The 56,831-nt window shown below is 69.0% G+C and carries 56 protein-coding genes (2 of these 56 running past the window's edge); 44 read left to right on the top strand and 12 right to left on the bottom strand.

Annotated features, from left to right (window positions below):
* Positions 1-986, bottom strand: partial view of a thiolase family protein gene (locus G6N67_RS29575; protein ID WP_036441295.1) — the 5' portion only. 202 nt of this gene lie to the left of the window's left edge; 986 of the gene's 1,188 nt are visible here — the first part of the coding sequence; the start codon lies at positions 984-986; its stop codon lies off the left edge, out of view.
* A gap of 101 nt (positions 987-1,087) precedes the next feature.
* Between G6N67_RS29575 and G6N67_RS29580 the strand changes: the two genes are divergently transcribed.
* Positions 1,088-1,585 (top strand): winged helix-turn-helix transcriptional regulator, encoded by a 498-nt coding sequence (locus G6N67_RS29580; RefSeq protein WP_235750417.1) that lies wholly within the window; start codon positions 1,088-1,090, stop codon positions 1,583-1,585.
* On the opposite strand, the gene G6N67_RS29585 is transcribed toward G6N67_RS29580, so the two are convergent.
* Entirely contained in the window at positions 1,533-1,913 is a 381-nt protein-coding gene (locus G6N67_RS29585) for an MmcQ/YjbR family DNA-binding protein (RefSeq protein WP_036441302.1), read from the bottom strand. The genes G6N67_RS29580 and G6N67_RS29585 overlap by 53 nt on opposite strands.
* A 23-nt stretch (positions 1,914-1,936) precedes the next feature.
* Here G6N67_RS29585 and G6N67_RS29590 point away from each other — a divergent pair, with 23 nt between their 5' ends.
* Positions 1,937-2,857: a DUF389 domain-containing protein gene (locus tag G6N67_RS29590; RefSeq protein WP_036441304.1), complete on the top strand. Its 921-nt coding sequence runs from the start codon at positions 1,937-1,939 to the stop codon at positions 2,855-2,857.
* Here the strand turns inward: G6N67_RS29590 and G6N67_RS29595 are convergent.
* Positions 2,844-3,584 (bottom strand): GAP family protein, encoded by a 741-nt coding sequence (locus G6N67_RS29595; RefSeq protein WP_036442210.1) that lies wholly within the window; start codon positions 3,582-3,584, stop codon positions 2,844-2,846. The genes G6N67_RS29590 and G6N67_RS29595 overlap by 14 nt on opposite strands.
* Positions 3,585-3,737: 153 nt before the next feature.
* On the opposite strand from G6N67_RS29595, the gene G6N67_RS29600 reads away from it, so the two are divergent.
* The 4 genes from G6N67_RS29600 (at position 3,738) to G6N67_RS29615 (ending at position 11,714) form a co-directional block, all read left to right on the top strand.
* Positions 3,738-7,043: a transglutaminase family protein gene (locus tag G6N67_RS29600; protein WP_036442212.1), complete on the top strand. Its 3,306-nt coding sequence runs from the start codon at positions 3,738-3,740 to the stop codon at positions 7,041-7,043.
* The gene (locus tag G6N67_RS29605) at positions 7,043-9,706 is read left to right on the top strand and encodes a circularly permuted type 2 ATP-grasp protein (protein WP_036441310.1); all 2,664 of its coding nucleotides are present in this window, start codon (positions 7,043-7,045) and stop codon (positions 9,704-9,706) included. Before G6N67_RS29600 ends, G6N67_RS29605 begins: the two co-directional genes overlap by 1 nt.
* Positions 9,703-10,620 carry a transglutaminase family protein gene (locus G6N67_RS29610; RefSeq protein WP_036441313.1) on the top strand — a complete coding sequence of 306 codons (918 nt, stop codon included), beginning with the start codon at positions 9,703-9,705 and terminating at the stop codon, positions 10,618-10,620. Before G6N67_RS29605 ends, G6N67_RS29610 begins: the two co-directional genes overlap by 4 nt.
* Before the next feature lie 65 nt (positions 10,621-10,685).
* Positions 10,686-11,714, top strand: coding sequence for a zinc-binding metallopeptidase family protein (locus G6N67_RS29615; RefSeq protein ID WP_036441316.1), 1,029 nt, complete (start codon positions 10,686-10,688; stop codon positions 11,712-11,714).
* On the opposite strand, the gene G6N67_RS29620 is transcribed toward G6N67_RS29615, so the two are convergent.
* Positions 11,711-12,301 (bottom strand): TetR/AcrR family transcriptional regulator, encoded by a 591-nt coding sequence (locus G6N67_RS29620; protein ID WP_051579247.1) that lies wholly within the window; start codon positions 12,299-12,301, stop codon positions 11,711-11,713. The genes G6N67_RS29615 and G6N67_RS29620 overlap by 4 nt on opposite strands.
* A 98-nt stretch (positions 12,302-12,399) precedes the next feature.
* Here G6N67_RS29620 and G6N67_RS29625 point away from each other — a divergent pair, with 98 nt between their 5' ends.
* Together G6N67_RS29625 and G6N67_RS29630 are read left to right on the top strand one after the other, a co-directional pair.
* Entirely contained in the window at positions 12,400-13,053 is a 654-nt protein-coding gene (locus G6N67_RS29625; RefSeq protein ID WP_036441322.1) for an FMN-dependent NADH-azoreductase, read from the top strand.
* Positions 13,050-13,370 carry a DMT family transporter gene (locus G6N67_RS29630; RefSeq protein ID WP_036441325.1) on the top strand — a complete coding sequence of 107 codons (321 nt, stop codon included), beginning with the start codon at positions 13,050-13,052 and terminating at the stop codon, positions 13,368-13,370. The genes G6N67_RS29625 and G6N67_RS29630 overlap by 4 nt, the downstream gene beginning before the upstream one ends.
* Here the strand turns inward: G6N67_RS29630 and G6N67_RS29635 are convergent.
* Complete coding sequence (locus G6N67_RS29635) at positions 13,354-13,944, bottom strand: hypothetical protein (protein ID WP_036442214.1); 591 nt, start codon at positions 13,942-13,944, stop codon at positions 13,354-13,356. The two genes, G6N67_RS29630 and G6N67_RS29635, sit on opposite strands and share 17 nt — an antisense overlap.
* A gap of 58 nt (positions 13,945-14,002) precedes the next feature.
* Here G6N67_RS29635 and G6N67_RS29640 point away from each other — a divergent pair, with 58 nt between their 5' ends.
* The 4 genes from G6N67_RS29640 (at position 14,003) to G6N67_RS29655 (ending at position 17,098) form a co-directional block, all read left to right on the top strand.
* Complete coding sequence (locus G6N67_RS29640; protein ID WP_036441329.1) at positions 14,003-14,836, top strand: DUF3097 domain-containing protein; 834 nt, start codon at positions 14,003-14,005, stop codon at positions 14,834-14,836.
* Positions 14,837-14,866: 30 nt separating this feature from the next.
* A complete protein-coding gene (locus tag G6N67_RS29645) occupies positions 14,867-16,201 on the top strand; it encodes a replication-associated recombination protein A (RefSeq protein ID WP_036441332.1) in 1,335 nt (444 codons plus the stop codon).
* Between the two features lie 76 nt (positions 16,202-16,277).
* Positions 16,278-16,628, top strand: coding sequence for an ArsR/SmtB family transcription factor (locus G6N67_RS29650; protein WP_036441335.1), 351 nt, complete (start codon positions 16,278-16,280; stop codon positions 16,626-16,628).
* Positions 16,625-17,098, top strand: coding sequence for an SRPBCC family protein (locus G6N67_RS29655; RefSeq protein ID WP_036441338.1), 474 nt, complete (start codon positions 16,625-16,627; stop codon positions 17,096-17,098). The genes G6N67_RS29650 and G6N67_RS29655 overlap by 4 nt, the downstream gene beginning before the upstream one ends.
* A gap of 51 nt (positions 17,099-17,149) precedes the next feature.
* Here G6N67_RS29655 and G6N67_RS29660 read toward each other — a convergent pair whose 3' ends face one another.
* Positions 17,150-17,458: a GlsB/YeaQ/YmgE family stress response membrane protein gene (locus G6N67_RS29660; protein WP_036441342.1), complete on the bottom strand. Its 309-nt coding sequence runs from the start codon at positions 17,456-17,458 to the stop codon at positions 17,150-17,152.
* Between the two features lie 75 nt (positions 17,459-17,533).
* Positions 17,534-18,154, bottom strand: coding sequence for a hypothetical protein (locus tag G6N67_RS29665; RefSeq protein ID WP_036441343.1), 621 nt, complete (start codon positions 18,152-18,154; stop codon positions 17,534-17,536).
* 117 nt (positions 18,155-18,271) lie between these two features.
* Here G6N67_RS29665 and G6N67_RS29670 point away from each other — a divergent pair, with 117 nt between their 5' ends.
* From G6N67_RS29670 to G6N67_RS29690, 5 genes are all read left to right on the top strand, one after another.
* Positions 18,272-18,709, top strand: a complete 438-nt coding sequence (locus tag G6N67_RS29670) for a secondary thiamine-phosphate synthase enzyme YjbQ (RefSeq protein WP_051579248.1) — start codon at positions 18,272-18,274, stop codon at positions 18,707-18,709.
* Positions 18,710-18,790: 81 nt separating this feature from the next.
* Positions 18,791-21,481, top strand: coding sequence for an alanine--tRNA ligase (gene alaS, locus G6N67_RS29675; RefSeq protein WP_036441344.1), 2,691 nt, complete (start codon positions 18,791-18,793; stop codon positions 21,479-21,481).
* 4 nt (positions 21,482-21,485) lie between these two features.
* Positions 21,486-22,016: a Holliday junction resolvase RuvX gene (gene ruvX, locus G6N67_RS29680; RefSeq protein ID WP_036441345.1), complete on the top strand. Its 531-nt coding sequence runs from the start codon at positions 21,486-21,488 to the stop codon at positions 22,014-22,016.
* Positions 22,009-23,253 carry an endolytic transglycosylase MltG gene (gene mltG / locus G6N67_RS29685; RefSeq protein WP_036441346.1) on the top strand — a complete coding sequence of 415 codons (1,245 nt, stop codon included), beginning with the start codon at positions 22,009-22,011 and terminating at the stop codon, positions 23,251-23,253. Before ruvX ends, mltG begins: the two co-directional genes overlap by 8 nt.
* A 13-nt stretch (positions 23,254-23,266) precedes the next feature.
* A complete protein-coding gene (locus tag G6N67_RS29690; protein ID WP_036441348.1) occupies positions 23,267-24,094 on the top strand; it encodes a shikimate dehydrogenase in 828 nt (275 codons plus the stop codon).
* Between the two features lie 5 nt (positions 24,095-24,099).
* Here G6N67_RS29690 and G6N67_RS29695 read toward each other — a convergent pair whose 3' ends face one another.
* Entirely contained in the window at positions 24,100-25,080 is a 981-nt protein-coding gene (locus G6N67_RS29695) for an NAD-dependent epimerase/dehydratase family protein (RefSeq protein WP_036441350.1), read from the bottom strand.
* Between the two features lie 54 nt (positions 25,081-25,134).
* Between G6N67_RS29695 and G6N67_RS29700 the strand changes: the two genes are divergently transcribed.
* The 5 genes from G6N67_RS29700 (at position 25,135) to aroB (ending at position 29,566) form a co-directional block, all read left to right on the top strand.
* Positions 25,135-26,016, top strand: coding sequence for an LLM class flavin-dependent oxidoreductase (locus tag G6N67_RS29700; protein WP_051579249.1), 882 nt, complete (start codon positions 25,135-25,137; stop codon positions 26,014-26,016).
* Positions 26,017-26,059: 43 nt separating this feature from the next.
* The gene (locus G6N67_RS29705; protein WP_036441352.1) at positions 26,060-26,485 is read left to right on the top strand and encodes a prepilin peptidase; all 426 of its coding nucleotides are present in this window, start codon (positions 26,060-26,062) and stop codon (positions 26,483-26,485) included.
* A gap of 119 nt (positions 26,486-26,604) precedes the next feature.
* Positions 26,605-27,804 (top strand): chorismate synthase, encoded by a 1,200-nt coding sequence (aroC, locus tag G6N67_RS29710; RefSeq protein WP_036442220.1) that lies wholly within the window; start codon positions 26,605-26,607, stop codon positions 27,802-27,804.
* Between the two features lie 3 nt (positions 27,805-27,807).
* Positions 27,808-28,494: a shikimate kinase gene (locus G6N67_RS29715; protein WP_036441354.1), complete on the top strand. Its 687-nt coding sequence runs from the start codon at positions 27,808-27,810 to the stop codon at positions 28,492-28,494.
* Complete coding sequence (gene aroB / locus G6N67_RS29720) at positions 28,487-29,566, top strand: 3-dehydroquinate synthase (RefSeq protein ID WP_036441357.1); 1,080 nt, start codon at positions 28,487-28,489, stop codon at positions 29,564-29,566. Before G6N67_RS29715 ends, aroB begins: the two co-directional genes overlap by 8 nt.
* Positions 29,567-29,597: 31 nt before the next feature.
* On the opposite strand, the gene G6N67_RS29725 is transcribed toward aroB, so the two are convergent.
* The gene (locus tag G6N67_RS29725; protein ID WP_036441366.1) at positions 29,598-30,158 is read right to left on the bottom strand and encodes a B-4DMT family transporter; all 561 of its coding nucleotides are present in this window, start codon (positions 30,156-30,158) and stop codon (positions 29,598-29,600) included.
* Positions 30,159-30,191: 33 nt separating this feature from the next.
* Between G6N67_RS29725 and G6N67_RS29730 the strand changes: the two genes are divergently transcribed.
* Genes G6N67_RS29730 through nusB form a run of 3 tightly spaced genes read left to right on the top strand, consistent with a single transcriptional unit; the run spans position 30,192 to position 32,333 of the window.
* Positions 30,192-31,277 carry a M24 family metallopeptidase gene (locus G6N67_RS29730; RefSeq protein WP_036441368.1) on the top strand — a complete coding sequence of 362 codons (1,086 nt, stop codon included), beginning with the start codon at positions 30,192-30,194 and terminating at the stop codon, positions 31,275-31,277.
* Positions 31,278-31,294: 17 nt separating this feature from the next.
* Positions 31,295-31,858 (top strand): elongation factor P, encoded by a 564-nt coding sequence (gene efp, locus G6N67_RS29735; protein ID WP_036441371.1) that lies wholly within the window; start codon positions 31,295-31,297, stop codon positions 31,856-31,858.
* On the top strand, positions 31,851-32,333 hold the full coding sequence (gene nusB / locus G6N67_RS29740) for a transcription antitermination factor NusB (protein ID WP_036441372.1): 483 nt from the start codon (positions 31,851-31,853) through the stop codon (positions 32,331-32,333). Before efp ends, nusB begins: the two co-directional genes overlap by 8 nt.
* 131 nt (positions 32,334-32,464) lie before the next feature.
* Here nusB and G6N67_RS29745 read toward each other — a convergent pair whose 3' ends face one another.
* On the bottom strand, positions 32,465-33,058 hold the full coding sequence (locus tag G6N67_RS29745) for a TetR/AcrR family transcriptional regulator (protein WP_051579250.1): 594 nt from the start codon (positions 33,056-33,058) through the stop codon (positions 32,465-32,467).
* A gap of 64 nt (positions 33,059-33,122) precedes the next feature.
* Here G6N67_RS29745 and G6N67_RS29750 point away from each other — a divergent pair, with 64 nt between their 5' ends.
* The 13 genes from G6N67_RS29750 to G6N67_RS29810 all read left to right on the top strand — a co-directional run bounded on the left by G6N67_RS29750 (position 33,123) and on the right by G6N67_RS29810 (position 47,178).
* Complete coding sequence (locus tag G6N67_RS29750) at positions 33,123-33,686, top strand: DUF4242 domain-containing protein (RefSeq protein WP_051579251.1); 564 nt, start codon at positions 33,123-33,125, stop codon at positions 33,684-33,686.
* A complete protein-coding gene (locus G6N67_RS29755) occupies positions 33,683-34,720 on the top strand; it encodes an acyl-CoA dehydrogenase family protein (protein WP_036441377.1) in 1,038 nt (345 codons plus the stop codon). Before G6N67_RS29750 ends, G6N67_RS29755 begins: the two co-directional genes overlap by 4 nt.
* The gene (locus tag G6N67_RS29760) at positions 34,696-35,418 is read left to right on the top strand and encodes an ABC transporter ATP-binding protein (protein WP_036442224.1); all 723 of its coding nucleotides are present in this window, start codon (positions 34,696-34,698) and stop codon (positions 35,416-35,418) included. Before G6N67_RS29755 ends, G6N67_RS29760 begins: the two co-directional genes overlap by 25 nt.
* A complete protein-coding gene (locus G6N67_RS29765) occupies positions 35,418-36,587 on the top strand; it encodes an ABC transporter substrate-binding protein (RefSeq protein WP_036441380.1) in 1,170 nt (389 codons plus the stop codon). The genes G6N67_RS29760 and G6N67_RS29765 overlap by 1 nt, the downstream gene beginning before the upstream one ends.
* Entirely contained in the window at positions 36,584-37,372 is a 789-nt protein-coding gene (locus G6N67_RS29770; RefSeq protein WP_036441382.1) for an ABC transporter permease, read from the top strand. The genes G6N67_RS29765 and G6N67_RS29770 overlap by 4 nt, the downstream gene beginning before the upstream one ends.
* A 185-nt stretch (positions 37,373-37,557) precedes the next feature.
* Positions 37,558-38,301: a GntR family transcriptional regulator gene (locus G6N67_RS29775; protein ID WP_036441385.1), complete on the top strand. Its 744-nt coding sequence runs from the start codon at positions 37,558-37,560 to the stop codon at positions 38,299-38,301.
* Positions 38,298-38,525, top strand: a complete 228-nt coding sequence (locus G6N67_RS29780; RefSeq protein ID WP_036441387.1) for a 4Fe-4S dicluster domain-containing protein — start codon at positions 38,298-38,300, stop codon at positions 38,523-38,525. The genes G6N67_RS29775 and G6N67_RS29780 overlap by 4 nt, the downstream gene beginning before the upstream one ends.
* Positions 38,526-38,534: 9 nt before the next feature.
* Positions 38,535-39,953 carry an ABC transporter substrate-binding protein gene (locus G6N67_RS29785; RefSeq protein ID WP_051579252.1) on the top strand — a complete coding sequence of 473 codons (1,419 nt, stop codon included), beginning with the start codon at positions 38,535-38,537 and terminating at the stop codon, positions 39,951-39,953.
* Positions 39,950-40,801: an ABC transporter permease gene (locus tag G6N67_RS29790; RefSeq protein ID WP_036441391.1), complete on the top strand. Its 852-nt coding sequence runs from the start codon at positions 39,950-39,952 to the stop codon at positions 40,799-40,801. Before G6N67_RS29785 ends, G6N67_RS29790 begins: the two co-directional genes overlap by 4 nt.
* Positions 40,798-41,544, top strand: coding sequence for an ABC transporter ATP-binding protein (locus G6N67_RS29795; protein WP_036441394.1), 747 nt, complete (start codon positions 40,798-40,800; stop codon positions 41,542-41,544). Before G6N67_RS29790 ends, G6N67_RS29795 begins: the two co-directional genes overlap by 4 nt.
* Positions 41,541-44,237 (top strand): fumarate reductase/succinate dehydrogenase flavoprotein subunit, encoded by a 2,697-nt coding sequence (locus G6N67_RS29800; RefSeq protein WP_036441397.1) that lies wholly within the window; start codon positions 41,541-41,543, stop codon positions 44,235-44,237. Before G6N67_RS29795 ends, G6N67_RS29800 begins: the two co-directional genes overlap by 4 nt.
* 64 nt (positions 44,238-44,301) lie before the next feature.
* Positions 44,302-46,911 (top strand): helix-turn-helix transcriptional regulator, encoded by a 2,610-nt coding sequence (locus G6N67_RS29805; RefSeq protein WP_036441399.1) that lies wholly within the window; start codon positions 44,302-44,304, stop codon positions 46,909-46,911.
* Between the two features lie 54 nt (positions 46,912-46,965).
* Positions 46,966-47,178 (top strand): hypothetical protein, encoded by a 213-nt coding sequence (locus tag G6N67_RS29810; protein ID WP_036441402.1) that lies wholly within the window; start codon positions 46,966-46,968, stop codon positions 47,176-47,178.
* A gap of 23 nt (positions 47,179-47,201) precedes the next feature.
* Here the strand turns inward: G6N67_RS29810 and G6N67_RS29815 are convergent, their stop codons facing one another.
* Together G6N67_RS29815 and G6N67_RS29820 are read right to left on the bottom strand one after the other, a co-directional pair.
* Complete coding sequence (locus G6N67_RS29815) at positions 47,202-48,404, bottom strand: serine hydrolase domain-containing protein (protein WP_036441405.1); 1,203 nt, start codon at positions 48,402-48,404, stop codon at positions 47,202-47,204.
* Positions 48,405-48,418: 14 nt separating this feature from the next.
* Entirely contained in the window at positions 48,419-49,063 is a 645-nt protein-coding gene (locus G6N67_RS29820; RefSeq protein ID WP_036441408.1) for a class I SAM-dependent methyltransferase, read from the bottom strand.
* Between the two features lie 97 nt (positions 49,064-49,160).
* Here G6N67_RS29820 and pyrR point away from each other — a divergent pair, with 97 nt between their 5' ends.
* The 6 genes in view from pyrR to carB are tightly spaced (each overlapping or abutting the next) and all read left to right on the top strand, a layout consistent with a single transcriptional unit that may run on beyond the window.
* The gene (gene pyrR, locus G6N67_RS29825) at positions 49,161-49,718 is read left to right on the top strand and encodes a bifunctional pyr operon transcriptional regulator/uracil phosphoribosyltransferase PyrR (protein ID WP_036441412.1); all 558 of its coding nucleotides are present in this window, start codon (positions 49,161-49,163) and stop codon (positions 49,716-49,718) included.
* Complete coding sequence (locus tag G6N67_RS29830; protein ID WP_036441415.1) at positions 49,715-50,677, top strand: aspartate carbamoyltransferase catalytic subunit; 963 nt, start codon at positions 49,715-49,717, stop codon at positions 50,675-50,677. The genes pyrR and G6N67_RS29830 overlap by 4 nt, the downstream gene beginning before the upstream one ends.
* On the top strand, positions 50,674-51,972 hold the full coding sequence (locus tag G6N67_RS29835) for a dihydroorotase (RefSeq protein ID WP_036441418.1): 1,299 nt from the start codon (positions 50,674-50,676) through the stop codon (positions 51,970-51,972). Before G6N67_RS29830 ends, G6N67_RS29835 begins: the two co-directional genes overlap by 4 nt.
* The gene (locus tag G6N67_RS29840; RefSeq protein WP_036441421.1) at positions 51,969-52,469 is read left to right on the top strand and encodes a PH-like domain-containing protein; all 501 of its coding nucleotides are present in this window, start codon (positions 51,969-51,971) and stop codon (positions 52,467-52,469) included. The genes G6N67_RS29835 and G6N67_RS29840 overlap by 4 nt, the downstream gene beginning before the upstream one ends.
* The gene (gene carA, locus G6N67_RS29845) at positions 52,466-53,587 is read left to right on the top strand and encodes a glutamine-hydrolyzing carbamoyl-phosphate synthase small subunit (RefSeq protein ID WP_036441424.1); all 1,122 of its coding nucleotides are present in this window, start codon (positions 52,466-52,468) and stop codon (positions 53,585-53,587) included. The genes G6N67_RS29840 and carA overlap by 4 nt, the downstream gene beginning before the upstream one ends.
* Positions 53,588-56,831, top strand: the 5' portion of a protein-coding gene (gene carB, locus G6N67_RS29850; protein ID WP_036441427.1) for a carbamoyl-phosphate synthase large subunit. 98 nt of this gene lie beyond the right edge of the window; only the first 3,244 of its 3,342 coding nucleotides appear in the window; the start codon lies at positions 53,588-53,590; its stop codon lies beyond the right edge, outside the window.

The raw sequence follows: 56,831 nt of genomic DNA on the forward strand, positions 1-56,831 counted from the left end.
GCCCAGGCCAGCACCACGGGCGCGAACGCCTCGTTCACCTCGAACAGGTCGATGTCGGCGAGCGTCAAACCCGCACGCGCCAAGACCTTTTCGGTGGCCGGGATGACACCGGTCAGCATGTAGAGCGGATCCGAGCCGACGACGGTGGTGGTGTGAATGCGGGCCAGTGGCGTGAGTCCGAGCTTCTTGGCCGTCTCAGTGCTCGTGATCATGACGGCCGCGCTGCCGTCGGACAGCGGCGACGAGTTGCCGGGCGTGATCTCCCAGTTGATCTGCGGGAATCTCGCCGCGTACGCGTCGCTGTAGAACGCGGGTTTCAAACCGGCCAGGGTTTCGATCGAGGTTCCGGGCCGGATGATCTCGTCGGTGCTCAACCCGGCGATCGGTGCCAGCTCGGCCTCGAAGAGCCCGTCTTTGGTGGCCCGCGCGGCCTTTTCGTGGCTGGCCGCCGAGAACTCGTCGAGCTGGGTGCGTGACAGCTTCCATCGGGCCGCAATCAGTTCGGCGCTGATGCCCTGGGGCACAAGGCCGTCCGGATATCGCGCGGCCATGTCGAGCCCGAACGGGTCACTGCCGGGCAGTACCGACGAGCCCATGGGTACCCGCGACATCGACTCCACGCCGGCCGCGATGACGATGTCGTAGGCGCCGGCGAGGACGCCTTGGGCGGCGAAACTGATTGCCTGCTGCGAACTCCCGCACTGGCGGTCGACCGTTGTGCCGGGCACGGATTCGGGGAACCCCGCGCCGAGCAGTGCGTTGCGGGCGATGTTCACGGATTGATCGCCGACCTGCGTGACGGCGCCCGCGATGACATCGTCGATCTGCGCCGGATCTACGCCCGTGCGCAGCACGAGCTCGCGCAGGCTGTGCGCCAGCAGATCCGCGGGCAGCACGCCGTGCAGTGCGCCGCTGGCCTTGCCCTTGCCGACGGGGGTGCGGACGGCCCCCACGATCACTGCGTCCCGACCTGCGAATCCGGTCATCTGATCCTCCTGAACCTCACCGCTGAGTATTCTGATATGTACCCAGATATACCACCTGGGTATAGTTAGAACAACTCAGGGATGAGGTTGATTCCGTGGGAATGCTGCAGGGTGCGTTGGCCGACCGGGACTCGTGGTCGGCCGTGGGACACTGCCCGATCGAGAAGGCCATGGGGGTCGTCGGCACCAAGTCGGCGATGCTGATCATGCGCGAGGCCTACTACGGCACCACGCGATTCGAGGACTTCTGGCGCCGGGTGGGGGTGACCAAGGCTGCCGCGTCGACCCGGCTCAACGACCTCGTCGACGCGGGCCTGCTCGAGCGCAGGCCCTATCAGGAGCCGGGCCAGCGTAGCCGCGACGAGTATGTGCTGACCCAGGCCGGCGTCGATTTCATGCCGGTCGTATGGGCGATGTTCGAGTGGGGCCGCAATCACCTGCCCACGCACTCGCCGCTGCGCCTCGCGCACGCCGGCTGCGGAGCCCAGGCGACGGTCGAGATCCGTTGTGCGGAAGGGCATGTCGTGGCGCCCGACGAGTTGGTGGTCAGGGTTGACCGGCGAGGAACCTCTTCACCAGCGTCCGCGGCGCCTGAGTGAGCCATGATTCGGTGATCAGCTCGGTCAGCTCAGGCACGTCGATAGCGGCCAGCCGTACCAGCACCGCTGGATATCCGTCGAAGTGCGGTGTGGTGAAGTAGACCGCCGGATCATCGGCGATCAACGCCCACTTCACGCCTTCGTCGGGCACCCGCGCACCGAGTATGTCGCCGTCGGGGGCGTCATCGCCGAGCGCCGCGAGATCGGTCTTGCGCAGCGGCCGCTCCCACGCCACGAGCTTCTTGCGCACGCGCCACGTCCGGGGTTGGGTCTCGACGGTCTCGGGCATCGTCGCGGCGACCCGGGCGACGTCATCCCAGTCAGCCATGCCCGGAACGCTACTCTCGGGCCGTGCTGCACCTACGCGTCATCGCGCCGGCCGATCTGCGCGAGCCGATCCTCAACGTGTTGGACCGGGAGCCGGGAGTCACCCACATCGTCGTGCACGCCGACGCTGCCGTGGAGCCCGTCGGTGACGAGATCACCGCGGACGTGGCAAGGGAAGCCGCCGATGACGTGGTGGGCCGGCTGAAATCGCTCGACGTGCACCACCTGGGTGCCATCACGATGGAAGTGCTCGACACGGTGCTCTCCAGCGCGGCCTACCACGCCGAGGACGAGGCCGAGGGCGACGGCGCCGACGCGGTGATCTGGGACGAACTCGTGTCGCGGACCCGCGACGAATCCAGTCTGAGCGTCACGTTCCTGATGTTCCTGTGCATCGCGTGTCTGCTCGCGGCGGTCGGCGTGGTCACCGACTCCGCCGTCACGGTGGTGGGAGCCATGGTGGTCGGCCCGGAGTTCGGGCCGCTCGCCGCGCTGGCGGTGGCCCTCGTGCAACGCCGGCTGTTCCTCGCGCGTCGCGCCGCCATCGCGCTGCTGGTCGGTTTTCCGCTGGCGATGGCGGTCACCGGGGCCGCGACGCTGGCCTTCGAAGCGCTCGGGTGGGTGACGCTGACCAGTACGCGGCAACTCAATGAAGTCGACTTCATCTTCCAAGTGGGCCCGTTCTCGTTCGTGGTCGCACTGCTTGCCGGTGCGGCCGGAATGCTGTCGCTGGTCTCGGCGAAATCGGCCGCGCTGGTCGGCGTCTTCATCTCGGTCACGACGGTGCCCGCGGCGGGGTTCGCCGTCGTCGCGGCGACGGTCGGGGACTGGGACGTGGCGGCCAAGTCGGCGCTGCAACTCGGGGTGAACCTGGTCGGCATAACCCTGGCGGGTGTGCTGGTGCTGGCGCTCTACCGGCGGACGCGAACCGCTAGAGGTGGCTGATGCCCAACCCGATGAAAAACGCTCCGACCGCGGCGGCGATCACGGTGATCACCAACCGCTGGCGCGCCTTCATCGTGGCGTAGATCTGCTCGACGCGGATCCGGGTGGCCTCCGGCGCGATCCAGAAACTGATCAGCGGAACCAGGGCCGCGGCGAATCCCACGACGTTGAACACCACGAGTGCGACCATCTGTTGGCCGACCGCGGCGCCCGAGGTGAGTGCGGCCGCCATCGCGGCGAGGTAATAGGGAGTCGGCAGGCCGTTGCTCAGTCCGAGCAACGCGGCGGCCCACGCGGCTTCGCCGCGCAACGCCGACTTGATGCCGTCCGGCAACTTCGAGATCACCGGTAGCGAGTCCAGGCTCGGTGGCGCCGCCGGTTCGGCGGGGTCGTCGCCCCCGCCGACGGGCACCGGGGTGCGCTTCTTCCGCACCCGGCCGATCAAAGCGTCGAGCGCGCCCGTCGCCGACAGCACGGCTATCGCCACAGCGGCCACCCCGATGCCGATCTCGACGCCGGGAGACACCGCCCGACCGTCGCCGAGGGTCGTGTCGCGGAACACGAACACCACGGCTGCGCCCACCGCGACGTTGATGGTGAATGCCACGAGGAAGAACGGCGCCAGCAGGCGGATCGGGTGGGTCCGCGACAGCATGTACGCGACGACGCCGATGCGCAGCGGGTCGCACGCCGCCACGACGGCCATCACCAGCACCGTGCTCCACATGTCGGCGCCCACCCCCCTTCGGCCAGTTATCTCTGTAGCTGCATTGAACCAGCGCGGGCTGTGGGCAGCCCGTCCGGCCGCGCCGGGAGCCCGGAAATCCGGCGCGACCTCGCGTGCCCTGCGGACCACCGAACCTTGTGGTGGGATCTGCAGATGGGAATCAAAGTGGCGCTGGAGCACCGCACCAGCTACACGTTTGACCGGCTGGTCGACGTGCATCCGCATGTGGTGCGGCTGCGTCCGGCGCCGCATTCACGCACCCCGATCGAGGCCTATTCGCTGACCGTCGAGCCTGCCGACCACTTCGTCAACTGGCAGCAGGATGCGTTCGGAAACTTCTTGGCCCGCTTGGTTTTTCCGGAGCGCACCCGCAGCCTTACCATCACCGTGGGGCTGATCGCCGACCTCAAGGTGATCAACCCGTTCGACTTCTTCATCGAGGATTACGCCGAAGGGTTCCCGTTCGAATACCCCAAGGCCCTGCTCGAAGACCTCAAGCCCTATCTGCGTCCGGTGGACGAGGCCGGAGAGGATTCGGGGCCGGGAGAACTCGTACGCGCCTGGGTGAGCAACTTCACGGTGCCGCCGGGCACCCGCACGATCGATTTCCTGGTGGCGCTCAACCGTGCGGTCAATGCCGATGTCGGCTACAGCGTCCGGCTGGAACCCGGTGTGCAGACCCCCGATGTCACGCTGCGCACGGGGATCGGGTCGTGCCGGGACTCTGCGTGGCTGTTGGTCTCGATCCTGCGGCAGCTCGGGCTCGCGGCGCGGTTCGTCTCGGGATACCTCGTGCAGCTGACGTCCGACGTGGCCGCGCTCGACGGGCCGTCGGGACCGGTCGCGGATTTCACCGATCTGCACGCGTGGACCGAGGTGTACGTGCCGGGGGCGGGCTGGGTCGGGCTGGATCCGACGTCGGGGTTGTTCGCGGGCGAGGGCCACATCCCGTTGTCGGCCACCCCGCACCCGGCATCGGCGGCCCCCATCACCGGTGCGGTCGAGCCGTGCGAGTCGACCCTTGAGTTCTCCAACGTGGTGACGCGGGTGCACGAGGATCCGCGCGTGACGCTGCCCTACACCGACACCGCGTGGGCCGCGATCACGGCCCTGGGTGCCGCGGTGGACCAGCGGTTGGCCGACGGCGACGTGCGGCTCACCGTGGGGGGCGAGCCGACCTTCGTATCGATCGACAATCTCCTCGATCCGGAATGGACCACGGCCGCCGACGGGCCGCACAAGCGGCAGCGCGCCTCGGCGCTCGCGGCGCGGCTCAAGGAGAAGTGGGCACCCGGCGGCTTGGTGCAACGCAGCCAGGGCAAGTGGTATCCCGGAGAACCGTTGCCCCGCTGGCAGATCGCGCTGTACTGGCGGACCGACGGTCAGCCGCTGTGGAATTCCCCGGCGCTGCTGGGCGACCCGTGGCAGGGCGACCCACCCGCGCTGGCCGCCGACGTGGGCCGGCAGATCCTCGCGGCCGTGGCAGCCGATTTCGGCCTGCCCGCGAGCCAGGTGCGACCGGCCTACGAGGATGCCCTGAGCCGGCTGGCCCACGCCGTCCGCCTGCCCGACGGCGAGCCCGTGCCCACTGCCGACGATCTCGCCGAGGACAGCCCGGCCGCCAGAGCCGAGCTGCTTTCGAGGTTGGACGCTTCGGTCGACGAACCAGCGGCCTACGTGTTGCCGTTGCACCGCCGCGACGACGGCAGCGGGTGGGCCAGCGCGGACTGGAAGCTGCGCCGCGGCCGGATCGTGCTGCTGGACGGCGATTCACCGGCCGGGCTGCGCTTGCCGCTCAACTCGATCAGCTGGCAACCGCCGCGGCCCACATACGACGCCGACCCGTTGCATGGCGCTCCGCGGCGGCGCCCCGACGACGATGTCGCGACCGTCGAAGACGCCGACGACTCGCCAACCACCGCGCTGGTCGCCGAGATCCGCGCCGGCCATCTCTACCTGTATCTGCCGCCGACCGAGAACCTCGACGACTTCATCGACCTCGTCACGCGCTTGGAGTCCGCGGCGGCCAAGACCGCCGGCACGCCCGTCGTCATCGAGGGATACGGGCCGCCACCCGACCCCCGCATCACGTCGGTGACCATCACACCCGACCCCGGGGTGATCGAGGTCAACGTCGCACCGACCGCGAGCTTCGCCGAACAACGGGCCCAGCTGGAAACCCTGTACGACGAAGCCCGGCTGGCCCGTCTCTCGACCGAGTCGTTCGACGTGGACGGCACGCATGGAGGGACCGGTGGCGGCAACCACATCACGCTCGGCGGCATCACGCCGGCCGATTCGCCGCTGCTGCGCAGGCCGGATCTGCTGGTGTCACTGCTGACCTACTGGCAACGGCACCCTGCCCTGTCCTACCTGTTCGCCGGCCGCTTCGTCGGCACCACGTCGCAGGCTCCCCGCGTCGACGAAGGCCGCTCGGAGGCGCTCTACGAGCTCGAGATCGCCTTCGCCGAGATCGCCCGGTTGACCCGCGACGGGGCGGCGATGTCGTGGGTCACCGACCGCGCGCTGCGCCACCTGCTGACCGACATCACGGGCAACACCCACCGCGCCGAATTCTGCATCGACAAGCTCTACAGCCCCGACAGTGCGCGGGGCCGGCTGGGCCTGCTCGAACTGCGCGGTTTCGAGATGCCCCCGCACTTCCAGATGGCCATGGTGCAGTCGCTCTTGGTGCGCTCGCTGGTGGCATGGTTCTGGGACGAGCCGCTGCGCGCGCCGCTGATCCGGCACGGCGCCAACCTGCACGGCCGATACCTGTTGCCGCACTTCCTGATCCACGACATCGCCGACGTGGCGGCCGATCTGCGGGCACACGGCATCGATTTCGACACCAGCTGGCTCGACCCGTTCACCGAGTTCCGCTTTCCGCGGATCGGCACCGCGGTGTTCGACGGCGTCGAGATCGAACTGCGCGGCGCGATCGAGCCGTGGAACGTGCTGGGGGAGGAGTCCACCGGAACCGGCACGGCTCGGTACGTGGACTCGTCGGTGGAACGCCTGCAGATCCGGTTGATCGGGGCCGACCGGCAGCGCCACCTGGTGACGGCGAACGGTCACCCGGTCCCATTGCTGGCGACCGACAATCCCGACGTCCAGGTGGGCGGGGTGCGGTACCGGGCCTGGCAGCCGCCCAGCGCGTTGCACCCCACGATCACCGTGGACGGCCCGCTGCGGTTCGAACTGGTCGACGGCACCACGGGCCAGTCCAAGGGCGGCTGCACGTATCACGTGGCGCACCCGGGCGGACGGTCCTATGACACGCCTCCGGTCAACGCGGTCGAGGCCGAGTCACGGCGCGGCAGGCGGTTCGAGGCGACCGGATTCACGCCAGGCCCGATCGACCTGTCCGGCATCCGGGAGAAGCAGGCGCGGCAATCCACCGATGTGGGCGCGCCGGGCATTCTGGATCTGCGGCGGGTGCGTACCGTTCTGCAGTAATGATCCTTCGTATTGACGGCTCCGCGGAGCCCGTCGGTGGTGCTGCCGACGACGTCGACGGCGTGCTGGCGGGCTATCGCAGCACGCGCGCTCAGCAGGCGCTGTTCGATGTCCGCGACATCCGGTCCGGCAGCGGATACGACGAGTTCGTCGACGCCGCAGGCAACGTCCGGCCCGCGTGGCGAGAGTTGGCGGAATGTGTCGGCGAACGCGGCCGCGACGGTTTGGACCGGCTGCGCGCGGTGGTGCGCGGCCTGGTCGACAACGACGGGATCAGCTACATCCAGGTGGACCGGCACGGCGAAGCCGTGACCGACGGCGACGGCACCACGATGCCCGGTCCGTGGCACCTCGATGCGCTGCCGATGGTGATCTCGGCCGAGGACTGGGACACCCTCGAATCGGGCCTCGTCCAGCGGTCCCGGCTGCTCGACGCGGTGCTGACCGACCTCTACGGGCCACGGTGCGCAATCACCAGCGGCGTGCTGCCGCCGCAGCTCGTCTTTGCCCACCCCGGTTACGTGCGGGCGGCCCGGGGGATCACGGTGCCGGGGCGCCACCAGTTGTTCCTGCACGGTTGCGACGTGAGCCGCGGCACCGACGGCGCCTTTCTGGTCAACGCCGACTGGACGCAGGCGCCGTCGGGCGCCGGGTACGCGCTGGCCGACCGTCGCGTCGTCGCGCACGCCGTCCCCGAACTCTACGAACGCATCGGCCCGCGGCCGGCGTCCCCGTGGGCGCAGGCGCTGCGGTTGGCGCTGATCGGCGCCGCGCCCGAAGCGGCCGAGGAACCCGTCGTCGTGGTGCTCAGCCCGGGCATCCACTCCGAAACAGCGTTCGATCAGGCCTATCTGGCGAGTGTGCTGGGTTTCCCGCTGGTCGAGAGCACCGATCTGGTGGTGCGCGACGGCAAGCTGTGGATGCGCTCGCTCGGCACGCTCAAGCGCGTCGACGTGGTGCTGCGCCGCGTCGACGCCGAATACGCCGACCCCCTTGATCTTCGGCCGGATTCCCGGCTGGGCGTCGTCGGACTGGTCGAGGTGCTGCGGCGCGGCGCGGTGACCGTGGTCAACACCCTGGGCAGCGGCGTGCTGGAAAGTGCTGGGCTGCTGCGGTTTCTGCCCGAGCTCGCCGAACTGTTCCTCGACGAGGCCCCGCTGCTGCAGACCGCCCCGGTGTACTGGGGCGGCATCGACGTCGAACGTTCGCATCTGCTGACCAATTTGTCGTCGCTGGTGATCCGGTCGGTGTGCGGCGGAGAACCTGTGGTCGGGCCGACTTTGTCTGCGGCGCAACGCAACGCGATGGCCGCCCGCATCGAAGCCACCCCCTGGCAGTGGGTCGGCCAGGAGGTGCCGCAGTTCTCGACCGCGCCGAGCGACTACCGGTCCGGTGGGCTGTCGGCAGGCAGCGTCGGCATGCGGCTGTTCACCGTCGCCCAAAGCGGTGGCTATGCCCCGATGATCGGTGGCCTGGGCTACCTGATGGCGCCCGGCCACGCCGCCTACCGATTGAACACCGTTGCCGCAAAGGACGTCTGGGTGCGGACCTCGACCCGTGTGACGGCCGAACGCACGGCGCCGGTCGAGCCGGCCGCTCCGGTGATGACACCCAGCCCCACCCGCGCGGTCAGCTCACCGCGCGTGTTGTCGGACCTGTTCTGGATGGGCCGCTACGCCGAACGTGCCGAGGGCATGGCGCGACTGCTCACGGTCACGCGCGAGCGCTACCACGAATACCGTTACCGGCAGCAGTCGCAGGAAAGCCAGTGTGTTCCCGTGCTGCTGGCTGCCATCGGCGCCATCACCGGCACCGACACCGGATCCGGCGGTGACGATCACGAGACCATCGCCATCGCACCCACCACGCTGTGGTCGGTGACCGCGGACCGGCACCGGCCCGGTTCGCTGGCCCAATCCGTCGAACGCCTCGGCTTCGCGGCCCGCTCGGTACGTGACCAGATGTCCAACGACACCTGGATGGTGCTGGCCGGGGTCGAACGCGCCGTGCTGCGCGCGTCGGTGTCCCCACCCGACTCGCAGACCGCGGGGGAGGCGTATCTCGCTGCGGCACACAGTCAGACGCTGGCCGGGATGCTGGCGTTGTCGGGTGTCGCGGCCGAGTCGATGGTGCAGGACGTCGGGTGGACCATGATGGACATCGGCAAGCGCATCGAGCGCGGTCTCGGGCTGACCGCGCTGCTGCGGGCGACGCTCACCGCGGTGCGGGGCGCCGCTGCCGAACGCACGGTCACCGAGTCGGTGCTGGTGGCCTGCGAATCGTCGGTGATCTACCGGCGGCGCAATCCGGGACGGGTCAGCGTCGCCGCCGTGGCAGAGCTGGTGCTGTTCGATGCCGAGAATCCCAGGTCGCTGAGTTACCAACTGGACCGGCTCCGAGCCGGACTGAAAGCGCTGCCGGGCGCATCGGGTTCGTCGCGGCCGGAACGCATGGCCGACGAGATCGCCACCCGGCTGCGGCGCGTCGACCCCGCAGACCTCGAGGACGTCACCGACGGGGTGCGCATCGAACTGGACGATCTGCTGGAGCGCGTGCACAGCGGATTGCGTGAGCTTTCCGGTGCGATCACGGCCGCACAGCTGTCGCTGCCGGGCGGCATGCAACCGCTGTGGGGCCCTGACGAGCGGCGGTTGGTGCCGTGACCGGGCTCGACACGCGGCGCTACGCGATCACCCACCGCACCGTTTACCGGTACTCCGACGACGTGACCAGCTCCTACGGTCGTGGCTTTCTGACCCCGCGTGACCTGCCGTGGCAACGCTGTGTGAGCCACGAGTTGGTGATCGACCCCGAGGCCGCCGACAGCTCCACGAGCCGCGACGCCTACGGCAACGTCAGCTCGTACTTCCACGTCACCGAACGCCACCGCACATTGAGCATCACGAGCCGTTCGGTGGTCGAGGTCGACCCGCCGGCACCCGACCACTACAGCGGCGGTTCGGCGAAGGCGCCGTGGGAGATCGCGCGGCCCGTGGGCGTCGACGGCGCGCTGGCCACCGAGTTCACGCTGGATCTGCAACCTCAGGAGATCACCGACGCAGTGCGGGAGTACGCCGCACCCAGTTTCGTGCCGGGCCGGCCCTTGATCGAGGTGCTGCGCGACCTGACGTCGCGGATCTACACCGACTTCACCTACCGGTCCGGGTCGACCACGGTGTCCACGCGCGTGGCCGAGGTGCTGCAGGCCCGCGAAGGCGTGTGCCAGGATTTCGCGCGGCTCGCGATCGCCTGTCTGCGAGCCAACGGTCTTGCCGCCAGCTATGTTTCGGGCTACCTCGCGACCGATCCACCGCCCGGCAAGGAGCGCATGATCGGGGTCGACGCGACCCACGCCTGGGCGTCGGTGTGGACCCCGCAGAACGTCTGGCTGGGGCTGGACCCCACCAACGACCAGATGGTCGACGAGCGCTACATCGTGGCCGGGTTCGGCCGGGACTACGCCGACGTGCCGCCGCTGCGCGGCATCATCTACACCGACTCGGACAGTAGTGTGATCGAGGTGTCGGTCGACGTTGCTCCGGTTGACGCAACATTTCTACGCCGAGCAGACGCCTAGGTACCCGACACGCCGAGGTTTCGGGTACCCACGCGTCTGCTCGCGCAAAGGAGGGGGAGTGCTTCATGCGTGACTTCAACTGCCCGACGTGCGGGCAGCGGCTGGCGTTCGAGAACTCGCTGTGCCTGTCGTGCGGCAGTGCGCTGGGGTTCTCGCTCGACGACATGGCGCTGCTGGTCATCACCGAGGCCGACGAGAGCGGGCACGCCGGGGCGGTCGACGAGGACAAATATCAGCTGTGTGCGAACATGCATGTGGCCCAATGCAATTGGCTGGTCCGCATCGGCGGGGATCAGCTGTGTGCGTCGTGTGCCCTGACCCGGACCAGGCCGGCGGACACCGACACCTCGGCGCTGGCGGCCTTCGGTGAAGCCGAGATGGCCAAGAGGCGCCTGATCGCCGAACTGCACGAGCTCGGACTGCCGATCGTCAGCCGCAGCGAGGATCCGCAGTTCGGGCTCGCGTTCGACCTGCTGTCCAGCGAGTTCGAGCAGGTGATGACCGGTCACCAGAACGGGGTGATCACGATCGATCTCGCGGAAGGCGACGATGTGCACCGCGAGCAGTTGCGCATCGCGATGGACGAGCCTTACCGCACCTTGCTCGGCCACTTCCGACACGAGATCGGGCACTACTACTTCTACCGGCTGATCGCGCCGTCGGAGCCCTATTCCGAACAGTTCGCCGAACTGTTCGGTGATCCCGACGCCGACTACCAGGCCGCCCTGGACCGCCATTACGAAGAGGGCGCGCCGGACGGCTGGGAGGACACGTACGTCTCGTCCTACGCGACCATGCATCCAGCCGAGGACTGGGCCGAGACGTTCGCGCACTACCTGCACATCAGGGACACGCTCGACACGGCCGCGGCATTCGGGTTCGCCCCGGCTGGCGCGACGTTCGACCGAAAGGTGCTGGGCCCGAGTGGTTTCGACACCATCATCGAGATGTGGCTGCCGTTGTCGTGGGCGCTCAACATGGTCAACCGCTCGATGGGGCATGCTGACCTCTACCCGTTCGTACTGCCGCCGGCGGTCCTGGAGAAGATGCGCTTCGTGCACACCGTGATCGACGAGACCACCGCCGCGCGCTAGTCGAGGACGGCGTGGGCCAGCCGCGACAGCCCGCGCGTGATCTGCTCGACACTCAGGCCACGCGCACGCTGGTGGGCGAAGTTCTCCGCCGCCAGTGGTGCCAGCAACACGTCGACCAGTGAATCCGGTTCGGTCACAGCCGCATCCACCAACAGTGCGCGCACGTGTGCGGCCCAGAAGCCGTAGGCCCCGGTGGTGAACCGGGCGCCGCCGGTTTCGGCGCCGAGCGCGAGATCGGCGTGGGTGTCCAGCAGCTCGACCATGGCCGAATAGAAGGCGGCGAGCCGCTCGGCCGGCGCCGCACCCGGGCCAAGGGGTGGCTCGCCCGAGAGAAGCTGTTGTTGCAGAGCGCGCTCGTGCTCGTCGAGCAGAGCCAGGGCGATGGCCGCGGTGCTGGGATAACGCCGGTAGAGCGTGCCGCGCCCGACGCCTGCCGCGGTGGCGATGTGATCCATGGTGACCGTGCGTGGATCGCGGCTGGCGAACACCGTGGCCGCCGCGGCAAGGATCTTTGCGCGGTTGCGCGCCGCGTCGGCCCGTTCGGTGCCGGTGTGGTCGGTGGCCAGCAGCTGCGCCCCGATGTCCATACGAGCACTGTAGACCATCCCCGGAATAACTGGACGATTTGTCCGGTTAGGCTGGAGGTCCAACCGGACGCAATGTCCACTTACCCCCGGAGGTTGACGTGCCCACCCTGCTCCACATCGATTCGAGCGCCCGCAGTCGTTCCATCAGTCGCCAGGTCGGCGCCGAGTTCGCCAAGGCGTGGCGGGCCGCACGGCCCGACGGCCGCTACGTGTACCGAGACGTGACGACCGATCCCGTCCCGTTCATCGGCGAGGGCTGGACCCAGCTGTGCGACGCCGTGCTGGCTGCCGGCAGCACCGACCTCGACCGGCTCGCAGCCGTGGCGCGCACTCCCGAGCAGGCCGCCGCGTGGGCCGTCGTGCAACCGTTGCTGGACGAGTTGCGCTCGGCCGACATCGTGCTGATCGCCACCCCGATGTACAACTATTCGATACCGGCGGCGCTCAAGGCCTGGCTGGACCAGGTCACCTTCCCGCGAATGTCCTTGGCACCCAGACGCTTCGTGGTCGCGACTGCCCGCGGTGGCGCGTACTCACCCGGCTCGCCGAAAGCCGCATTCGACTACCAGGAACGGTTTCTGCGGGACTTCTTCGCGGGCCACTACGCCGTCACCGACACCGTGTTCATCAACGCCGAAATGGCCAACGCACGGCTGGATCCCGCGCTCGCCGAGTTCCGGGACATCCACGAGCACTCGCTGGCGCAGGCGCTGAATACCGCTCGTACCCTCGCCGTGGAATACGCGAAATGAGCTGGCTGATATTGGGTTTGGCGGGTCTGGTCGAAATCGCCTGGTCGCAGAGCATCAAGCCGACCGACGGATTCACGCGGCCGCTGCCCACCGTGATCTGCGTGGCTGTCGGGGCCCTCTCGGTGTACCTGCTGGCGCTGGCCATGCGCGGTCTTCCGGTCGGGACCGCGTATGCGGTCTTCACGGGCATCGGTGCGGTCGGGGCCATCGCGCTTGGCGTTGCGGTGCACAAGGATCCGCTCAGCGCGGGCCGAGCACTCGCCCTGTCGATGATCGTGGGAGGAATCGTGCTGGCCCGGTTCACGAATCCGGAGTGATCTCGGTGGCCGCCAGGTACGCCCGGCCGCGTGGGGCGAGCCGGTAGCCGACGTCGAGGCTGATGGTCAGCCCCAGACCCTTGAGTTGGCGCACCCGGCGCTTGAACCGGGGAACCTCGAGGCCGACGCGCGCTGCCAGATCGGGCGCGCGGACGGCCTCGTTGGCCGCGATCAGCTCCAGGTACCGACGCGTCCACGGTTCGGTGGCCGCGTCCCAGCGCGCCAGCCGGGTGGCGATCGCCGTGATGTCGGCGTCGGTGAGCCGGTCATCCGCGGCGAGTTCGGGCCGCTCGTCCGGTCCCAGATAGGACACCCCGATCAGGTACGTGTGGGCGGCAGGCCTGCGATCGAGCTGGGCCTGCGCCGTCGCCGCGTCCGGATACCCGGCCGCGCGGGCCTGCGCGGCGGTCACGCGGTAATCGCCCGGTTGTTCGGTGACCGACTCGACGCGGATCGTCCCGGCCTGCGTGCGCTGCGTGCCACCCGGCTTGGCCCGGGGCTTGTCCCAGCGGCGCAGCACCAACGTGACGGTTCCGGCGGCGATGCCGTCCGCAGTGGGCCGATCTAACAGCACGGTCACGATGGTATGTCGCAGCCGCGTGGTCGCCCTGGACGTTCCTAGGATCGCCCGCGTGACTGATCGCTACGGCTCGGACGTGTTGGCCCGAAACCCGCACACTCCGAAGATGACCCGTTCGAAAGACCAGGCAGCGGAGAAGGGTCTGGTGGTCGAGGACGCGCAGAGCGGCTACGTCGGCGCGGTGGTGCGCATCGAGGGCGGCCGCGTCGAACTCGAAGACCGCAAGGGCAAGGTCCGCGCCTTCCCGATGGGGCCGGGCTTCCTGATCGACGGCAAACCGGTCCGCCTCGTCGCACCCAAACGGAACGCGGCGCCGGCACGTACCGCGTCGGGGTCGGTGGCGGTGCCGGGCGCCAAGGCCAGGGTGGCCCTGGCCAGCCGCATCTACGTCGAGGGTCGCCACGATGCCGAACTGGTCGAACAGGTGTGGGGCGCCGACCTGCGGATCGAAGGCGTCGTCGTGGAGTACCTCGGCGGCGTCGACGACCTCGCCGGCATCGTCGAGGAGTTCGACCCGGGTCCGGGCCGTCGGTTGGGCGTGCTGGTCGACCACCTGGTGACGGGGTCGAAGGAAGCGCGCATCGCCGACGCGGTGCGCCGCGGGCCGGGTGGCGAGCACACGCTCGTGGTCGGCCACCCGTTCATCGACATCTGGCAGGCCGTCAAACCGGCCAGGCTGGGCATGGCGGAATGGCCGGCCATCCCACGCGGCACCGACTGGAAACACGGCATCTGCGCCGCGCTGGGCTGGCCGCACCGCGACCAGGCGGACATCGCGCGGGCCTGGCAGCGCATCCGCGGCCAGGTTCGCGACTGGAACGATCTGGAACCCGCGCTGATCGGCCGGGTCGAGGAGCTGATCGATTTCGTGACCGCGCCGGGCTGACCCGTCGTGCGGGCGTGGTAAGCAGAAGACGTGTCCGACAGTTTGTTCGACGTGCCCGGTGACCCGGCGCCGGGCGACCCCGGAGCCCTCGCCGCGCCCGGCACCGGCCCGCTGGCGGTGCGCATGCGCCCGGCGAGCCTGGACGAAGTGGTGGGCCAGCAGCATCTGCTCCAGGCCGGTTCGCCGCTGCGCCGGCTGGTCGAGGGGTCGGGCGCGGCGTCGGTGATCCTCTACGGACCGCCCGGGACCGGCAAGACCACGCTGGCCTCGCTCATCTCGCAGGCCACGGGACGCCGGTTCGAAGCGCTCTCGGCGCTTTCGGCCGGCGTCAAAGAGGTGCGCGCGGTGATCGACAACGCGCGCCGCTCAGCCATCCACGGCGGCCAGACCGTGCTGTTCATCGACGAGGTGCACCGCTTCTCCAAGACCCAGCAGGACGCGTTGCTCGCCGCGGTCGAGAACCGGGTGGTGCTGCTGGTGGCCGCGACCACCGAGAACCCGTCGTTCTCGGTGGTGGCGCCGCTGCTGTCGCGGTCGCTGATCCTGCAGTTGCAGCCGTTGACCGCGCAGGACATCGAAACCGTGCTGCGCCGCGCGATGACCGATCCGCGCGGGCTGGGCGGTGCGGTCGAGGTCACCGACGACGCCGTCGATCTCCTGGTGCAGCTGTCGGCGGGTGATGCGCGCCGCGCGCTGACAGCGTTGGAGGTCGCGGCCGAGCCGGGCGAACGAGTCACGGTCGAGACCATCGAGCAGTCGCTCGACAAGGCAGCAGTGCGCTACGACCGCGACGGCGACCAGCACTACGACGTCGTCAGCGCCTTCATCAAATCGATCCGCGGGTCGGACGTCGACGCGGCGCTGCACTACCTGGCCCGGATGCTGGTGGCGGGGGAGGATCCGCGGTTCGTCGCCCGCCGGCTCATGATCCTGGCCAGCGAGGACATCGGCATGGCCGACCCGACGGCGTTGCCGCTTGCGGTGGCCGCGGCCCAGACCGTGCAGTTGATCGGCATGCCCGAGGCGCAGCTGACGCTGGCCCACGCGACCGTGCACCTGGCCACCGCGCCGAAGTCCAACGCCGTGACGACCGCACTGGGCGCGGCCATGGGGGATATCCGGGCGGGCAAGGCCGGCCTGGTGCCGCCGCATCTGCGCGACGGTCACTACTCGGGTGCGCAGAAACTCGGCAACGCCGTGGGCTACCGGTACTCCCATGATCATCCGGATGGGGTTGTGGCCCAACAGTATCCACCGGACGAGCTGGTAGGTGTCGACTACTACCAGCCGACCGCTCGCGGCGTGGAGCGCGAGATCTCCACCCGGCTCGACAAGCTGCGGGCCATCATCCGGCGCAAGCGCTGACAACCCCTTGACACCCGCCGAACCGCCCTCTACCTTTGTAGTCAATCAATTGGTTGATCAACAGAAAGATTGACAATTGGGAAGTGATGACGATGCAGAAGCACGGCTGGACCGGGCTTTCCTCGCGCTCGCCGACCCGGTACGGCGGACGATCGTGGCTCGGCTGTCGCGTGGCTCCGCCACGGTCAACGAGTTGGCCGCACTGTTCGACATCACGAAACAGGCGGTGTCCAAACACATTCAGGTGCTCGAGCAGGCGGGCCTGGTCACCCGGACCCGCGATGCACAACGCCGGCCGGTGCATCTCGACGCCGCCGCGCTCGAGCGGCTGACCGCATGGATCGACCGGTACCGGCTCGACGCCGAACGCAACTACCGCCGACTCGACGATCTGCTGACCCGAATCGAACAGGAGGAGAAAAAATGACAAAGGCACTCAACCTCAACGTCCCGGTCGACACCCTCGCCATGGAGTTCACCAGGGAATTCGACGCGCCCGTCGCGGCACTGTTCCGCGCGCACGCCGAGCCCGACCTGGTCAAGCAGTGGCTGGGGCCGTACGGCCTGGAGATGACGATCGACCGCTGGGACTTCCACACCGGTGGCGGATACCGGTACGTGCACTCGCGCGACGGCGAGAACTACCGGTTCAACGGCGTGTTCCACACCGTGCGCCCGAACGAGTTCGTCATCCAGACTTTCGAATTCGAGGGTGCCCCGGACATGGTGAACATCGAGTTCATGTGGTTCGAGGATCTCGGTGGCGGGCGCAGCAGACTGCGCGGCCGCTCCATCTGCCCCAACACCGAAGCCCGCGACGCGCTGCTGTCGTCCGGCATGGAGGGTGGCATGACCGAAGGCTACGAGCGGCTGGACGCATTGCTGCCGAAGCTGTGACACGTCCGGCCCGGTTGGTCAAACCAACCGGGCCGGAGCGTGTTTGACGGGTTAGCGCAGCATCCCCGAACGCCTGCCACCCATCAGGCCTCTACCGCTGCGGCCCATGATCGCCGAGACCAGTGCCACACCGATCGCGGCCACGACGACCTGGACGAGCAGTTCGAGCCAGTCGATGCCGTTGGTCACCGTGGGTATGCCGAGGCCGCGCGCGATGGCACTGCCGATGAACGCTGACACGATTCCGACCAGGACTGTCACCAGGAATCCGATGGGTTGTCTGCCGGGGACAACCAGACGGCCGATGACGCCGACGACAATGCCGATCAGGATCGCGCTGATAATGCCGGTGATGGTCATTTCTCCTCCAGGGCTTGTGGACTGGAGGAGAAATACCCCGGGCCGTCACCACGCAAACGAGGTCGTAAATTCTCCTCAGACCATCTCGGGAACCCGCAGATGGGCCAGTGCCAATTCGAACTCGCCGACGTCGAGCTGATCGGCACCCAGGTCACGTAGCCGGGTGGTGCGCAGCGCGCGGGCCTGATCGCGGTTGCGATCCATCGCGTCGCGGTCGACGAACGTGGCCGACGACACCGCCCTGCCCGTCGCGCGGTCGATCATCAGGCTCGCGCTGCAGAACCCGTCCAGTTCTTCCATGTCGGGCAGCACCGAGGTCCGGTAGAACTCGATCGCGCGGTCGAACTGTTCTGGCCGGGCGCGCAGCCAGGTGGCGCGCACGCAGGCTCCGGGCGCCGAGTACTGCTCGCGGTGCACCACCGCGATCTCCCATTCGTCGAGCGTGGCGGTGCCCCCGAAGACCTCGACGGCGCGGTGGCGGACCGGCGCCAGCGCTGCGGCGCTGGCGTGCATCGCGTGTTCGGACCGCCATGCCGTGGTGGCGATGCACCGACCGGATTCCCGGTCCGCCAACAGGGACAACCCGACACACCCGTCCAGTGCATCGAGAGCGGGCATGACCTCGTCACGGATATGGGCGATACCGGCGTCGATGCAATCGGTGCGCGCGGTGATCGTGGTAGAGCGTGCGAACACGATCCACCCCCTCCTCGGTCGGGGCGGCGCCCCGGTGGCGCCACCGGTCATTCCCCACCTTCCTCCGCCCCGCGGTTGCTGGCAATGGGTCAGCCCGACGACTCGTAGGCTGGGCGGATGGACAGCGATGTGATCGACGTCGACACCTCCCGCCGCCGCATCGTCGACCTGACGGACCAGGTCCGGAGGTTCTGCGGCAACCACCGTGACGGGTTGTGCAACGTCTTCGTGCCACACGCCACCGCGGGCGTGGCGATCATCGAGACCGGTGCCGGCTCGGACGACGATCTGATCGATACCCTGGAACGGTTGTTGCCGCGCGATGACCGCTACCGGCACGCCCACGGGTCGTTCGGCCACGGTGCCGATCACGTGCTGCCCGCGCTGGTGTCACCGTCGGTGACCCTGCCGGTCCAGCACGGCCGGCCGCTGCTGGGCACCTGGCAGAGCGTGGTGCTGGTCGATCTCAACCGGGACAACCCGCACCGGTCGGTGCGGCTGAGTTTTGTCGGCGCCGCTGCCAGCGCTGTTCAGGGCGACCACGCTGACCGGTAATGTAAGGCGGTCGAATTATTCGCGGCGGACACGACGCGGCAAGCCGCCGCGACCATCTACGAACACGAGGACAGAAGCGACGTGCAGACACACGAGATCAGGAAACGCTTCCTCGATCACTTCGTGAAGGCGGGCCACACCGAGGTGCCGAGTGCTTCGGTGATCCTCGACGACCCCAATTTGCTGTTCGTCAACGCGGGCATGGTCCAGTTCGTGCCGTATTTCCTCGGTGCCCGCACGCCGCCGTGGGACCGCGCGACCAGTGTGCAGAAATGCATCCGTACGCCGGACATCGATGAGGTCGGCATCACGACGCGGCACAACACCTTCTTCCAGATGGCCGGCAACTTCTCGTTCGGCGACTACTTCAAGAAGGGCGCCATCGAGCTGGCCTGGACGCTGTTGACCAATCCGGTCGCCGACGGCGGCTACGGATTCGATCCGGAAAAGCTGTGGGCCACCGTCTATCTCGACGACGACGAGGCCATCGAATTGTGGCAGGAAGTGGCGGGGCTGCCGCTTGAGCGCATCCAGCGCCGCGGAATGGCCGACAACTACTGGTCGATGGGCATCCCCGGGCCGTGCGGACCGTGCTCGGAGATCTACTACGACCGCGGGCCCGAATACGGGATCGAGGGCGGGCCCGAGGCCAACGAGGACCGCTACATCGAGATCTGGAATCTCGTGTTCATGCAGAACGAGCGCGGCGAGGGCACCTCCAAGGACGATTTCGAGATCCTCGGGCCGTTGCCGCGCAAGAACATCGACACCGGTATGGGTGTCGAACGCATCGCGTGCCTGCTGCAGGGCGTCGACAACGTCTACGAGACCGACCTGGTGCGCCCGGTGATCGATCTGGTCGCCCGCATCGCCCCGCGCGGTTACGGCGTCGGCAACCATGACGACGACGTCCGCTACCGCATCATCGCCGACCACAGCCGCACCGCGGCCATCATCATCGGCGACGGCGTGAGCCCGGGCAACGAGGGCCGCGGCTACGTGCTGCGCCGGTTGCTGCGTCGCATCATCCGGGCGGCCAAACTCCTCGGTGTCGAGCAGCCCATCATGGGTGACCTGATGACCACGGTGCGCGACGAGATGGGGCCGTCCTACCCGGAGCTGGTCACCGACTTCGAGCGCATCAACCGCATCGCGGTCGCCGAGGAGACCGCGTTCAACCGCACCCTGGTGTCGGGCTCGAGGCTGTTCGACGACGCGGCCGCGGCCACCAAGCGCTCGGGTGCGACGGTGCTCTCCGGAGCCGATGCGTTCACCCTGCACGACACCTACGGCTTCCCGATCGACCTCACGCTCGAGATGGCCGCCGAAGCCGGCCTGTCCGTGGACGAGGCGGGCTTCCGCACCCTGATGGCAGAGCAGCGGCAACGCGCCAAGGCCGACGCGGCCGCCCGCAAGCAGGCGCACACCGACCTGTCGGCGTATCGCGAGCTGGTCGACACCGGCCCAACCGAGTTCACCGGATTCGACGAGCTGACTTCCGAGGCAAGGATTCTCGGGATCTTCGTGGACGGCAAGCGGGTTCCTGTGGTCGGGCACGAGGGCCTCGAGGCCGATCGCGTGGAGCTCATCCTCGACCGCACCCCGTTCTACGCCGAGTCCGGTGGCCAGATCGCCGACGAGGGCGTCATCAGCGGGACCGGTACCTCGGAGGCCGCGAGGGCCGCTGTCACCGATGTACAGAAGATCGCCAAAACCCTGTGGGCGCACCGGGTCAACGTGGAGTCCGGCGAGTTCGTCGAGGGCGACACCGTGGCCGCCGCCGTCGACCCCAAGTGGCGCCACGGTGCCACCCAGGGCCATTCGGGCACCCACATGGTGCATGCCGCGCTGCGACAGGTGTTGGGGCCCAACGCAGTTCAGGCCGGCTCGCTCAACCGGCCCGGCTACCTGCGCTTCGACTTCAACTGGCAGGGCGCGCTGACCGAGGACCAGCGGTCGCAGATCGAAGAAGTCACCAACGAGGCCGTCGAGGCCGACTTCGAGGTGCACACCTTCAACACCGAATTGGACAAGGCCAAGGCCATGGGCGCCATGGCACTGTTCGGTGAGAACTATCCCGACGAGGTCCGAGTCGTCGAGATCGGCGGACCGTTCTCGCTGGAACTGTGCGGTGGTACGCACGTGCACAATTCCGCCCAGATCGGGCCCGTCACGATTCTCGGTGAGTCGTCGGTCGGATCTGGCGTGCGCCGGGTCGAGGCTTACGTCGGGCTCGAATCGTTCCGGCACCTGGCCAAGGAACGGGCACTCATGGCGGGGCTCGCATCGACGCTCAAGGTGCCGTCCGAGGAGGTACCGGCCCGGGTGGCCAACCTGGTGGAGCGGCTCAAGGCAGCCGAGAAGGAACTCGACAAGGCCCGCCTCGCGAACGCGCGCGCCGCGGCGGCCAACGCTGCCGCCGGCGCCGAGGTCATCGGCAAGGTCCGCGTCGTGGCCCAGCGGATGGCGGCCGGCATGTCCGCCGGTGACCTGCGCAGCCTGGTGGGCGACATCCGCAGCAAGCTCGGCAGCGACCCCGCGGTGATCGCCCTGATCGCCGAAGGCGAGGGCGACTCGGTGCCGTTCGTGGTGGCCGTCAACCCGGCCGCGCAGGATCTCGGGCTGCGGGCCAACGACCTGGTGAAACAATTCGCCGCACCGGTGAACGGTCGCGGCGGCGGCAAGGCCGACATGGCGCAGGGTTCCGGTAAGGGGGCGGCGGGTATCGACGCGGCGTTGGCCGCGCTGCGCGCCGAGATCGGCCGGAGCTAGTCGCGTGCAGGGCACGGAACCGTCTTCCCCTCGCTTCGCCCGGCCGGACCGACCGGGCGAAGACGATCCGGGCCGGGGCCGCCGGATCGGCATCGACGTCGGCACGGTGCGGATCGGCGTCGCGAGCAGCGACCCGGACGGCATCCTGGCGACACCCGTCGAGACCGTGCCGCGCGACAAACGGGACAAGACCGGCAAGCATCTGCGCAGGCTCGTGAAGCTGGTCGGCGAGTACGACGCGGTCGAGGTCGTCGTGGGTCTGCCGCGCACCCTGGCGGACCGGGCCGGAACATCCGCCCAGGACGCGATCGAGCTGGCCGCATCACTGGCCGACCGGATCGCGCCGACACCCGTGCGGATGGCCGACGAACGGTTCACCACGGTGACCGCGCAGCGGTCGCTGCGCGAGGCCGGTGTCCGCGCGAAGGGACAGAAGGCGATGATCGACCAGGTCGCAGCGGTCGGCATCCTGCAAAGCTGGCTGGATCAACGGCGCACGGCTTTGGCCGCGCACGGAGAGGGCACTGATGGCTGACAAGTGGGGTGCCGATCGGGCGCGACCCGTCGCCGTGGGACCGCCGCGGCGCGGGATGAGCCGGGCCGAACGGATCCGCCAGGACCGGCGCGAACGCAAGCGCCGGATGGCCCGCGGCGCGTCGTTGGTGTTCCTCATCGCGGTCGTCATCGGCGCGGTGTTCCTGGGCTCCAAGCTGTGGCACGGCCTGTCGGGGTCGACCAACGACTACGCCGGCGACGGCGTGTCCGACGTGGTCATCCAGGTGCACGAGGGTGACTCCACCACCGCGATCGGCAAGACCCTGCACGAGCGCAAGGTGGTCGCCACGATCAAGGCCTTCGTCGACGCGGCACAGGGCAACGATGCGATCTCGGCGATACAGCCGGGCTTCTACAAGGTCCGTACCGAGATTCCCGCGTCGAATGCCGTTGCCCGCCTTGCCGACCCGCAGAACCGCGTGGGCAAGCTCACCATCCCGGAGGGACGCCAGCTCGACGACATCACCGACGTCAAGACCAGCGCGGTCACCGAGGGCGTGTTCAGCCTCATCTCCCAGGCATCGTGTGTCGACCTCGACGGCGCGAAGCGGTGCGTCCCGGTCAACGATCTGCGCAACGCCGCGGCCACCGCGGTGCCCGCGGCCCTTGCGGTCCCGGACTGGGCCACAGCCGAGGTGTCGGCGATGGGCAAGGACCACCGGCGGCTGGAAGGCCTGATCGCGCCGGGCACCTGGAACGTCGACCCGGCCAGCTCGGCGCAGGACATCCTGGCCACGCTCGTCGCGGGAAGCGCCAACCTCTACACCCAGAGCGGGTTGCTCACCACCGCGGCGTCGATGGACATGTCGCCGTACCAGATCCTCACGGTGGCCTCGCTCGTGCAGCGCGAGTCGAAACCGCAGGACTTCGCCAAAGTGGCGCGCGTGATCTACAACCGGCTGGCCGAGCACCGCAAACTGGAATTCGACTCCACCGTGAACTACTCGCTGGACCGGCAGGAAGTCGCGACCACCGACGCCGACCGCGCCAAGCCCACACCGTGGAACACCTATGCGAAGGAAGGCCTGCCGGAGACGCCGATCTGCTCACCCGGCACCGACGCGCTTGCCGCCGCGGAACGTCCGGCCGCGGGGGACTGGCTGTACTTCGTGACCATCGATCTGCAGGGCACGACGCTGTTCACCCGGGACTACAACCAACACCTCGCGAACATCGAGCTCGCGCAGCACAACGGTGTCCTCGACAGTGCCAGATAGGCGGCCCGCCGCCGTGCCCGATAGGCGGCCCGCCGCCGTGCCCGACAGGCGGCCCCGCAAAGCCGCGGTCCTCGGCTCGCCCATCGCCCATTCCCGGTCGCCGCAGCTGCATCTGGCGGCGTACCGCGCCCTCGGCCTCGACGGCTGGACCTACGACCGCATCGAGTGCACGGCCGAGCAGCTGCCGGGTCTGGTGAGTGGCCTCGGCCCCGAATGGGTCGGTTTGTCGGTCACCATGCCGGGCAAGTTCGCGGCGCTGCGGTTCGCCGCCGAGCGCACCGACCGCGCCGACCTGGTCGGCTCGGCCAACACCCTGGTGCGAGTGCCCGGAGGCTGGCGGGCCGACAACACCGACGTCGACGGCGTGGTCGGGGCACTGGATGCGGCAGGCGACGCGGCACTGGTGGTCGGCTCCGGCGGTACCGCCCCGGCGGCGGTGGTGGGCCTTGCCGAGCTCGGGGCGCAGCGCATCACGGTCGTCGCGCGGGACGCAGGCAAGGCGGACCGGCTCGTGGATCTGGCCACGCGGTGCGGCGCGCAGAGCTCCTGGTGCGACATCACCGGCCCAGGCCTCGCCGACGCGGTCGCCGACGCTGCCGTGGCGATCAGCACGATCCCGGCCGACGCCGCCGCGCCGTACGCGAGCGCCCTGGCGGGTGTGCCGCGGCTGCTCGACGCGATCTACGATCCGTGGCCGACCCCGCTGGCGTCGGCCGTGCACGCGGCAGGCGGTGAGGTGATCAGCGGGCTGCAGATGCTGCTGAACCAGGCGTTCACCCAGGTGGAGCAGTTCACCGGAATGCCCGCGCCCAAGGACGCCATGCGCGCCGCGTTGGGCTGAACCGATCACGGGGCGAAGGTGCCCCGATGGTACGAGCTGAACGCGTACTCCTTGGAACCGACCAAGCGCGCCAACGGAGTTCGCACGGTGTTGTCCGCGGCCACCATCGCCGCGATCGCCTCCAGGTCGTAGGCCGGGTGCCAGCCCAGGTCGCTGCGGGCCCGCGCGTTGTCGTAGACGCGGTCTATGCGAGTGGGAAAGCGCCAGCCGCGCTGTGCCCACACCTGGGCTGCCAGGGGTGCGCGCCGGGCGAAGACGGCGGCGGCGTCGACCCGCAACTGCGGCAAATCTTCGGGGGTGAACGGCGTGGTCGCCGCGATGACGTAGCGGCCGAACCCGATCCGACGTGCGGAGTTCGCCGCGAGCAGATGCGCATCGACGGTGTCCTCCAAGGAGACCCGGCGCGTCGCGTACTCGTCGGCCTTGACGTTGTCGTCGGCCCGCCCCTCGTGTGCGCCGGGCATGTCGTCGGTTTCCGGGAAGAACCGGGCGACCCGCAGCACCACGCAGGGCAGCCCGTGATTCCGGTGTGCGAGCTGACACAGATCCTCGGCCGCGGCCTTGGTCACGCCGTACATGTTCTTGGGTACCGGCGTCACCGACTCGTCGATCCATGCCGCTGGCTGCCCGGCGCCCGGCACCAGCGCATCGCCGAACACCGTTGTGGACGACGACATCACGAAAGCCCGGACACCCGCGGCCACGGCCGCGTCGAGCAGCGCAAGCGTGCCGCTGACATTGGTGTCGACGAAGGCCTGGCCCGGTACGAATGCCAGCTGCGGCTTGTGCAACGTCGCGGTGTGCAGCACGACGTCAACGCCGTCCATTGCGCCACCGACCGCCTCGGCGTCGGTCACCGAACCCACCACGTCCGTCCACGGCGAGGGGCGCAGGTCCAGGCCCACGACGTCTTCGTTGCGGGAACGCAGGGTGCGGACCAGCGCCTCACCGAGATGTCCTGAGCTGCCCGTGACCAGTGTGCGCACGACCTCGACGTTGCCATATCGGGCAAGGGATTTTCCGGATCGTAGGGTGGCGGCATGACCCGGTCCGATCGTGTGCCCCGCGTGGGCGTGGTGTTCCGCCCCGACTGCTCGCCCGAAACCCTGCCCCGCAGCGCCGCCGCCGCACAGCGCGCCGGCATCGACGAACTCTGGCTGTGGGAGGACTGTTTTCTGCAGGGCGGTATCGCCCAGGCGGCCATCGCGCTGTCCGGCACCGAGACGCTCACCGTCGGTATCGGCGTGCTTCCGGTGCCACTGCGCAACGTGGTGACCACAGCGATGGAGATCGCGACGCTGGCCGCGGTGTTCCCGGGCCGGATCAGGGTCGGGATCGGCCACGGTGTGCAGGACTGGATGCGCCAGGCCGGCGCCGCGGTCCCGTCCCCGCTCACGCTGCTGCGCGAATACCACGGTGCGCTAAGGGAATTGCTCGCAGGCGCGGCCGTCAGCACCGACGGGCGGTTCGTGCACCTCGACGCCGTCAAGCTGGATTGGGTGCCGCCCCAGCCGGTTCCGGTGTTGATCGGCGGCACCGGACCCAAGACTTTGCGGCTCGCGGGAGAGATCGCCGACGGTGTGATCATCGACAGCTTCAACACCGCGGACTCTGCGCGCTCGGCGCTCGGTCATGTCGCCGCCGGGCAGGCCGCCCGGGCCGGTGCCGACGGCTTCGCGACGGTCCAGTACCTGGCCTGCGTGCCCGGCGGCGACGGTCGCCGCCGCCTCGACGCCGAAGCCGAGAACCGCGGCTTGGCGGTCGGCGGTTACGGCGTGAGCGGCACGGTCGACGAGATCGCCGCCGCGGCGGCCGGCTATTCCGCGCAGACGCTCGTGTTCCAGCCCCTCGGGCCCGACGACGACTTCGCCGGGTTCGCCGACACCGTGGGCGAGGTGGCGGCGGTGCTCCGGACGCGTTGAACAAGCGTCGTGCCGCGCCCTCCAGGACGCTTAGCCTCGACTGATGGGAGTGGGGGCCGCTGCCGTCGTACTGGCGTGGCTTGCGGTGCTGTGCACCTATGACATCCGGCAGCGGCGCCTGCCCAACTGGCTCACGCTGCCCGGTGCGGTCGCCATCGGTGCGGTCGCCGCCGTGACCGGGCACGGTGTGGCCGCCGCGGCCGGGGCCGCCGCGCTGGCGGCGCTGTACCTGATCGTGCACTTGGCGTCGCCGCGCGCGATGGGCGGCGGTGACGTCAAACTGGCGCTCGGCGTCGGCGGATTGACGGGCGTGTTCGGCGCCGACGTGTGGGTGCTCGCGGCGCTCGGCGCGCCCGTGCTGACCGCGGTGCTGGCGCTCGGCGCGGCGATGCGCGGCCGGTTGACCGTGCCGCACGGTCCGTCGATGTGTATCGCGAGCGCGGTCGCTATCGGGTTGGTGGTGCTGTAGCGGCGCGCGAACGTCGGCCGGTGTGGAAGAAACCGCCGAAAACTCCCACACGGGCCCACGTTCGGCGGGAATGACCAGGCATTTCGGCAGCGAAAACCCGACATGGGAGAATGACACCCGTGTTGCGTTGGACCACAGCTGGTGAATCCCACGGCCGCGCCCTGGTGGCCATGCTCGAGGGGATGGTGGCCGGCGTGCCCATCACCTCCGACGAGATCGGGGCGCAGCTCAAGCGTCGCCGCCTCGGCTACGGCCGCGGCGCACGCATGAAGTTCGAGCAGGACCAGGTCACGATGCTGGCCGGAGTTCGCCACGGCGTCACGCTGGGCGGTCCGATCGCGATCGAGATCGGCAACACCGAATGGCCCAAGTGGGAGACCGTGATGGCTCCCGACCCGGTCGACCCGGCGGAGCTCGACGTGGCCCGCAACGCCCCGTTGACCCGGCCCCGGCCCGGACACGCCGACTACGCAGGCATGCTCAAGTACGGCTTCGACGATGCTCGCCCCGTGCTGGAACGTGCGAGCGCGCGGGAGACCGCCGCGCGGGTCGCCGCGGGCACCGTGGCCCGGGCGTTCCTGCGGGCCGCGCTCGGGGTCGAGGTCGTCTCGCACGTCATCTCCATCGGCGCGTCCAAGCCGTATGACGGCCCACCGCCGCAGTTCTCCGACCTTGCGGCCATCGACGACAGCCCGGTGCGGGCGTTCGACAAAGACGCGGAAGCGGCCATGATCGCCGAGATCGAGGCCGCCAAGAAGGACGGCGACACCCTCGGCGGCGTGGTCGAGGTGGTCGTCGAGGGTCTTCCCGTCGGGCTGGGCTCGTTCACCAGCGGTGACAACCGGCTCGACAGTCAGTTGGCCGCGGCCGTGATGGGCATCCAGGCCATCAAGGGCGTCGAGATCGGCGACGGTTTCGAGACCGCACGCCGGCGCGGCAGCGTCGCGCACGACGAGATGTACCCCGGCCCCGACGGCGTGCTGCGCTCGACCAACCGCGCCGGCGGCCTCGAAGGTGGCATGACCAACGGGCAGCCGCTGCGCGTGCGCGCCGCGATGAAGCCCATCTCGACGGTTCCGCGCGCACTGGCCACGGTCGACATGGCCACGGGCGACGAGGCCGTCGCGATTCACCAGCGTTCCGACGTGTGCGCGGTGCCCGCGGCCGGTGTGGTGGTCGAGACCATGGTGGCGCTCGTGGTCGCCCGGGCGGCCCTGGAGAAGTTCGGCGGGGATTCCCTCGGGGAGACCAGGGCCAACATCGACGCCTATCTGCGTGCTGTCGCCGAGCGCGAACCGGCGGCGCAGGCCTCGGGATAGCTCATGGCACCCAAGGCTGTACTGGTCGGTATGCCGGGTTCCGGCAAGTCCACCATCGGGCGGCGCCTGGCCAAGGCCCTGCAGGTGCCGCTGCTCGACACCGACGTCAAGATCGTCGAGACCACGGGCCGCACCATCGCCGACATCTTCACCGACGGTGAGCAGGAGTTCCGCCGGATCGAGGCCGATGTGGTGCGCGCGGCGCTTGCCGAACACGACGGCGTCGTCTCGCTCGGCGGCGGTGCCATCACCACACCCGCGGTCCGCGAGGCGTTGGCCGGCCACACCGTCATCTATCTCGAAATCAGTGCGGCAGAAGGTATTCGGCGTACCTCGGGCAGTACGCGCCCGCTGCTGGCGGGCGACGATCCCGCCGCGCGGTACCGCTCCCTGATGGCGCAGCGCGTGCCGCTGTACCGGCGGGTCGCGACCATGCGTGTCAACACAAACCGGCGAAACCCCGGCGCGGTGGTGCGCAACATCGTTGCCCGGCTTGAGAATCCGCAGCAGACCGCCAACGCGGCGGCCAAGCCGCGGCGGCGCCGTCGGCCACCGTGGCGACGAGGCCCGTCCACGGCGTCGGCGAAGCCGTCGGCCTCCGACGGCTGTTCGGATTCGGCCACCTCCTCGAGCCCCATACCCACCCCCGCGGCCCTGGCCGCTCGCAACGCGGAGCGACACAATGACTGAGCCGGTAACTGTCGAGGTGCTGGTCGACCGGCCCTATCCCGTGATCATCGGCACCGGGCTGCTCGGCGAACTAGGCCGGACTCTCGAGGGGCGGCACAAGGTGGCCATCCTGCACCAGCCGACGCTCGCCGAGACCGCCGAAGCCATCCGAACCCACCTCGCAGACAAGGGAATCGACGCGCATCGCATCGAGATACCGGACGCCGAAGCGGGTAAGGAGCTGCCGGTCGTCGGCTTCATCTGGGAAGTGCTGGGCCGCATCGGGATCGGCCGCAAGGACGCGATCGTGAGCCTCGGCGGGGGAGCGGCCACCGACGTCGCCGGTTTCGCCGCGGCCACCTGGCTGCGGGGCGTCGACATCGTGCATGTGCCCACCACGCTGCTCGGCATGGTCGACGCCGCGGTCGGTGGCAAGACCGGTATCAACACCGACGCAGGCAAGAACCTGGTCGGCTCGTTCCATCAGCCGGCCGCCGTCCTGGTCGACCTGGCGACGTTGGAAACCTTGCCGCGCAACGAGATCGTGGCGGGCATGGCCGAGATCGTGAAGGCCGGTTTCATCGCCGACCCGGTGATTCTCGACTTGATCGAAGCTGATCCGGAGGCCGCGCTGGATCCGACGGGCACGGTGTTGCCGGAACTGATCCGAAGGGCTGTCGCCGTCAAGGCCGAGGTGGTCGCCGCTGACGAGAAGGAATCGCAGCTGCGCGAGATCCTCAACTACGGTCACACCCTGGCGCACGCCATCGAGCGGCGCGAGCGGTACAAGTGGCGGCACGGCGCGGCGGTGTCGGTGGGGCTGGTGTTCGCCGCCGAACTGGGGCGGTTGGCCGGCCGGCTCGACGACGCGACCGCCGACCGCCATCGCTCGGTGTTGACGGCGCTGGGCTTGCCGATCAGCTATGACGGCGATGCGCTGCCGCAACTGCTGGAGTACATGGCCGGCGACAAGAAGAACCGGGCCGGGGTGCTGCGGTTCGTGGTGCTCGACGGACTGGGCAAGCCCGGCCGCCTGGAAGGCCCGGACCCGGCGCTGCTGGCGGCCGCCTACGCAGAAGTGGCGCGGGACTGACCGTCCCGCGCCACCCTGGTGTCGATCTGGCCTACTGCTGCGGTTTGTCGCGCTGCTCGGGGTAGTCGATGGGGCCGGTCTGGTCGTCCGCGGCGCCGTTGGCGCTGACCGCGGCGAACACGTCGGTGTCGGCGCGATCGTCCCCGGCGTGGTCGTGCTTCGGCGGGGGCGGGGCCTTACGGTCGATCAGCCAGCGGCCGAGGGTCACGCCCGCGACGGCGGCCACGAACACGACCAGTGCGGTGAACGCGGCGAAGGTGCTGATCTCGTTGAGCAGCGCCTCGACGTAGATGCTCTTGTAGAACTGGCCGATGATCCACGACACGGCGCCGCTGACGATGCCTGCGAACAATCCGGCCAGCAGCCAGGTCATCGCGAGATCGTCACGACGATCCGGGTCGGCGTTCTTGCGGGCGTCGGCGCGGCCGTCGACGAGACCCCACAAGAACACCGCGATCGCGAACAGAGCCACCAGCGTGCTGCTGAACAGAATGGCGTTCTGCGGCGACGCGTTGATCAGCACTCCCTGGAAGAGGCGCAGGATCACCATCGCCGTTGCAAACACCAGTCCGCGCAGTAACCACTTACTCATGAGGGCACAGCGTAGCGAGTAGCGTCACAGACCGTGACTATTTCCCAGCGCCGGGAGCGGCTGCGGCGTCGGCTGGCCACCATCGACCTCGACGCGATGTTGGTAACCGACCTGGTCAACGTACGTTATCTGGCCGGGTTCACGGGCTCGAATGCCGCATTGCTGATCCGTACCGGGGACGAAACGCCCGTGCTCGTCACCGACGGGCGCTACCGCACCCAGGCTGCACAGCAGGCGCCGGACGCCGAAGTGGTCATCGAACGCGCGTGTGCCCCGTGCCTGGCCCGGCGGGCCGCGTCCGACGGTATCCGCAGGCTCGGCTTCGAAAGCCATGTCGTGACGGTCGACGCGTTCACCGCGCTGACCAAGGCCGCGGGTGATGCCGTCGAACTGGTGCGCGCGCCGGGGACCGTCGAGGCGCTGCGCGAGGTCAAGGATGCGGGCGAGATCGCGCTGTTGCGGCTCGCGTGCGAGGCCGGTGACGCGGCGCTCGCGGATCTCGTCGAACGGGGCGGCTTGCGTCCGGGCCGCACCGAGAAAGACGTGCGCAACGACCTCGAAGCGCTCATGCTCGCGCACGGCGCCGACGGACCGTCGTTCGAGACCATCGTCGCGGCCGGACCCAACTCGGCCATACCGCATCACCGGCCGACCGACGCGGTGCTCGCCGCAGGCGACTTCGTCAAGATCGATTTCGGCGCCCTGGTGGCCGGCTACCACTCCGACATGACCCGCACCTTCGTGCTCGGGTCGGCCGCGCAGTGGCAACTCGACGTCTATGACCTGGTGGAATCGGCTCAGCGGGCCGGCCGCGACGCACTGGCGCCCGGCGTCGCGCTCAGCGCAGTCGACGCGGCATCACGCCAGGTCATCGCCGAAGCCGGGTTCGCCGAGAACTTCGGGCACGGCCTCGGACACGGGGTCGGCCTGCAGATCCACGAAGCGCCGGGAATCAATGCCACCGCCGCCGGTACACTGCTTGCTGGCTCTGCGGTAACCGTCGAGCCAGGTGTCTACTTGCCCGATCGCGGCGGTGTCCGCATCGAGGACACCCTGGTCGTCGGCGAGTCGGCGCCCGACCTGCTTACCCGGTTCCCCAAAGAACTGGTCATTGTCTAAAAGGAGTACTACCAACGATGGCATCGACTGCCGACTTCAAGAACGGTCTCGTCCTGCAGATCGACGGACAGCTGTGGCAGATCGTCGAATTCCAGCACGTCAAGCCTGGCAAGGGGCCGGCCTTCGTCCGGACGAAGCTCAAGAACGTGGTGTCCGGCAAGGTCGTCGACAAGACCTACAACGCGGGTGTGAAGGTCGAGACCGCGACGGTCGACCGGCGCGACGCGACCTACCTGTACCGCGACGGCGCGGACTTCGTGTTCATGGACTCCGAGGACTTCGAGCAGCACCCGCTGCCCGAGGCGCTGGTCGGGCGCCTCGCCGGGTTCCTGCTGGAGAGCATGCCCGTGCAGATCGCGTTCCACGACGGCACTCCGCTGTACCTGGAGCTTCCGGTGTCGGTCGAGTTGGAGGTCAGCCACACCGAGCCGGGCCTGCAGGGCGACCGGTCGAGCGCCGGCACCAAGCCCGCCACCATGGAGACCGGCGCCGAGATCCAGGTGCCGTTGTTCATCAACACCGGTGACAAGCTCAAGGTCGACACCCGCGACGGCAGCTACCTCGGCCGCGTGAATGCCTGATCGTCGTGGCGACCGTGGTCGCCATCAGGCCCGCAAACGCGCTGTGGACGTGCTGTTCGAGGCCGAGGCGCGGGGATTGACAGCCGAGGCGGTCGCCGACAGCCGTATCGCGCTGGCCGAGGACGACCCTGAGGTATCCGGGCTCAACCCGTACACGGTGACGGTGGCGCGTGGTGTGACCGAGCACGCCGCACATGTCGACGACCTGATCTCGGCGCATCTGCAGGGCTGGACCCTGGAGCGGTTGCCCGCCGTGGACCGCGCGATCCTGCGCGTGGCGGTGTGGGAGTTGCTGCACGCCGAGGATGTCCCGGAACCGGTCGCCGTCGACGAGGCCGTCGAGCTCGCCAAGGAGCTGTCCACCGACGAGTCGCCAGGGTTCGTCAACGGCGTACTGGGCCAGGTAATGCTGGTGACGCCGCAGATCCGGGCCGCGTCGCAGGCCGTTCGCGGGGCGGGCTCACCCGAGTCGTAGCCGCAGCATCACACGTGCTGGGCCCGGCCTGTTCGCCACACCTGGTTGGCCACGCCGGGAAACCGGGACTAACCCCGGTCCAACGGATTCCGGCGCCGCACGGCGTTCACCATGTGGTCGCGGGCTGACCGTCACGATCCGTCGATACGCTGCCGGGCCAGCCGGCGCGCCAGTTCGATCGGTGTGACCGATCGCTGCAGCTTGCTGCTCACCAGCGCTCCGTCGTACAGCAGTTGAATCTCGTCGGCCACACCCGAGGGATCGCTCAACCCGGCGGCCGCCAACAGCTCGGCAATGGTGGTGTGCAGCCAATCGCGGTGTGCACGTACCGGTTCGAGCACCACGCCGGGGAATTCGGTGGCCGCGTTGGCGTACAGGCAGCCACGGAAGTCCCTGGCGCGGGCCGCTTCGATCGCGAGGTCGAAGAAGGCCAGCACTTTCGCGGCCGCATCGTCCAACCCGGCCACGGCGTCGGACCAGCGGTTGCGATCACGGTGATCCAAATCGTTCAGGTAGGCGAGTACCAACGCCTCCTTGGAGCCGTAGCTGCTGTACATGCTGGCTTTCGCCACACCGGCCTCACGCAGGATGTGATCGATGCCCACCGAGCGGATGCCTTGGGCGGCAAAGAGTTTGGACGCGGTGCGGAGGAGTCGCTCGGACGGGCCCGGTGCGCCGCCCTGGCGGGTCGCGGCCTGGGCCCGTGGATGTGCGGTGGGACTCATGGGCGCAGCGTAGCCGACGGCACATCGATAGACAGACCTGTCTGTCTGTGCCAGTGTCACGGACGTGCCGAACTCAACAGATCCCACGCCTGAATCGACCCTCTACCTGTACGAGATCGCATTGGGTGCAGTCGAACCCACACCCGTCGACCAGCTCCTCAAACTCCTCGACGCAGCGATCCACCGGGCCGGTGGCGAGTTGGTCGAAGCCCAGGTGACGCGCGGCGGCCGACGAGTGTTCGCGGTCGCGGAATTCGCGACGGGCAATCCCGCGCGCCTCGAACCCGCCGAACTCGCCGGTGCCGAGATCACCGGACCCGATGCGGTGCGGCTCGTCGGCGCGGACCTCGCCGACGTCAAGGCCGTGCGGCCGTCGGCGGGATATCTGGTCGAGTGGGATCTGCCCGCCGATCTGGACATGGCGTCCTACCTCGCCCGCAAGAAGGCCAATGCGCCCAAATACGCAGATGTCCCGGAGGTCAGCTTCCTGCGTACCTATGTGCGCGAGGACATGGACAAGTGCCTGTGTCTGTACGATGCGGCGGACGAGGCCGCTGTGCGACGGGCCAGGCAAGCCGTCAGCACTCCCATCGACAGGTTGCACGGTTTGGAGAGTTTTCAGCCATGACGGCAGTGGTTGCCGCCGATATTCGGGCGGCGCTCGACGAGGTCGGCCGATCGGTCGCCGACCGGGCCGCGGCGCTCGACGCCGGGCGCACCGATGTGCGTCCCGACCTTGCCGCGCTGGGGCGGGCCGGCCTCTTCGAGCCAGGCTTCGGAGCAGACCTCACCGACATGGTGTACGTGATCGACGAGATCTCGACACACAGTCTCGCAGTGGGTTTTTCGGCGTGGGCGCACCGGATGGTTCTGCACTTCCTGCACCACGCCGAGCCGAGTGCCGACGAGGACGTCAGCGCCTTGATCCGCGGCGAACGCATCGGTGTCACCGCGATGGCGGCGGCGCTCAAGCACCTTGCCGGCCTCGCCCGACTGCCGGTCGTCGCCGACCCGCAACCTGACGGACTGGTGCTGACCGGGCCCATCCACTGGGCGTCCAACGTCTTCGACGATGCGCTCATCGTGGTGCCTGCGCGAACCGCCGCCGGTGACACCGTGGTCGCGGCGATCGACGCGGACGCGGCAGGCGTCACGATCAACCCGCCGCCGGAACTCATGGCATTGGGGGCCACCGCGTCGACGTCGCTGCGACTGGACGGCGTCCGTGCGCGACGCGTCCTGCACACCGACCTCGCGACGTTCGTGGCGCGGATCCGGCCGACATTCCTGCTCCTGCAAACGGCGTTCTGCGCGGGCATCGCCCGTGCGGCGCTCGCCGGCGCGGCCGACGCGCGCGGTGGCCTCAACACACAGTTCGAGGGCCACTTCGCGGATCTGTCAGATCGGGCCGGTCGATTACGGCGAACCCTCTACCGCGCGGCCGCCGACCCCACCGACTTCGTTGTCGGGGAACTGATCCGGCTGCGGCTCGACACCGCCACCCTGGCGGTCGAGGCCACCCGGCTGGAATCGACCATGGCAGGCGGTGCCGGATACGTGGTGGGCAGCGCGGTCAACCGGCGGTTGCGCGAGGCGTCGTTCCTGCCGATCCAGGCCCCGTCGGAAGGACAGCTGCGGTGGGAACTGACACGGTACGAATAACTGCCGGTGTCAAGCGCTTTGGCGATGCAACGGTATTGGCCGGCGTAGACCTGAGCATCAGCGCCGGGGAGTTCCTCGCGATCCTGGGTCGCAGCGGAAGCGGCAAGTCCACGCTGCTGCGGATCCTGGCCGGTCTGGAGACGCTCGACTCCGGGACCGTCAGCTGGATCGGCGGCGGTGCCCGACCTCAGACCGGCGTGGTGTTCCAGGAGCCGCTGCTGATGCCGTGGCTGACCGTCGCGGCCAATGTCGGCTATGCCCAACGCTTCGCGGCACACCGGGACAGCTTCGACCAGGACTACGCCCGTGAGCTGATGGCCCGGTTCGGACTCGACCGGCTCGCCGACCGGTACCCCGATCAACTCTCCGGCGGCCAGGCGCAACGGGTGGCGATCCTGCGGGCCATCGCGACCCGGCCCCGGCTGCTGCTCCTCGACGAGCCGTTCAGTGCGCTCGATCCGGCCACCCGCACCGACCTGCAGCGCTGGCTGGCCGGCCTGGCCGCCGAACTCGACATCACGGTCGTGCTGGTCACCCATGACGTCGACGAGGCGCTGCTGCTCGCACATCGCGTGCTGCTGCTGGGCGAGGACGGACTCATCCGGCGGCAGTGGCAACCGGATGACGGTCGCGCAGACGCGGACAGCTTGCGCCAAGATGTGCTCGACCACTACCGGATTCCCACCGAGGCGACCTGATGGGGACGGTGCTGTCGCGGCGCAGGCTATTGGGCGGCGCCGCGGGTCTGGCGGCTGCCGGTGGCGTCCTCGGGCTGGCGGACCTCGCGCAGGCCGCGCTGCGGCAGCCCGCCGGGAACACGGGTGGCCTGAGGGTGGGGTATCTGCCGATCACGGACGCGGCCCCGCTGCTCGTGGCGCATCACTCAGGCCTCTACGCGCCAGGCGCCGTGAGCTCTGAAAAGCCCGTGCTGTTCCGCAGCTGGGCGGCATTGGCCGAGGCGTTCATCACGGGTCACGTCGACGTCGTCCACCTGCTCATGCCGATGGCGGTTCAGTTGCGCTACACCCTCGGCGGTGGCGTGCGGGTACTGGGCTGGAACCACACCAACGGATCGTCGCTCACCGTGGCGCCGCACATCGGTGAGCTGTCAGACCTGGCCGGCTCACAGGTGGCCATCCCGTTCTGGTGGTCGATCCACAACATCGTGCTGCAGCAACTGCTACGGGCCCACGGGTTACGACCCGTGGTGCGGCGCAGCGCGTCTCGCGCGCAGCGCACGGTGGAGCTGATCGTCATGAGCCCTTCGGACATGGTGCCCGCTTTGGCTGATCGGTCCATCGGCGGCTACGTGGTCGCCGATCCGTTCAACGCCATGGCGCAGATCAAGAAGATCGGCCGGATCCACACGTTCCTCGGCGATGTATGGCGCGATCACGCGTGCTGCGTGCTGGTCACGCGTGACGACGTGATCGCACGGCGGCCGCAGGCCGTGCAGGCCCTCACCGACGGTGTCGTCACCGCGCAGCGGTGGATCGACGGCAACCGGGCCGCCGCGGCAGCGGATCTGGCAGGCGGACGCTATCTGCCCCAACCGGTGCCCGCGGTACAGCTTGCACTGACGTATCCGAACCCGCCCGGCCGGCTGACGCACCCCGATTGGCAGCCGCAGCGGCTCGGCTATCAGCCTTTCCCGTTCCCGAGCTTCACCCGCACGCTCGTCGAGGCCATGGGCGACACCGTCGTCGACGGAAACCGGCGGTTTCTCGACCGCATCGAGGCCGGCCGCGTGCACGCCGAACTCGTCGACGACGCATTCGTGCGCAGATCCCTTGCCGCGCAGGGCGGCCCGCAAGCCTTCGGGCTTCCTGCCGACCTCGCCCGAACCGAACAGGTGGAACCGCTATGACCACGGCCCCGGCAGCATCTCCCGCGCTCGATCGCCGCCCCGGCGGCTGGGCGCGGGCACTGCCACCGCTGAGCGCCGTCATCGCCGCGGTCGTGGTGTGGTGGGTGATCACCACGGTGATCAGCGCACCGCAATCGCTGCTGCGGCAGGCGGCGCCGCAACGTGTGCTGCCAGCTCTGGCCGACCTGCTCGGCCGCGGAGTGCTGTTGTCGGACACCGGGATCAGCCTGTGGCGTCTGCTCATCGGGCTGCTTGTCGCGGCCGTCGTCGGGATTCCGGTCGGATTGTCGATCGGCCTGAGTGCCACCGCGGAACGCGCCACCGCGCCCGTCGTGCAGTTCCTGCGGATGATCTCGCCGCTGTCCTGGGCGCCGATCGCGGTCGCGGTGTTCGGCATCGGCAACGAACCGGTGATCTTCCTGATCGCCGCGGCCGCGGTGTGGCCCGTCGTGATCAACACGGCCGCAGGCGTACATGCCATCGAGCCCGGTTATCTCGACGTGGCGCGCTCGTTTCACGCCACCCGCATCGAACTGCTGAAGGCCGTCGTGCTGCCCGCAGTGCGCGGACATGTGCTGACCGGGCTGCGCATCGCGCTCGGCATCGGCTGGGTGGTCCTGGTGCCCGCCGAGATGCTCGGGGTTCGCTCGGGACTCGGCTACCAGGTGCTCAACGCCCGCGATCAGCTGGCCTACGACCAAGTTGTCGCGGTCATCGTGGTGATCGGGAGTCTCGGGTACCTGCTGGACCTGGTGGCGCGGCGGGTGCTGGCCGTCCGCACGTAGCGAGCTGCGCGGTATTCGGCTCACCGCGATTGTAAATTCCTCGTGCGGCCGAGGTGGCGCAATGACGTCACACGACCCCGGTTTGACCAGGTCGACGCCTGCGAGGGGCGGCGCAATCAGTCGCCGTGCGCACACCCCGGTTTCGCGCAGGTGCAGGGCGCTGACGTGGGCTTTACGTTGACGGAATGTCGCAGCCCGAGCCGACACCCATCCGACGTCCGCGCGCCGATCAGGCCCGCCAGGTCGCCGACGTCCTGCGCCACCAGATTCACGACGGTACCTACGACGGTGGCCTGCCGAGCGAGGCCGAACTGGCCGCCGAGTTCTTCGTGTCCCGCAACACCGTCAGAGAAGCGCTCTCGGTGCTCAAGAACGAGGGGCTCATCGACCGCGGTACCAAGGTCGGAACCCATGTGGCGGCCCGCAAATTCGATCATGGCCTCGATGCCCTGGTGGGGCTGAAAGAGACCTTCAAGGACTACGGCGAGGTTCGCAACGAGGTCCGCGCGGTGCTCAAGCTCGCCGCGCCGCCTGCCGTCGCCCGCAAGCTGGCGCTGGATCCGGGCACCCAAGTGGTGTATGTCGAGCGCCTGCGGTACCTCGGTGATCTGCCGCTGTCGTTGGACCTGACGTATCTGGTTCCCGACATCGGCGAGCAGGTCATCGGCCACGATCTGGAAACCAACGACGTCTTCGCGCTCATCGAGCAGGTCAGCGGGCAGCGGCTCGGCGGCGCCACGTTCGCGCTCGAGGCGGTCTCGGCCGACCCACACTCGGCGGCGACCCTGCAGGTGCCCGACGGTTCGGCCCTGCTGATGGCCGAACGCCTCACGAGCCTCGACGACGGCAGGCCCGTCGACCTTGAGTACATCAGAATGCGCGGTGACCGGATCACCATGCGCGGCAACCTCGTTAGGGGCACTCCATGACCCTGGTCAACCAGCGCGCCGACGTTCCGGTGACGATCGACGAGTCCCTGTGCATCGAGGGCTGCACGCTGTGCGTCGACGTGTGCCCGATGGATTCGCTGGCCATCAACCCGGACAACGGCAAGGCCTACATGCACGTCGACGAGTGCTGGTACTGCGGGCCGTGCGCGGCCCGTTGCCCCACCGGAGCCGTCACCGTCAACATGCCGTATCTGATCCGTTAGAGGACCGACGTGAAAACAGCCCTGATCGCACTCACCGCAGGCATTACCCTCGCAACGGCCGGATGTTCGCTGGACTCGGCCACGCAATCCGCCGATACCGTCGATGTCGTCATCGGCTATCAGTCCAAGACCATCAACACCGTGACGGCCGGAACCCTGCTGCGCGCACAGGGTTACCTCGAACATCGACTGGCCGACATCACCAAGAACACGGGCACCAAATACAACGTGACGTGGCAGGACTACGACACCGGCGCGCCCATCACCGCGCAGATGGTCGCCGAGAAGATCGACATCGGGTCGATGGGTGACTACCCGATGCTGATCAACGGCTCCAAGACCCAGGCGAACGAACGGGCCAAGACCGAGATCGTCTCGGTCACCGGATACAACCCCAAGGGCGGGTTGAACATGGTTGTGGTGGCGCCGAACTCACCGGCGCGGACGCTGACCGACCTGGCGGGCCAGAAGGTCTCGGCCAGCGTCGGCTCGGCCGGTCACGGCATGCTGGTCCAGGCGCTCGGCAAGGCGGGCGTCGATCCCAAGACCGGCGTCGAGGTGCTCAACCAGCAGCCGCAGGTCGGCGCGTCATCCCTGGAATCCGGTCAGGTGCAGGCACTTTCGCAGTTCGTGGCATGGCCGGGGCTGTTGGTTCAGCAGGGCAAGGCCAAACTGCTCTACGACGGTGCCGAGCTGAACTATCCGACCCTGCACGGTGTCGTGGTGCGCCGCGCCTACGCGGCGGATCACCCGGAGGTGCTCGACGCGTTCCTGCAGGCCCAGCTCGACGCCACCGACTTCCTCAACACCAAGCCGCTGGAGGCCGCGCGGATCGTGGCCGAGGGCAGCGGGCTGCCGCAGGAGGTGGTCTACCTCTACAACGGGCCCGGTGGCACCTCGTTCGACCCGACGCTCAAACCGGCACTGGTGAACGCGCTCAAAGGCGATGTGCCATATCTCAAGTCGATCGACAACTTCGCCGACCTCGACATCGCGGGCTTCGTGCAGGACGGCCCGTTGCGAGAAGCTTTCGCGGCCCGCGGCCAGGACTACGACAAGGCGCTGAACACGGCCACCAATCCGTCGGCACTGAGCGGTCGGGATCCGGTCTGCAAGACCGCGGTCGACAACCCGGCCACTGCGAGCGAACTGTGGCTGCAGGGATCGGACACCACGTCCGCGGCGGCCAACCCGACCTGCCTGCTCAAGGCCATCCGGGAAGCCGAAGCGCGCGGTGCCACGGTGCGGGCCGCCTACGTTCCCGACGCCGAACTGGGCACCAGATGGTTCGCCGACAAGTCGGTGTGGGTTCGAGACGGCGCGAACCATCTGCCCTTCGGCACGGTGGCCGGGGCCCAGCGCTACACGACGGCGCATCCGGGCAGCGTGGTCGTCGACTACCAGCAGGCCCTGGCAGGTGCGGTGTGACCACCACTGACGCCGCGCCCGCCGCCGTCGTCGAGGCACCCGCGACCGCTGTCACGAGGCGGGAGTCCTCACCGTGGCCGCATCGACTTGTGCGGCTGGCCTCGGTCCTCGCCGCCGTCGGGCTGTGGCAACTGCTGACCGCCAACAACATCCGGCTCGGGCTTCGCTTCGACACGCTGCCCACCGTCACCGAGATCGCCGCGGCACTGGCCAACCGGCTCGGCACGCAGGAGTACTGGCTCGACCTGGGCCAGTCACTGATCCGGATTCTCACCGGATTCGGGCTGGCTGCCGTGATCGGCGTGGTGACCGGCATCCTGCTGGGCCGCTCCACGGTGTTCGCCGACGTGTTCGGGCCGCTGACCGAACTGGCCCGGCCCATCCCGGCCATCGCGATGGTGCCGGTCGCGATCCTGTTGTTCCCGACCGACGAGGCCGGAATCGTGTTCATCACGTTCCTGGCGGCCTACTTCCCGATCATGGTCAGCGTGCGCCACGCCGTGCGCGCCCTGCCGACCATCTGGGAGGACTCGGTGCGCACGCTGGGCGGCGGCAGGTTCGACGTCCTGCGCCGCGTCGTGCTGCCCGGCATCCTGCCCGGACTGTTCGGCGGACTGTCGGTGGGCATGGGCGTGGCCTGGATCTGCGTCATCTCGGCCGAGATGATCTCGGGCCGGCTCGGGGTGGGATACCGCACGTGGCAGGCCTACACGGTGCTGAACTATCCCGACGTGTTCGTCGGCATCATCACCATCGGCGTGCTCGGGTTCGGCACCGCGGCGGCCGTCGAACTGATCGGGCGCCGCGCCACCCGGTGGCTGCCCCGAGCCGAGGAGGCCGGACGATGACCACGACACTGGCCGGCGCCGGCATGCGGCTGGAACTCGACGCAATCACGTTGTCCTACACGGGCTCCCCGGTGATCGCCGACCTGAGCCTGGTGGTGGAGCCCGGCGAGATCCTGGTGCTGACCGGGCCGTCCGGGTGCGGCAAGTCGACCTTGCTGCGAGCGCTGACCGGGCTGTTGCGGCCCGACGCGGGCCGGGTGCTCGCCGACGGGGCCGTGGTCACCACGACCTCGCGGGACCGCGGCATGGTGTTCCAGGACAGTGCGCTGTTGCCTTGGCGCACAGTGCGTTCCAACATCGAGCTGGCATTGCAGCTGCGGGGGGAACCCAAATCGACGCGCCGCGACCGCGCCGAACGCTGGATCAGCGAGGTCGGGCTGACCGGATTCGGCGATTATCTCCCCAAGAGTCTGTCCGGCGGTATGCGGCAACGGGTCCAGCTGGCGCGCGGGCTGGCCGGCGCACCCCGCGCGGTCATGATGGACGAGCCGTTCGCGGCGTTGGACACTCAGACGCGCGCGGCCATGCAGCGGCTGCTGATCGACACCTGGCGCGCGCATCCCACCACGGTCGTGTTCGTCACCCACGACGTCGACGAGGCGTTGATACTCGGCGACCGCGTCGCCGTGCTGGGCCGGGCCGGCCGGCCGCTGCGCGCTGTCGTCGACGTGCCCGCGCCGCGCACCGATGTCCAACGTTCGGCGCTGCGCGCCGAAATCATTGCCGCACTGGAGCAATCATGACCGAAGCCTTTGAGATCCCCGACGTCTCCGACGCGGTCCGGCTGGACTGCGACGTCCTGGTGATCGGCGGCGGAACCGCGGGCACCATGGCCGCGTTGACGGCCGCTGAGCACGGGGCGCAGGTGCTGCTGCTGGAGAAGGCGCACGTCCGGCACTCGGGGGCGCTTGCGATGGGCATGGACGGGGTCAACAACGCCGTCATCCCCGGCAAGGCCGAACCCGAGGACTACGTCGCCGAGATCACCCGGGCCAACGACGGAATCGTCAATCAACGCACCATCTATCAGACCGCGACGCGGGGCTTCGCGATGGTGCAGCGCCTGGAGCGCTACGGCGTGAAGTTCGAGAAGGACGAGCACGGCGAGTACGCGGTGCGGCGGGTCCACCGGTCCGGGTCTTATGTGCTGCCGATGCCAGAGGGCAAGGACGTCAAGAAGGCGCTCTACCGCGTGCTGCGCCAGCGCTCGATGCGGGAGAAGATCCGCATCGAGAACCGGTTCATGCCGGTGCGGGTGCTCACCGACGACACGGGGCGGGCCGTGGGTGCGGCCGCGTTCAACACGCGCACGGGAGAATTCGTCACCGTCGGCGCCAAGGCCGTGATCCTGGCGACCGGTGCGTGTGGGCGGTTGGGCCTGCCCGCGTCGGGCTACCTGTACGGCACCTACGAGAACCCGACCAACGCGGGCGACGGGTATGCCATGGCCTATCACGCCGGCGCCGAACTCTCGGGGATCGAGTGTTTCCAGGTCAATCCGTTGATCAAGGACTACAACGGGCCGGCGTGTGCCTACGTGGCCAATCCGTTCGGCGGGTATCAGGTCAATGCGCTGGGGGAGCGGTTCGTCGACTCCGACTACTGGTCCGGTCAGATGATGGCCGAGGTCAAACAGGAGATCGAATCGGCGCGCGGCCCCATCTATCTCAAGGTCAGTCACCTGCCGGACGAGACCCTGACCGCGCTCGAGAACATCCTGCACACCACCGAGCGGCCCACGCGCGGCACCTTCCACGCCAATCGGGGCCACGACTACCGCAGCCACGACATCGAGATGCACATCTCCGAGATCGGGCTGTGCTCGGGGCATTCGGCGTCGGGGGTGTGGGTCGACGAGCACGCCCGCACCACGGTCGCGGGCCTGTATGCGGCCGGTGACCTGGCATGTGTGCCGCACAACTACATGATCGGGGCGTTCGTCTACGGCGATCTCGCCGGCGAGCACGCGGCCTCGACGCTCGCGGATCTGCCTGCGCCGGTGGACCTTCCGGCCGACCAGGTGCAGCAGGCGCACGAGCTGATCTACCGGCCACTGCGCCAGCCGGACGGCCCGCCGCAGCCACAGGTGGAGTTCAAGTTGCGCCGCTTCGTCAACGACTACGTGGCGCCGCCCAAAACCGCGACCAAGCTGTCGATCGCGGTGCAGACATTCGACCGGATGATCGCCGAGGTGCAGGGCATCGGTGCCAGGACTCCGCACGAGTTGATGCGGGCCGCGGAGGTGTCGTTCATCCGGGACTGTGCCGAGATGGCGGCCCGGTCATCGCTGACGCGCACAGAATCACGGTGGGGGCTCTATCACGACCGCGCCGACCTGCCAGAGCGCGACGACGAGAAGTGGCGCTATCACTTGAACCTCCGCAAGGCCGCCGACGGCACGATGGAGTTTCTCAAGCGCCCCGTCGAACCGTACTTCGTGCCGGTCCCGGACCTCGAACACCTGCCGTCCGAAGGCGACGCGATCGCGGTGGCCCAGCCGCACCTGCACGGCGGCCGCGCGCCCGCCGCCGAGCGCTCCCGGGTCCGCGCCGAGCCGTCCGGTCAGCCGCCGTCCCCGCGGATCGCCGCGGTGCTGGCGCTGGAGGAGCCGACGCTGGCGCAGCTCGACGGGTACCTGGCCGACCCTGATCCCGGCGTGCGGCGCACTGCGGTCGCGACGCTCGTCGAGCACCTTCCCGACGGCTATCAGGTGGCGCTGCAGCACGCGCTCGGCGACGACGACGTACGGGTGCGGCTCGAAACTGCCGACGCGGTGCGCGAACTCGTGGAGGTGCTGCCGGATCCGGGGGCATTCGCGTCCGGACTGGATTCACCGGACCCCGTGGTGCGGGCTGCCACGGTCTATCTGCTCAGTGCGCGGCGGGCCGGTGACGCGAGCGCCTACCGGGCGGCGCTGACCGACGCCGATCACCGGGTGCGCATCGAGGCGGTCCGCGCGCTCGTGTCCGTCGACGACACGGAGGGCGTGGCCGCCGCGACGCGCGACGAGAACCGCGAGGTGCGGATTGCCGCGGCCAATGGACTGGCCACGCTGCAATCCGGCGCCGACGCGGTGCGGGTGCTGCTGGTAGATCCGGACCCGTTGGTGCGGGCCGCCGCCCTGGCCTCGCTGGGTGCGGTCGGCTGCGACGACGCCGATGTGCCGAGCATCCAGCGGGCGCTGGGCGAATCGGCCTGGCAGATCCGGCAGGGCGCGGCGCGGGCACTGGCGGGTGCCCAGCCCGCGATCGCGGTGCCGACGCTGTCGCAGGCCCTGGCCGATCAGCATCTCGACGTGCGCAAGGCCGCGGTGTTGAGCCTGAGCCGATGGGCCGACACGGAGACCGCGGCGCGTGAGGCACTCGCCGGCGCCCTCGACGACGGCGACGCCGACGTCCGGGCCTACGCGCGTCAGGCGCTGTCCCGCGCGGGCTGATTCCAGCCAGGCGAAGATTTGTCGTTACCCTTCCTAATGAGTTGGCTGGGCTTAGTCTCGATGCGTGCGACTCGCCTGGCCGTTGACGGGCCGGCTGGAGGAGACGCGGCTCATCGACGCCGCGCTGAATTCTGACGATCTGTCCGGGGTCGTGATCGGTGGCGCCGCGGGTGTCGGCAAGAGCCGCATCGCCCGCGAGGCGCTCGCCACGATGGCCGAGGGCGGTTACGAGACCCGTTGGGCGGTGGGTACATCCGCGGCGCGCACGCTGCCGCTGGGCGCCTTCGCGAGCTGGGCCGGGGCCGAGGATGCCGACAGCCTCGCCCTGGTGGGCCGCGTGATCGACGCGCTGACCGCGTCGGACGGACGACGGGTCGTGGTCGGGGTCGACGACGCCCATCTGCTCGACGACCTGTCGAGCTTCGTGCTCAGCCAGATAGTGCAGCGGCAGGCCGCCAAGCTGGTGCTGACCACACGCGACGGGGCACCGCTGCCCACCGCCGTGCTCGAGGTCTACAACGGCGGCCAGTTCGAGCGGCTCGACCTGCAGCCGTTGTCGCGGGACGAATCCACCCGGCTGCTCGCCGCCGCCCTCGGTGGTCCGCTCGACCCCGACTCCGCGCGCAGGCTGTGGCAGCTCACCCGCGGCAATGTGCTCTATCTGCGCAACATCGTCGAGCAGGAGGTCGGGCGCGGCCGGCTGGCGTGCCAGCACGGATACTGGCGATGGACCGGTAACCCGACGGTGCCACCCGGGCTGGCCGAGCTGATCGAGGCTCGGATCGGGGCATTGCCCGACGCCGTCAGTGAGGTGGTCGACATCCTGGCGGTCGGGGAGCCGATCCACCTGCGGACGCTTGCCACCATCGCCGACACCGCGGCGGTCGAGGAGGCCGAAGTCCGGGGGCTGATCACGCTCGACTCGACCGACGGTGGGGTGGACGTGCGCGTCGCGCATCCGCTGTACGCCGAGGTGCGGCGAAATCGGGTGCCCGCGACGCGGTTACGACGGCTGCGCGGGCTGATCGCGAATGCGCTGGCCGTCTGCGACGATCGCGATGATCTGCGGGTCGTGGTCCGGCGGGCGACGCTGTCCCTCGACTCCGATCTCGCCCCTGACCCGCAACTGCTGATCCGTGCCGCGCAGGGCGCGGTGGCGCTGTCCGACCTTCCGCTGGTGGACCGCCTCGCGGCGGCCGCCATCCGCGCAGGCGGCGGCGCGGAGGCGAGTTTCATCCGGGCGCACGCCTTGTCCTGGCTGAGCCGCGGCGAGGAGTCCGACGCCGTCCTCGACGCCGTGCGCAGCGCCGAACTCACCGATGACGGCCGCGCCCGGCTCGCGTTCCTGCGCGCCTCGAACCGGCTCTGGTCACTGCGGGATCCGGACGGCGCGAAAGCGCTCGTCGATGTCGCGGCCGAGGGCGTGCCGGCCTCGGCGCGTGGCTGCATCGATTCCTACTATGCCGTGCACTGGGCTGCCGCCGGCAGGCCCGGCAGCTCCACCGCCGCATCTGACGCCCTCGATCTGGATGCGTTGCCCGCGATCGTCGGTGCGGTCACGGGCTGGGCGGTGGCGGTGGCGTCCGGCGACGCGGGCAGGACGGCGGCGGCCGTGGCCGGCGCCCGGGCCGGTTACCGCATCGCCGACCGGGCCTTCGACGCGGCGCACATGCGGTTCGTGATCGCCGACGCCCATCTGGGCGCACTGCTGGTGGCTGGGCTCATCGCCGAGGCACGTCAAGAAGCCGACGCATTGAGCCGCCGCGCGGCCGAATTGCCCGGTGCCGCACAGGCGTTCTCGGCGGCGCTGGCCGGACGGGCAGCGTTGGGCGCCGGGCACCTCGACGCCGCGGTCGAACTGCTCGACCCGGTGGTCGAGGGGTTGCGGGAAACGGGCGAGACCAACGGATTCGGGTATCGGTTCGCGCTGCCCCGCACTATGGCCCTGGCGATCCGTGGCGTCGCGACCGATGACAGCCTGGTGGACCTCGAACAGTGCCGCCATCCCAGCTGGCGTTACCTCGACTACGAATTCGCCTTGGCCCGGGCCTGGGTCGCAGCCACCCAGGGCGCGGTGTCGCAGGCGGTTGCGGCGGCATTGTCGGCGGCCGAAAACGCACGTGCCAATGGGCAATACGCGGCGGAAGTGCTCTGCCTGCAGACCGCAACCCAATTCGGCAACCACTCGGGTGCGGCCAGGCTGGCGGGCCTGCGCACGGTGGTCGACGGTCCACGCGTGGCGGCGGCCGCAGCGTTCTGCGCGGCGCTCGCGGCAGGGGACGGCGACCAACTCGCCGCGGTGTCAACGCAGTTCGAGGCCATGGGCGATCTCGTCGCGGCCGTCGACGCAGCCGCGCACGCCGCGATCGCCTATCGCCGCAAGGATCTGCGCGGGTCGGCACTCGGGTTGGCCGCCCGTGCCGAATCGTTGGCTCACCGCTGTGGTGAGGCGGCGACCCCGGCACTGCGGGCCGCTGTCGAAAGACTCCCGCTGACCGACCGGGAACGGGAGATCGTCACACTGCTCGGCGCCGGGCTGTCGAGCAAAGCGGTGGCTGATCGGCTGTGCCTGTCGGTGCGGACCGTGGAAGGCCACATCTATCGCGCCATGGCAAAGACGGGCGCAGGTAGCAGGGCCGAACTGGTGCGCCTGTTGCCGCACCGGCACGACTGATTCGAGTACCGGCATACCTACAGCACGCACTTCTGGCGGCCCCATGCTGGTGACATGCAGCGAGATCTTGATGCTCACGAGACCGCACTGCGGGTGCTGCCGTTGCCGTACTCACTGGCGTTACGGCTGCGCGCTGCGGGCGTCGCGGCCGACGTGGTGTGCGAATACCTGAGCATCGATGCATCGGCGTTGGACAACTTCTATCGCATCGCCGAGCAGAAACTCGCTGCGGCGCTGCAAGACTCGGACTGTGGCGGCTCGCGTTGAGGCCGCGGGTGACGGATCGCCGGTCAGATCTCCAGCGCCTGGTAGGTGCGGCGGACGAATCGTGGTTGTGCGACCTGCAGCCTGGCCAACGACGTGTTGCCGGACACGGCCGCCGCATCGACCGACATCTCCGGATGGTTCTGGATGAGGTAGAGCAGGATCAGCTCCGCCGACGGGTCGGCCTGCCACCAGGTGCCGTATGCGCCAGGCCAACTGAACGTGCCGAGGCCGCCAGGCCCGAACAGCTGCCGGGACTTGGCCGGGTCGGTGACGACGGACAGGTTGAGGCCGAAGCCGCGTCCCACCCAGAACGGCGCCCCCAGGAACGGGTACTGCTTCTGCTCGGCGGTCAGCCGGTCGGTGCGCATCAGCGTGACCGATTCCTGCGACAACACCCGCACTCCGTCGACGGTCCCGCCCGCCAACAACATGCGGGCGAACGCGAGGTAGTCGTCGGCCGTCGAGAACAACCCGGCCCCGCCGGTGCAGAACGGCGGGTCGACGATCGGCGGCGGACCCATCACGTCGTGGCGCAGCATGTTGTCGGCGTCGAGCTGATACATCGTGGCGGCGCGGCGCCGTCCCGCCGGGGTGACCGAGAAGCCCGTGTCGGACATGCCCAGCGGCGCGAAGATGCGTTCGGTCAGCACCTGCGACAACGGCTTGCCCTCGATCCGGGACAGCGCGATGCCCAGCACGTCGGTGCCATGGCTGTAGGTGAGCCGTGCGCCGGGCTGATGGGCCAGCGGCAGTTCGGCGAGCGCGGCGAGCCAGCGGTCCTGATCCTGACGCATCGGCAACCGGCCGTACTCGCGGCTGAGCGGACCCACGACCGAGAACACGTAGGCCAGCCCGCTGCGGTGCGTCATGAGGTCGTCGAACGTGATGGGCCGTCGCGCCGGCTCTGTGCGGTCGAGCGGTCCGGTGGGCTCGCGCAGCACCCGCATGTCGGCCAGCTCGGGAAGCCATTTCGTCACCGGCTCGTCCAGCGCGAGCTTGCCCTCTTCGCGCAGCGCCATCGCGGCGGCGATCGTCACGGGCTTGGACATGGACGCGATCCGGAAGATCGTGTCGCGCTGCATGGGCAGCTTGGCGTCGACGTCGCGGTGGCCCAGCTCGTTGACCTGCAGGACCTTGCCGGCCTGCCACACCAGCGTGACCGCACCGGCGAGCAACCCGGCGTCGATCGCCTCCCGGATGGAGGCTTGATTCCCGTCGAGGTTCACCCGCGCCAGCGTAGTCAGCGCCGCTGGGCCTGCAGCAGCCAGAAGGTTGCCTGCGACGCGTTGTGGGGAAGTGTGGCGACTTCGGTGGTGAGCGACGTGATGTCCCAACCCGCGTCGTCGAGCGTCGTGCGCAGCGTCTCCTCCGACACCGACGGCGCGGCCCACTCCGGGTCGGCCGCGAGGTTGGCATCGGAGAACGCGCCGAGCAAGAGCGTCGCGCCCGGCCGGGTCGCGCGGTGTACGGCCGCGGCGTAGCTGCGCTTCGCATCGTCGTCCAGGCAGTGATACATGCCGCTGTCGATCACGGTGTCGAACGCCGCGTCGTAGCCGTCGAGCCGCGTGGCGTCGGCGACCGCGAAGCGGATGTTCACGTTCGCGTCGGCCGCGCGGCGCTCGGCGGTGATCAGTGCGGTCGGGGAGATGTCGAGCCCGGTGACGGAGAATCCCTGCTGGGCCAGGTACACGGCGTTGTCGCCGAGCCCGCAGCCGATGTCGAGTACGTCACCGTGTACCAGGCCGGCTTCGGCCCACGCGACGACATTCTCTTTCGGGGCCTTGGTATCCCAGGGCGGGGTGGTGACCGCGGGGACGCCCTCGGCCGGGCTCTCGCCGCGGTACAGCGCGTCGAAGTCGAAGGGTGAATTGCTGGAGCCTGTCATTTTCGCCAGCGTACTTCGGCTCTGTTAAGCTGCCCGGCAGTTCGACGTCCTTTAACGATCCGTCCCGAGAGGCGGAGAAGGAGGTCAGAGTTTAGCGATGAACTCTTCAGGTACCGACCGGGAATTGCTGTCCGCGGCGGACGTCGGCCGCACCATTTCCCGGATCGCGCATCAGATCATCGAGAAGACCGCGCTGGATGATCCGGCCGAGCGGCCCCGCGTCGTCCTCCTCGGCATCCCCACCCGCGGTGTGACGTTGGCCACCAGGTTGGCGGACAAGATCAACGAATTTGCGGGCGTCACCCTTCCGCACGGTGCGTTGGACATCACGCTGTATCGCGACGACCTGAACTTCAAACCGCCGCGACCGTTGGCGGCCACCTCGATTCCCGCGGGCGGCATCGACGACGCGGTCGTCATCCTGGTCGACGACGTGCTCTATTCCGGGCGCTCCGTGCGCTCAGCCCTCGACGCCCTGCGCGACATCGGCAGGCCACGCATCGTGCAGCTCGCGGTCCTGGTCGACCGCGGGCATCGCGAACTGCCGGTACGCGCCGACTACGTGGGCAAGAACGTGCCGACCTCACGCAGCGAAAGCGTGCATGTGCTGTTCACCGAGCATGACGACCGTGACGGGGTGGTGATATCCAAATGACGACTCGCCATCTGCTGACGGCGGCGGACCTCACGCGCGACGAGGCGACCGCGATCCTCGACGACGCGGATCGGTTCCGCGAGGCCCTGCTTGGTCGTGAGGTCAAGAAGCTGCCCACGCTCCGTGGCCGCACCATCATCACGATGTTCTACGAGAACTCGACGCGCACCCGGGTTTCCTTCGAAGTGGCGGGCAAATGGATGAGCGCCGATGTGATCAACGTCAGCGCGTCGGGATCGTCGGTGGCCAAAGGGGAATCGTTGCGCGACACCGCGCTGACGCTGCGGGCGGCGGGCGCCGACGCCCTGATCATCCGTCATCCCGCGTCGGGTGCAGCACAGCAGCTGGCCGAATGGACCGCGGAGGACGGCGGCGGCGGACCCAATGTCATCAACGCGGGCGACGGCACGCACGAACATCCGACCCAGGCCCTGCTCGACGCGCTGACCATCCGCCAGCGCCTCGGTTCGATCGAGGGCAAGCGCGTCGTGATCGTCGGCGATGTGCTGCACAGCCGGGTGGCTCGGTCCAACGTGGAACTGCTCGCGACGCTCGGTGCGGAGGTGGTGCTGGTCGCGCCGCCGACACTGCTGCCGGTCGGGGTGGCCGACTGGCCGGTCACGGTGTCCTATGACCTCGATGCCGAACTGCCCGCGGCCGACGCGGTGCTCATGCTGCGGGTGCAGGCAGAACGGATGAACGGGGGGTTCTTCCCGTCCGCGCGCGAGTACTCGGTGCGTTACGGGCTCTCGGAGAAACGCCAGGCCATGCTGCCCGGGAATTCGGTGGTGCTGCATCCGGGGCCGATGCTGCGCGGCATGGAGATCGCCTTCCCGGTTGCCGACTCCTCGCAATCGGCTGTGCTGCAACAGGTTTCCAATGGTGTCCACGTGCGGATGGCGGTGCTGTTCCACCTGCTGGTTGGTGCCGGGTCCGAGGAAGTAGGAGTCAGCGCGTGACGCAACAGGTGCTCATCCGCGGGGTGCGACTGTACGGCGAGGGGGACGCGGTCGACGTCCGGGTCGCCGACGGTCAGATCGCCGAAATCGGTGCCGGGCTGGACATTCCCGACAAGGCCGACGTGATCGACGCGCGCGGCCAGATCCTGCTGCCGGGATTCGTGGATCTGCACACGCACCTGCGCGAACCGGGCCGCGAGTACGCCGAAGACATCGAGACCGGTTCTGTGGCGGCGGCACTGGGCGGGTACACCGCGGTGTTCGCGATGGCCAACACCGATCCCGTCGCCGACACCGCGGTGGTGACCGACCACGTCTGGAACCGCGGTCAGCAGGTCGGCCTGGTCGACGTGCACCCCGTCGGCGCGGTCACGGTGGGCCTGGAGGGCAAGCAGCTCACCGAGATGGGCCTCATGGCCTCCGGCGTGGGTCAGGTCCGGATGTTCTCCGACGACGGCCTGTGCGTGCACGATCCGCTGGTCATGCGGCGCGCGCTCGAATACGCCACGGGCCTTGGCGTGCTCATCGCCCAGCACGCCGAGGAACCGCGGCTGACTGTCGGGGCCGTCGCGCACGAAGGCCCCACCGCGGCCAAGCTGGGTCTGGCGGGCTGGCCCCGGTCGGCCGAAGAGTCGATCGTCGCGCGCGACGCGATCCTGGCCCGCGACGCAGGCGCGCGCGTCCACATCTGCCACGCGTCCACAAAGGGCACCGTCGAATTGCTGAAATGGGCCAAGGCGCAGGGTATTTCGATCACCGCCGAGGTGACCCCGCACCACCTGATGCTCGACGACAGCCGGCTGGCCAGCTACGACGGGCGCAACCGCGTCAATCCGCCGCTGCGTGAGGCCAGTGACGCCGAGGCGCTGCGGCAGGCCCTGGCCGACGGTGTCATCGACTGCGTGGCGACCGACCATGCCCCGCACGCCGAGCACGAGAAGTGCTGCGAATTCTCGGTTGCGCGCCCCGGCATGCTGGGCCTGCAGACCGCACTGTCGGTGGTGGCCGAGACCATGGTGCGGCCGGGGCTGTTGAGCTGGCGCGACGTCGCCAGGGTCATGAGCGAGGCGCCTGCCGCCATCGTCGGCCTGCCCGACCAGGGGCGGCCGCTGGAGGTCGGCGAGCCCGCCAACCTGACCGTCGTCGACCCGGACGCGAGCTGGACTGTCGAAGGCACCGAGCTGGCCAGCCGCTCCGACAACACCCCGTTCGAGGCGATGGTGCTGCCCGCCGTGGTGACGGCCACGCTGTTGCGCGGCAGGATCACGGCGCGGGAAGGGAAGTGTGAGCGGTGAACACCCCTACGCTGGTCGCGTCGTTGATCATGGCTGCGCTGCTGGCGCTGCTGATCGCGTTTCTGATCCGCCAGATGATGCGGGGCTGGCTGCACCGAGCCCAGCGCCAGGCCGAGCTGATCGGCACACTGCCGCCGCTGCCCGACACCGTGGGGCCTGCCATCGTCGCGGCCACCAAGGGCCTCTATGTGGGCAGCACGCTGGTACCGCACTGGAACGACAAGGTGGCCGCGGGTGACCTGGGCTTCCGGGCCAAGGCCGTGATGACCCGTTACCCAGAGGGAATCATGTTGCAGCGCAGCGGAGCGGGGCCCATCTGGATTCCCGACGAGTCGATCACCGCGGTGCGCACCGAGCGTGGCATCGCGGGTAAGGCACTCACACACGACGGCATTCTCGCGATCCGGTGGCGGCTGCCGTCGGGCGCCGAGATCGACACCGGTTTCCGGGCTGACGACCGCGCGGAGTATGACCGCTGGCTGGAGGAGAAGGCATGAAAGACCACGCCGTTCTGGTGCTCGAAGACGGTCGCGTCTTCACCGGCACCCCGTTCGGAGCCGTCGGGCAGACACTGGGCGAAGCGGTGTTCTCCACCGGCATGTCCGGCTACCAGGAGACCCTCACCGACCCGAGCTATCACGGCCAGATCGTGGTCGCGACCGCGCCGCAGATCGGTAACACGGGCTGGAACCGTGAGGACGGCGAGAGCCGGTCCGACAAGATCTGGGTGGCCGGCTACGCGGTGCGTGACCCGTCGCCACGGGCCTCCAACTGGCGCGCAACGGGCACCCTCGACGACGAACTGGCCGCGCAGGGCGTCGTCGGCATCGCGGGCATCGACACGCGCGCCGTGGTGCGTCACCTGCGCACCCGCGGATCCATGAAGGCCGGCGTGTTCAGCGGAGAAGCCCTGGCCGAGCCTGACGAACTGCTGGCCCGCGTGCGCAGCCAGCCCTCGATGCTCGGTGCCGATCTCGCGGGCGAGGTGAGTACCGACACGTCGTACGTCGTGGAACCCGAAGGCGCGCACCGCTTCACGGTCGCCGCGATCGACCTCGGCATCAAGACCAACACGCCGCGCAACTTCGCGCGCCGCGGGATCCGCAGCCACGTGTTGCCGTCCTCGGTGACGTTCGACCAAGTCGCCGACATCAAGCCGGACGGGGTGTTCCTGTCCAACGGTCCCGGCGACCCGGCGACCGCCGACCACATCGTCGGGGTGACCCGCGATGTCCTCAACGCGGGAATCCCGCTGTTCGGCATCTGCTTCGGCAACCAGATCCTGGGCCGTGCACTGGGCCGGTCCACCTACAAGATGGTCTTCGGTCACCGCGGCATCAACATCCCGGTCATCGACCACCACACCGGGCGGGTCGCGATCACGGCGCAGAACCACGGCTTCGCCCTCGAGGGAGAAGCAGGGGAGAGCTTCGACACGCCGTTCGGCCAGGCCGAGGTCAGCCACACCTGCGCCAACGACGGTGTGGTCGAAGGCATCCGGCTGACCAACGGCCGTGCCTTCTCGGTGCAATACCACCCCGAGGCCGCCGCAGGCCCACATGACGCCAACTACCTGTTCGACCAGTTCGTCGACCTGCTGGCGGGAGAGAAGTAAATGCCACGTCGCTCTGACCTCAACCATGTCCTGGTGATCGGCTCCGGGCCGATCGTGATCGGCCAGGCCTGCGAGTTCGACTATTCGGGCACCCAGGCCTGCCGCGTGCTGCGCGCCGAGGGGATCCAGGTCAGCCTGGTCAACTCCAACCCGGCCACGATCATGACCGACCCCGAGTACGCCGACAACACCTACGTCGAGCCGATCACGCCGGCCTTCGTCGAGAAGGTCATCGCGCAGCAGGCCGAGCGGGGCAACAAGATCGACGCGCTGCTGGCCACCCTGGGTGGCCAGACCGCGCTCAACACCGCGGTCGCCCTACACGAGAACGGCGTGCTCGAGCGCTACGGCGTCGAGCTCATCGGCGCCGACTTCGAGGCCATCCAGCGCGGCGAGGACCGGCAGCGGTTCAAGGACATCGTCGCCAAGGTGGGCGGTGAATCCGCCCGCAGCCGCGTATGTTTCACGATGGACGAAGTCCGCGAGACCGTGGCCGATCTCGGCCTGCCGGTCGTGGTGCGGCCGAGCTTCACCATGGGCGGCCTCGGGTCGGGCATGGCGTACTCCGCGGAGGACGTCGAGCGGATGGCCGGCGACGGGCTGGCCGCGTCACCCAGCGCCAACGTGCTGATCGAGGAATCCATCTACGGGTGGAAGGAATACGAGCTCGAGCTCATGCGCGACGGCCGCGACAACGTCGTGGTGGTCTGCTCGATCGAGAACGTCGACCCGATGGGTGTGCACACCGGTGACTCGGTGACCGTGGCGCCTGCGATGACGCTGACCGACCGCGAATACCAGATCATGCGCGACCTGGGCATCGCGATCCTGCGCGAGGTCGGCGTCGACACCGGCGGCTGCAACATCCAGTTCGCCGTCAACCCGAAAGACGGCAGGCTCATCGTGATCGAGATGAACCCGCGCGTCTCGCGGTCCAGCGCGCTGGCGTCGAAGGCGACCGGCTTCCCGATCGCCAAGATCGCCGCCAAGCTGGCCATCGGCTACACGCTCGACGAGATCCTCAACGACATCACCAAGGAAACCCCGGCCTGCTTCGAGCCGACGCTGGACTACGTCGTGGTCAAGGCGCCGCGGTTCGCGTTCGAGAAGTTCCCGGGTGCCGACACCACGCTGACCACCACGATGAAATCGGTCGGCGAGGCAATGTCGCTGGGCCGCAACTTCATCGAGGCGCTCGGCAAGGTCATGCGGTCGCTGGAGACGGGCCGGGCCGGGTTCTGGACCGCGCCGGACTCCGACGCCGACGTCGAGCAGCTGCTGACCAACCTGCGGACCCCGACCGACGGCAGGCTCTACGACATCGAGCAGGCGCTGCGGCTGGGCGCGAGCGTGGAACAGGTCGCCGACGCGTCCGGCGTCGACCCGTGGTTCGTCGACCAGATCGCCGGGCTCGTGACGCTGCGTGCCGAGCTGCGCGACGCACCCGTGCTCGACGAGAACCTGCTGCGCCGCGCCAAGCACAGCGGCTTGTCGGATCGCCAGATCGCCGCGCTGCGGCCGGAACTGGCCGGTGAGTCCGGCGTGCGCGCACTGCGCACCAGGCTCGGCATCCACCCGGTGTTCAAGACTGTCGACACGTGCGCTGCCGAGTTCGAGGCCCGCACGCCGTATCACTACAGCAGCTACGAATTGGATCCCGCGGCCGAATCCGAGGTCGCTCCGCAGGCCGAGAAACCCAAGGTGCTGATCCTCGGGTCGGGGCCGAACCGCATCGGTCAGGGCATCGAATTCGACTACAGCTGTGTACACGCGGCGACCACGTTGAGCGCGGCCGGCTTCGAGACCGTGATGGTCAACTGCAACCCCGAGACGGTGTCCACCGACTACGACACCGCCGACCGGCTGTACTTCGAACCGCTGACCTTCGAGGACGTCCTGGAGGTGTACCACGCCGAATCCGAGTCCGGCGCAGGTGGACCCGGCGTGGTGGGCGTCATCGTTCAGCTCGGCGGGCAGACCCCGCTCGGCTTGGCGCAGCGTCTCGAAGACGCCGGGGTGCCGATCGTGGGCACCAGCCCCAAGGCCATCGACCTGGCCGAGGACCGCGGCGCGTTCGGTGAGGTGCTGACCAACGCGGGGCTGCCAGCGCCCAGGTTCGGCACTGCCACGAGCTTCGACCAGGCCCGCCGGATCGCGGCGGACATCGGCTACCCCGTGCTGGTGCGGCCGTCCTACGTGCTGGGTGGTCGCGGCATGGAGATCGTGTACGACGAAGAAACCCTGCAGGGCTACATCACCCGCGCCACCCAGCTCTCGCCCGAGCATCCGGTGCTGGTCGACCGGTTCCTCGAGGACGCGATCGAGATCGACGTCGACGCGCTGTGCGACGGCACCGAGGTGTACCTCGGCGGCATCATGGAGCACATCGAGGAGGCCGGCATCCACTCCGGCGACTCGGCATGTGCGCTGCCGCCGGTCACGTTGGGCCGCAGCGACATCGAAGCCGTGCGCCGCGCCACCGAGGCCATCGCCCACGGCATCGGCGTGGTCGGCCTGCTCAACGTGCAATACGCACTCAAGGACGATGTGCTCTACGTGCTTGAGGCCAACCCGCGTGCGAGCCGCACGGTGCCGTTCGTCTCGAAGGCGACGGCCGTCCCGCTGGCCAAGGCCTGTGCCCGCGTGATGCTCGGCGCGACCATCGCCGAGCTGCGGGCCGAGGGCGTGCTGGCCGCAACCGGCGACGGCGGCACGATCGCCCGCAGCGCCCCCGTCGCGGTGAAGGAAGCCGTGTTGCCGTTCAACCGCTTCCGCCGGGTGGACGGTGCACAGGTCGACTCGCTGCTCGGCCCGGAGATGAAGTCGACGGGTGAGGTCATGGGCATCGACCACGACTTCGGCACCGCGTTCGCCAAGAGCCAGACCGCGGCCTACGGATCGTTGCCCGCCGAGGGGACCGTGTTCGTCTCGGTGGCCAACCGCGACAAGCGCTCGCTGGTCTTCCCGGTGAAACGGCTCGCCGATCTCGGGTTCCGGGTGCTGGCCACCGAGGGCACCGCGGAGATGCTGCGCCGCAACGGCATTCCGTGCGGCGAGGTTCGCAAGCACTATGAAGAGGCCAGTGGAACCGATCCTCGAGCGTCGGCGGTCGAGGTCATCAGGGCCGGCGAGGTCGACATGGTGATCAACACGCCGTACGGCAACTCCGGGCCACGCGTCGACGGCTACGAGATCCGCTCGGCCGCGGTGTCGATGAACATCCCGTGTGTCACCACGGTGCAGG

Origin of the sequence: Mycolicibacterium mageritense, from assembly GCF_010727475.1 — a bacterium.
Lineage (GTDB): Bacteria > Actinomycetota > Actinomycetes > Mycobacteriales > Mycobacteriaceae > Mycobacterium > Mycobacterium mageritense.

What these genes read in the sequence shown, in the direction of transcription:
- efp (WP_036441371.1), top strand. Translation starts at nt 31,295, where the DNA reads ATGGCATCGACTGCCGACTTCAAGAACGGTCTCGTCCTGCAGATCGAC.
- G6N67_RS29700 (WP_051579249.1), top strand. Translation starts at nt 25,135, where the DNA reads ATGACCCGGTCCGATCGTGTGCCCCGCGTGGGCGTGGTGTTCCGCCCC.
- G6N67_RS29630 (WP_036441325.1), top strand. Translation starts at nt 13,050, where the DNA reads ATGAGCTGGCTGATATTGGGTTTGGCGGGTCTGGTCGAAATCGCCTGG.
- G6N67_RS29615 (WP_036441316.1), top strand. Translation starts at nt 10,686, where the DNA reads ATGCGTGACTTCAACTGCCCGACGTGCGGGCAGCGGCTGGCGTTCGAG.
- carA (WP_036441424.1), top strand. Translation starts at nt 52,466, where the DNA reads ATGAAAGACCACGCCGTTCTGGTGCTCGAAGACGGTCGCGTCTTCACC.
- nusB (WP_036441372.1), top strand. Translation starts at nt 31,851, where the DNA reads ATGCCTGATCGTCGTGGCGACCGTGGTCGCCATCAGGCCCGCAAACGC.
- G6N67_RS29600 (WP_036442212.1), top strand. Translation starts at nt 3,738, where the DNA reads ATGGGAATCAAAGTGGCGCTGGAGCACCGCACCAGCTACACGTTTGAC.
- G6N67_RS29585 (WP_036441302.1), bottom strand. Translation starts at nt 1,913, where the DNA reads ATGGCTGACTGGGATGACGTCGCCCGGGTCGCCGCGACGATGCCCGAG.
- G6N67_RS29830 (WP_036441415.1), top strand. Translation starts at nt 49,715, where the DNA reads ATGACGACTCGCCATCTGCTGACGGCGGCGGACCTCACGCGCGACGAG.
- G6N67_RS29705 (WP_036441352.1), top strand. Translation starts at nt 26,060, where the DNA reads ATGGGAGTGGGGGCCGCTGCCGTCGTACTGGCGTGGCTTGCGGTGCTG.
- G6N67_RS29655 (WP_036441338.1), top strand. Translation starts at nt 16,625, where the DNA reads ATGACAAAGGCACTCAACCTCAACGTCCCGGTCGACACCCTCGCCATG.
- mltG (WP_036441346.1), top strand. Translation starts at nt 22,009, where the DNA reads ATGGCTGACAAGTGGGGTGCCGATCGGGCGCGACCCGTCGCCGTGGGA.
- G6N67_RS29620 (WP_051579247.1), bottom strand. Translation starts at nt 12,301, where the DNA reads ATGGACATCGGGGCGCAGCTGCTGGCCACCGACCACACCGGCACCGAA.
- G6N67_RS29605 (WP_036441310.1), top strand. Translation starts at nt 7,043, where the DNA reads ATGATCCTTCGTATTGACGGCTCCGCGGAGCCCGTCGGTGGTGCTGCC.
- G6N67_RS29780 (WP_036441387.1), top strand. Translation starts at nt 38,298, where the DNA reads ATGACCCTGGTCAACCAGCGCGCCGACGTTCCGGTGACGATCGACGAG.
- G6N67_RS29770 (WP_036441382.1), top strand. Translation starts at nt 36,584, where the DNA reads ATGACCACGGCCCCGGCAGCATCTCCCGCGCTCGATCGCCGCCCCGGC.
- G6N67_RS29765 (WP_036441380.1), top strand. Translation starts at nt 35,418, where the DNA reads ATGGGGACGGTGCTGTCGCGGCGCAGGCTATTGGGCGGCGCCGCGGGT.
- G6N67_RS29725 (WP_036441366.1), bottom strand. Translation starts at nt 30,158, where the DNA reads ATGAGTAAGTGGTTACTGCGCGGACTGGTGTTTGCAACGGCGATGGTG.
- aroB (WP_036441357.1), top strand. Translation starts at nt 28,487, where the DNA reads ATGACTGAGCCGGTAACTGTCGAGGTGCTGGTCGACCGGCCCTATCCC.
- G6N67_RS29595 (WP_036442210.1), bottom strand. Translation starts at nt 3,584, where the DNA reads ATGTGGAGCACGGTGCTGGTGATGGCCGTCGTGGCGGCGTGCGACCCG.
- pyrR (WP_036441412.1), top strand. Translation starts at nt 49,161, where the DNA reads ATGAACTCTTCAGGTACCGACCGGGAATTGCTGTCCGCGGCGGACGTC.
- G6N67_RS29660 (WP_036441342.1), bottom strand. Translation starts at nt 17,458, where the DNA reads ATGACCATCACCGGCATTATCAGCGCGATCCTGATCGGCATTGTCGTC.
- G6N67_RS29775 (WP_036441385.1), top strand. Translation starts at nt 37,558, where the DNA reads ATGTCGCAGCCCGAGCCGACACCCATCCGACGTCCGCGCGCCGATCAG.
- G6N67_RS29800 (WP_036441397.1), top strand. Translation starts at nt 41,541, where the DNA reads ATGACCGAAGCCTTTGAGATCCCCGACGTCTCCGACGCGGTCCGGCTG.
- G6N67_RS29670 (WP_051579248.1), top strand. Translation starts at nt 18,272, where the DNA reads ATGGACAGCGATGTGATCGACGTCGACACCTCCCGCCGCCGCATCGTC.
- G6N67_RS29795 (WP_036441394.1), top strand. Translation starts at nt 40,798, where the DNA reads ATGACCACGACACTGGCCGGCGCCGGCATGCGGCTGGAACTCGACGCA.
- G6N67_RS29745 (WP_051579250.1), bottom strand. Translation starts at nt 33,058, where the DNA reads ATGAGTCCCACCGCACATCCACGGGCCCAGGCCGCGACCCGCCAGGGC.
- G6N67_RS29755 (WP_036441377.1), top strand. Translation starts at nt 33,683, where the DNA reads ATGACGGCAGTGGTTGCCGCCGATATTCGGGCGGCGCTCGACGAGGTC.
- G6N67_RS29580 (WP_235750417.1), top strand. Translation starts at nt 1,088, where the DNA reads ATGCTGCAGGGTGCGTTGGCCGACCGGGACTCGTGGTCGGCCGTGGGA.
- G6N67_RS29810 (WP_036441402.1), top strand. Translation starts at nt 46,966, where the DNA reads ATGCAGCGAGATCTTGATGCTCACGAGACCGCACTGCGGGTGCTGCCG.
- G6N67_RS29820 (WP_036441408.1), bottom strand. Translation starts at nt 49,063, where the DNA reads ATGACAGGCTCCAGCAATTCACCCTTCGACTTCGACGCGCTGTACCGC.
- G6N67_RS29715 (WP_036441354.1), top strand. Translation starts at nt 27,808, where the DNA reads ATGGCACCCAAGGCTGTACTGGTCGGTATGCCGGGTTCCGGCAAGTCC.